Annotated in this window: 52 protein-coding genes and 1 pseudogene; 28 read left to right on the top strand and 25 right to left on the bottom strand. The window is 69.9% G+C overall.

Going from position 1 to position 55,222, the window contains the following annotated elements; translation table 11 throughout:
* Together HNV26_RS17105 and HNV26_RS17100 are read right to left on the bottom strand one after the other, a co-directional pair.
* Positions 1-328: S-adenosylmethionine:tRNA ribosyltransferase-isomerase (locus tag HNV26_RS17105; protein ID WP_253816688.1), on the bottom strand; the 328-nt coding region annotated here is incomplete at its 3' end.
* Entirely contained in the window at positions 325-1,053 is a 729-nt protein-coding gene (locus HNV26_RS17100) for an SDR family NAD(P)-dependent oxidoreductase (RefSeq protein WP_171440094.1), read from the bottom strand. The genes HNV26_RS17105 and HNV26_RS17100, both read right to left, overlap by 4 nt.
* 85 nt (positions 1,054-1,138) lie before the next feature.
* On the opposite strand from HNV26_RS17100, the gene HNV26_RS17095 reads away from it, so the two are divergent.
* Complete coding sequence (locus HNV26_RS17095; protein ID WP_011556259.1) at positions 1,139-1,696, top strand: helix-turn-helix domain-containing protein; 558 nt, start codon at positions 1,139-1,141, stop codon at positions 1,694-1,696.
* Positions 1,697-1,737: 41 nt separating this feature from the next.
* On the top strand, positions 1,738-2,352 hold the full coding sequence (locus HNV26_RS17090; RefSeq protein WP_253816686.1) for a DUF4230 domain-containing protein: 615 nt from the start codon (positions 1,738-1,740) through the stop codon (positions 2,350-2,352).
* Between the two features lie 7 nt (positions 2,353-2,359).
* Here HNV26_RS17090 and HNV26_RS17085 read toward each other — a convergent pair whose 3' ends face one another.
* The 5 genes from HNV26_RS17085 to HNV26_RS17065 form a co-directional block, all read right to left on the bottom strand.
* The gene (locus HNV26_RS17085; protein WP_171440092.1) at positions 2,360-3,619 is read right to left on the bottom strand and encodes a tetratricopeptide repeat protein; all 1,260 of its coding nucleotides are present in this window, start codon (positions 3,617-3,619) and stop codon (positions 2,360-2,362) included.
* Between the two features lie 109 nt (positions 3,620-3,728).
* The gene (locus tag HNV26_RS17080) at positions 3,729-3,971 is read right to left on the bottom strand and encodes a DUF1059 domain-containing protein (protein WP_171440091.1); all 243 of its coding nucleotides are present in this window, start codon (positions 3,969-3,971) and stop codon (positions 3,729-3,731) included.
* Positions 3,972-4,074: 103 nt separating this feature from the next.
* Complete coding sequence (locus tag HNV26_RS17075; RefSeq protein ID WP_366816886.1) at positions 4,075-5,667, bottom strand: hypothetical protein; 1,593 nt, start codon at positions 5,665-5,667, stop codon at positions 4,075-4,077.
* 148 nt (positions 5,668-5,815) lie between these two features.
* Complete coding sequence (locus HNV26_RS17070; RefSeq protein ID WP_366816885.1) at positions 5,816-8,005, bottom strand: trypsin-like serine peptidase; 2,190 nt, start codon at positions 8,003-8,005, stop codon at positions 5,816-5,818.
* A gap of 279 nt (positions 8,006-8,284) precedes the next feature.
* Positions 8,285-10,369 (bottom strand): response regulator, encoded by a 2,085-nt coding sequence (locus HNV26_RS17065; protein ID WP_216612423.1) that lies wholly within the window; start codon positions 10,367-10,369, stop codon positions 8,285-8,287.
* An 88-nt stretch (positions 10,370-10,457) separates the two neighbouring features.
* Here HNV26_RS17065 and HNV26_RS17060 point away from each other — a divergent pair, with 88 nt between their 5' ends.
* The gene (locus tag HNV26_RS17060) at positions 10,458-11,228 is read left to right on the top strand and encodes a DUF2270 domain-containing protein (protein WP_171440088.1); all 771 of its coding nucleotides are present in this window, start codon (positions 10,458-10,460) and stop codon (positions 11,226-11,228) included.
* A gap of 145 nt (positions 11,229-11,373) precedes the next feature.
* Entirely contained in the window at positions 11,374-12,378 is a 1,005-nt protein-coding gene (locus tag HNV26_RS17055; RefSeq protein WP_140867484.1) for an isocitrate/isopropylmalate dehydrogenase family protein, read from the top strand.
* A 71-nt stretch (positions 12,379-12,449) separates the two neighbouring features.
* On the opposite strand, the gene HNV26_RS17050 is transcribed toward HNV26_RS17055, so the two are convergent.
* The 7 genes from HNV26_RS17050 to HNV26_RS17020 all read right to left on the bottom strand — a co-directional run bounded on the left by HNV26_RS17050 (position 12,450) and on the right by HNV26_RS17020 (position 18,056).
* Positions 12,450-13,016 carry an imm11 family protein gene (locus tag HNV26_RS17050; protein WP_171440087.1) on the bottom strand — a complete coding sequence of 189 codons (567 nt, stop codon included), beginning with the start codon at positions 13,014-13,016 and terminating at the stop codon, positions 12,450-12,452.
* A gap of 16 nt (positions 13,017-13,032) precedes the next feature.
* Positions 13,033-14,379 carry an AHH domain-containing protein gene (locus HNV26_RS17045; RefSeq protein WP_171440086.1) on the bottom strand — a complete coding sequence of 449 codons (1,347 nt, stop codon included), beginning with the start codon at positions 14,377-14,379 and terminating at the stop codon, positions 13,033-13,035.
* A 158-nt stretch (positions 14,380-14,537) separates the two neighbouring features.
* Entirely contained in the window at positions 14,538-14,729 is a 192-nt protein-coding gene (locus HNV26_RS17040) for a hypothetical protein (protein WP_171440085.1), read from the bottom strand.
* A gap of 385 nt (positions 14,730-15,114) precedes the next feature.
* Positions 15,115-15,252 (bottom strand): hypothetical protein, encoded by a 138-nt coding sequence (locus HNV26_RS38445; RefSeq protein WP_253816684.1) that lies wholly within the window; start codon positions 15,250-15,252, stop codon positions 15,115-15,117.
* Between the two features lie 647 nt (positions 15,253-15,899).
* The gene (locus HNV26_RS17030) at positions 15,900-16,289 is read right to left on the bottom strand and encodes a translation initiation factor (RefSeq protein ID WP_171440084.1); all 390 of its coding nucleotides are present in this window, start codon (positions 16,287-16,289) and stop codon (positions 15,900-15,902) included.
* Between the two features lie 16 nt (positions 16,290-16,305).
* A complete protein-coding gene (locus HNV26_RS17025; protein WP_171440083.1) occupies positions 16,306-17,733 on the bottom strand; it encodes a vitamin K epoxide reductase/DsbA family protein in 1,428 nt (475 codons plus the stop codon).
* Complete coding sequence (locus HNV26_RS17020) at positions 17,730-18,056, bottom strand: cupin domain-containing protein (RefSeq protein ID WP_171440082.1); 327 nt, start codon at positions 18,054-18,056, stop codon at positions 17,730-17,732. Before HNV26_RS17020 ends, HNV26_RS17025 begins: the two co-directional genes overlap by 4 nt.
* 38 nt (positions 18,057-18,094) lie before the next feature.
* Between HNV26_RS17020 and ygfZ the strand changes: the two genes are divergently transcribed.
* From ygfZ to HNV26_RS16995, 5 genes are all read left to right on the top strand, one after another.
* Positions 18,095-19,165: a CAF17-like 4Fe-4S cluster assembly/insertion protein YgfZ gene (ygfZ, locus tag HNV26_RS17015; protein WP_171440081.1), complete on the top strand. Its 1,071-nt coding sequence runs from the start codon at positions 18,095-18,097 to the stop codon at positions 19,163-19,165.
* Positions 19,166-19,190: 25 nt separating this feature from the next.
* On the top strand, positions 19,191-20,015 hold the full coding sequence (locus tag HNV26_RS17010; RefSeq protein ID WP_171440080.1) for a hypothetical protein: 825 nt from the start codon (positions 19,191-19,193) through the stop codon (positions 20,013-20,015).
* A 111-nt stretch (positions 20,016-20,126) separates the two neighbouring features.
* Positions 20,127-21,623: a fused MFS/spermidine synthase gene (locus tag HNV26_RS17005; protein WP_171440079.1), complete on the top strand. Its 1,497-nt coding sequence runs from the start codon at positions 20,127-20,129 to the stop codon at positions 21,621-21,623.
* Positions 21,620-22,078, top strand: coding sequence for a hypothetical protein (locus HNV26_RS17000; protein WP_171440078.1), 459 nt, complete (start codon positions 21,620-21,622; stop codon positions 22,076-22,078). Before HNV26_RS17005 ends, HNV26_RS17000 begins: the two co-directional genes overlap by 4 nt.
* A complete protein-coding gene (locus HNV26_RS16995) occupies positions 22,075-22,560 on the top strand; it encodes a hypothetical protein (protein ID WP_171440077.1) in 486 nt (161 codons plus the stop codon). The genes HNV26_RS17000 and HNV26_RS16995 overlap by 4 nt, the downstream gene beginning before the upstream one ends.
* On the opposite strand, the gene chrA is transcribed toward HNV26_RS16995, so the two are convergent.
* From chrA to HNV26_RS16975, 4 genes are all read right to left on the bottom strand, one after another.
* A complete protein-coding gene (gene chrA, locus HNV26_RS16990; RefSeq protein ID WP_171440076.1) occupies positions 22,547-23,758 on the bottom strand; it encodes a chromate efflux transporter in 1,212 nt (403 codons plus the stop codon). The two genes, HNV26_RS16995 and chrA, sit on opposite strands and share 14 nt — an antisense overlap.
* A gap of 69 nt (positions 23,759-23,827) precedes the next feature.
* On the bottom strand, positions 23,828-24,487 hold the full coding sequence (gene maiA / locus HNV26_RS16985) for a maleylacetoacetate isomerase (RefSeq protein WP_171440075.1): 660 nt from the start codon (positions 24,485-24,487) through the stop codon (positions 23,828-23,830).
* On the bottom strand, positions 24,484-25,464 hold the full coding sequence (locus tag HNV26_RS16980) for a fumarylacetoacetate hydrolase family protein (protein ID WP_171440074.1): 981 nt from the start codon (positions 25,462-25,464) through the stop codon (positions 24,484-24,486). Before HNV26_RS16980 ends, maiA begins: the two co-directional genes overlap by 4 nt.
* A gap of 194 nt (positions 25,465-25,658) precedes the next feature.
* Positions 25,659-26,048: a hypothetical protein gene (locus HNV26_RS16975; RefSeq protein WP_171440073.1), complete on the bottom strand. Its 390-nt coding sequence runs from the start codon at positions 26,046-26,048 to the stop codon at positions 25,659-25,661.
* 215 nt (positions 26,049-26,263) lie between these two features.
* On the opposite strand from HNV26_RS16975, the gene HNV26_RS16970 reads away from it, so the two are divergent.
* From HNV26_RS16970 to serA, 5 genes are all read left to right on the top strand, one after another.
* Positions 26,264-26,641, top strand: coding sequence for a SpoIIAA family protein (locus tag HNV26_RS16970; protein ID WP_011556283.1), 378 nt, complete (start codon positions 26,264-26,266; stop codon positions 26,639-26,641).
* Positions 26,642-26,756: 115 nt separating this feature from the next.
* Complete coding sequence (locus HNV26_RS16965; protein WP_171440072.1) at positions 26,757-28,400, top strand: serine protease; 1,644 nt, start codon at positions 26,757-26,759, stop codon at positions 28,398-28,400.
* A 227-nt stretch (positions 28,401-28,627) separates the two neighbouring features.
* Positions 28,628-28,927 carry a hypothetical protein gene (locus HNV26_RS16960; protein ID WP_366816884.1) on the top strand — a complete coding sequence of 100 codons (300 nt, stop codon included), beginning with the start codon at positions 28,628-28,630 and terminating at the stop codon, positions 28,925-28,927.
* A gap of 3 nt (positions 28,928-28,930) precedes the next feature.
* Positions 28,931-32,152: a hypothetical protein gene (locus HNV26_RS16955; RefSeq protein WP_171440070.1), complete on the top strand. Its 3,222-nt coding sequence runs from the start codon at positions 28,931-28,933 to the stop codon at positions 32,150-32,152.
* A 69-nt stretch (positions 32,153-32,221) separates the two neighbouring features.
* Entirely contained in the window at positions 32,222-33,475 is a 1,254-nt protein-coding gene (serA, locus tag HNV26_RS16950) for a phosphoglycerate dehydrogenase (protein ID WP_171440069.1), read from the top strand.
* A 12-nt stretch (positions 33,476-33,487) separates the two neighbouring features.
* Here the strand turns inward: serA and HNV26_RS16945 are convergent, their stop codons facing one another.
* On the bottom strand, positions 33,488-34,894 hold the full coding sequence (locus HNV26_RS16945) for an FAD-binding oxidoreductase (protein WP_171440068.1): 1,407 nt from the start codon (positions 34,892-34,894) through the stop codon (positions 33,488-33,490).
* 184 nt (positions 34,895-35,078) lie between these two features.
* Between HNV26_RS16945 and HNV26_RS16940 the strand changes: the two genes are divergently transcribed.
* The 4 genes from HNV26_RS16940 to HNV26_RS16925 all read left to right on the top strand — a co-directional run bounded on the left by HNV26_RS16940 (position 35,079) and on the right by HNV26_RS16925 (position 39,469).
* A complete protein-coding gene (locus HNV26_RS16940; RefSeq protein ID WP_171440067.1) occupies positions 35,079-35,444 on the top strand; it encodes a hypothetical protein in 366 nt (121 codons plus the stop codon).
* A 37-nt stretch (positions 35,445-35,481) separates the two neighbouring features.
* Complete coding sequence (locus tag HNV26_RS16935) at positions 35,482-37,269, top strand: hypothetical protein (RefSeq protein WP_171440066.1); 1,788 nt, start codon at positions 35,482-35,484, stop codon at positions 37,267-37,269.
* Between the two features lie 272 nt (positions 37,270-37,541).
* On the top strand, positions 37,542-38,879 hold the full coding sequence (locus HNV26_RS16930) for a carboxypeptidase regulatory-like domain-containing protein (RefSeq protein WP_171440065.1): 1,338 nt from the start codon (positions 37,542-37,544) through the stop codon (positions 38,877-38,879).
* A gap of 131 nt (positions 38,880-39,010) precedes the next feature.
* Positions 39,011-39,469: an STAS/SEC14 domain-containing protein gene (locus HNV26_RS16925; RefSeq protein WP_171440064.1), complete on the top strand. Its 459-nt coding sequence runs from the start codon at positions 39,011-39,013 to the stop codon at positions 39,467-39,469.
* Positions 39,470-39,479: 10 nt separating this feature from the next.
* Here the strand turns inward: HNV26_RS16925 and HNV26_RS16920 are convergent, their stop codons facing one another.
* The 3 genes from HNV26_RS16920 to HNV26_RS16910 form a co-directional block, all read right to left on the bottom strand.
* A complete protein-coding gene (locus HNV26_RS16920; protein ID WP_171440063.1) occupies positions 39,480-40,571 on the bottom strand; it encodes a hypothetical protein in 1,092 nt (363 codons plus the stop codon).
* 113 nt (positions 40,572-40,684) lie between these two features.
* The gene (locus HNV26_RS16915; protein WP_253816683.1) at positions 40,685-41,083 is read right to left on the bottom strand and encodes a hypothetical protein; all 399 of its coding nucleotides are present in this window, start codon (positions 41,081-41,083) and stop codon (positions 40,685-40,687) included.
* A gap of 1 nt (position 41,084) precedes the next feature.
* The gene (locus tag HNV26_RS16910; RefSeq protein ID WP_253816682.1) at positions 41,085-41,786 is read right to left on the bottom strand and encodes a carboxypeptidase-like regulatory domain-containing protein; all 702 of its coding nucleotides are present in this window, start codon (positions 41,784-41,786) and stop codon (positions 41,085-41,087) included.
* A gap of 235 nt (positions 41,787-42,021) precedes the next feature.
* On the opposite strand from HNV26_RS16910, the gene HNV26_RS16905 reads away from it, so the two are divergent.
* From HNV26_RS16905 to HNV26_RS16895, 3 genes are all read left to right on the top strand, one after another.
* Positions 42,022-43,407 (top strand): M28 family metallopeptidase, encoded by a 1,386-nt coding sequence (locus HNV26_RS16905; protein ID WP_171440061.1) that lies wholly within the window; start codon positions 42,022-42,024, stop codon positions 43,405-43,407.
* Positions 43,408-43,548: 141 nt separating this feature from the next.
* Positions 43,549-44,175 (top strand): hypothetical protein, encoded by a 627-nt coding sequence (locus HNV26_RS16900; protein WP_171440060.1) that lies wholly within the window; start codon positions 43,549-43,551, stop codon positions 44,173-44,175.
* Between the two features lie 18 nt (positions 44,176-44,193).
* The gene (locus HNV26_RS16895; RefSeq protein WP_171440059.1) at positions 44,194-44,739 is read left to right on the top strand and encodes a hypothetical protein; all 546 of its coding nucleotides are present in this window, start codon (positions 44,194-44,196) and stop codon (positions 44,737-44,739) included.
* Between the two features lie 10 nt (positions 44,740-44,749).
* Here HNV26_RS16895 and HNV26_RS16890 read toward each other — a convergent pair whose 3' ends face one another.
* Positions 44,750-45,304, bottom strand: a complete 555-nt coding sequence (locus tag HNV26_RS16890; protein ID WP_171440058.1) for a sterol desaturase family protein — start codon at positions 45,302-45,304, stop codon at positions 44,750-44,752.
* A 98-nt stretch (positions 45,305-45,402) separates the two neighbouring features.
* On the opposite strand from HNV26_RS16890, the gene HNV26_RS16885 reads away from it, so the two are divergent.
* Both HNV26_RS16885 and HNV26_RS16880 read left to right on the top strand, forming a co-directional pair.
* Positions 45,403-46,131: a TetR/AcrR family transcriptional regulator gene (locus HNV26_RS16885; protein WP_171440057.1), complete on the top strand. Its 729-nt coding sequence runs from the start codon at positions 45,403-45,405 to the stop codon at positions 46,129-46,131.
* 10 nt (positions 46,132-46,141) lie between these two features.
* Entirely contained in the window at positions 46,142-46,873 is a 732-nt protein-coding gene (locus HNV26_RS16880; RefSeq protein WP_171440056.1) for a lytic transglycosylase domain-containing protein, read from the top strand.
* A 15-nt stretch (positions 46,874-46,888) separates the two neighbouring features.
* Here HNV26_RS16880 and HNV26_RS16875 read toward each other — a convergent pair whose 3' ends face one another.
* The gene (locus HNV26_RS16875; protein ID WP_171440055.1) at positions 46,889-47,617 is read right to left on the bottom strand and encodes a glucosamine-6-phosphate deaminase; all 729 of its coding nucleotides are present in this window, start codon (positions 47,615-47,617) and stop codon (positions 46,889-46,891) included.
* A gap of 67 nt (positions 47,618-47,684) precedes the next feature.
* On the opposite strand from HNV26_RS16875, the gene HNV26_RS16870 reads away from it, so the two are divergent.
* The 3 genes from HNV26_RS16870 (at position 47,685) to HNV26_RS16860 (ending at position 51,965) form a co-directional block, all read left to right on the top strand.
* Positions 47,685-49,112, top strand: a complete 1,428-nt coding sequence (locus tag HNV26_RS16870) for an amidase (protein WP_171440054.1) — start codon at positions 47,685-47,687, stop codon at positions 49,110-49,112.
* 80 nt (positions 49,113-49,192) lie between these two features.
* A complete protein-coding gene (locus tag HNV26_RS16865) occupies positions 49,193-50,230 on the top strand; it encodes a 6-phosphofructokinase (protein WP_171440053.1) in 1,038 nt (345 codons plus the stop codon).
* Positions 50,231-50,321: 91 nt separating this feature from the next.
* The gene (locus HNV26_RS16860) at positions 50,322-51,965 is read left to right on the top strand and encodes a long-chain fatty acid--CoA ligase (protein ID WP_171440052.1); all 1,644 of its coding nucleotides are present in this window, start codon (positions 50,322-50,324) and stop codon (positions 51,963-51,965) included.
* A gap of 66 nt (positions 51,966-52,031) precedes the next feature.
* Here the strand turns inward: HNV26_RS16860 and HNV26_RS16855 are convergent, their stop codons facing one another.
* Entirely contained in the window at positions 52,032-54,077 is a 2,046-nt protein-coding gene (locus tag HNV26_RS16855; protein WP_171440051.1) for a hypothetical protein, read from the bottom strand.
* A 198-nt stretch (positions 54,078-54,275) separates the two neighbouring features.
* On the opposite strand from HNV26_RS16855, the gene HNV26_RS16850 reads away from it, so the two are divergent.
* Positions 54,276-54,809 carry an FHA domain-containing protein gene (locus HNV26_RS16850; RefSeq protein WP_171440050.1) on the top strand — a complete coding sequence of 178 codons (534 nt, stop codon included), beginning with the start codon at positions 54,276-54,278 and terminating at the stop codon, positions 54,807-54,809.
* Between the two features lie 105 nt (positions 54,810-54,914).
* Positions 54,915-55,222, top strand: a pseudogene (locus tag HNV26_RS16845) (metallophosphoesterase); the annotation flags it as partial.

Below are 55,222 nucleotides of genomic sequence, written 5' to 3'. Positions count from 1 at the left end.
CCACGAGCCCCGCCCCCACGGCCAGCACCGGCGGCGGTGGCCGGTCCTCCGTGCGCCGTCGCCAGTCCCCCGCGCCGAAGAGCACCCCTGTCCAGGTGCCGTCCAGCTCGCGTGACAACAGGCGCAGCTCGATTCGCTCTCCAGACTCCGTTCGCCCCACCAGGGACGCGGGCAGCGTGGCGGCGTCGTTCACCACCAGCAGGTCCCCGGCGCGCAGCAGCGACGGGAGGTCCGCCACGCGGGCGTCGCGATAGCGGCGGGCGCGCGGCTCCACATGCAGCAGGCGTCCCTCCTCGGGGCGGTCCACGGGCCAGCACGCGGGCGTCATGCGGCCTCCAGCGTCGCCGCCTCCAGACGGGCGCCCGAGGGCAGCGACTCCGACCGCCACGCCACCCATTCCACGAGCCGGGCCGCCACCGCTTCCGGGCGGCTCAACCGCGAGTAGTCCCCATCCGGCACCGCGTCGCGGTACATCCGCGTGTCCATCTCCCCGGGGTCCACCGAGACGAAGCGCACGCCCGTGCCCTCCAGCTCCGCGGCCCAGACGCGCCCCAGGTGCTCCAGCGCGGCCTTGGACACGCCATAGGCGCCCCAGCGGGGATAGGCGGACACCGCCGCATCCGAGGTGATGTGCATGACCAGCCCCTTGCCTCGCACCGCCATGTTCCCGGCCACCGCCTTGGTGAGGCGGAAGGGGCCCACCACGTTGACCTCCAGCACGCGCTGCAGGTCCTCGCAGGCGGTGTCCAGCAGCAGCGGCAGCGGTGTGGGCCCCAGCGTGCTCGCGTTGTGGACCAGCACGTCCAGCGGGCCCACCAGCGCGGTGGCCGCGCCCACCATCGGGTAGATGGCCTCCTTGTCCCCCACGTCGTAGGCCAGCGCGTGCGCCTCCAGTCCCTCCCAGCGCAGCGCCTCCGCGACGGCCTCCATCTCCGCGGCATGACGCGCCACGCCCACCACCCGCGCGCCTCGCCGAGCCAGGCCATTCATCAGCGCCAGCCCCAGTCCCCGGCTCGCGCCCGTAATCAGGATGCTCTTGTCGATGCGAATCATTCGTGCGTTCTCCTTGAGACGGGAGATACACGCCGCTCGCCATTGTGTTGGCATGTGGGCCAAGGGCTTGGCAGATTGCCAATCCATGAACGACGATGACCTGCCCGGCAGACTGGCCCGCAACATCCGTTCCCTGCGCGAGACGCGAGGCGCCACACAGGCGCAGCTGTCCCGGCTGGCGGGCGTGCCGCGCGCCACCTGGGCCCACCTGGAGTCCGGCGCGGCCAACCCGACGCTGTCCGTGCTGCACCGCGTGGCCGCCGCGCTCCAGGTGTCGCTGGAGGAGCTGATTGCGAAGCCCCGCGCCAGTGCCCGGCACTACCCGCGCGCCACCCTGCCCGTCCGGACGCGTGGAGGCGGCATGCTGCGCAAGCTGCTGCCGGACCCGCTGCCTGGCATGGAGTTCGACCGCGTGGAGCTGCCGCCGCAGGTGCGCATCACCGGCGTTCCGCACACCCCCGGCACCCGGGAGTACCTGGCGTGTGAGTCGGGGGAGCTGGTGCTCGTCGCCAGCGGGGAGCGCTTCCACCTCCAGCCCGGAGACGTCGTCGTCTTCCGGGGGGACCAGAAGCACTCGTACGAGAATCCTGGAGCACGGACGGCCGTGGGTTACTCGGTCGTCCTGCTGGCGCCTTCGATATGAGCGCGCCGGAAGCGCCTGCCCGGGGAGGTACACTGGGCCCCATGGCGCACCTCTCGCGAGTCCTCACCGTCGTCCTGGGCGCCGCGCTCGGCGCGCTGGGGGCCTGGCTGTTGATGAAGCCCGCCTCGCCGTCGCTGCCGGACACGCCATCCGTCGTGCAGCAGATGCGGGACGTGGCCCGGCTGGAGACGCTGGAGGTCTCGCTCTACAAGAAGGTGACCTTCACGCCGGAGCCCCAGGCCACGGACGCGCTCTGGAAGGACGTGCTGAACTGGGCGCGTTACGCGCTCCAGAATCCGCATGGCCGCGCCATCGTCTTCGCGAACGCGCACCTGGGCTTCGACTTCCAGCGCTTCGACCGCTCTCATCTCCAGGTGACGGGCACGCGCGTCTACGTGGTGCTGCCTCCCATGGAGGTGAAGGTGGAGCTGCGTCCCGGCGAGACGGAGGTCATCGACTCCAACCTGGACAGCGAGCAGACGGCGCAGCTGCTGGAGAAGGCCCGCCTCGCCTTCGAGCAGGAGGTCCGCTCGAACGGGAAACTCCGGCGGCGGGCGCGGGAGTCAGCGGAGCGTTCGCTGCGGGCGCTGCTGCTCACGCTGGGCTACCGCGAGGTGTCGTTCGTGGACCAGTTGCCCGCGGGAACGGCGGGCTGAAACCACCTCACACCGCGGACAGGCCCGCTTCCGTCAGGCGGAAGATGCCCGGGATTCCATCCGGCGAGGGCACGAGTCGCGCCAGAGCCTCGCACGCGGCGGCATCCGACTCGCGGCAGGCCAGCACCAGCTCCCGCCGTCCGAGGGCCACGCGCAGGGGGCCCTCTCCCGCGACCAGCGCTAGCTCCTTGCGCTGCGAAGGCAGGAGCAGCCGCGCGGCGTCATGGCCGTCCCCCTCCGCCACGGCCCAGAGTCCGGAGATGGCCTCCGCCAGCCGGACTTCCCCCTGGTCGACGAGCACGGGCCGCACCGGAGCCAGACGCGAGGAGAGGTTGCGCCACGCCGCCGCGTCCGCCGACTCCGGCGTGAGTCCCGCGGGGGCCAGGGCGGCTTCGGGCAGGTAGCGCACGAACTCCGCGTCCTCCAGCACGTAGAAGACTCCCAGGCCCGCGGGACCGGTGCGGTGCAAGGCGCCCACGGCGCGCGCCGCGAAGTCCGCTGGGCGCAGCACCGGACGCAGCCGCGCTTCCAACGCCGCGACCTCCGCGCCCAGGCCCGAGGACAACCCGCCGAGCCGCGCCGCCAGCGCATCCGCGTAGGCAATGAGCCCCTGCGTGCCCGGGGACTCCTGGTAGGCCACGTACAGCGAGCCCACGTCCACGCGTCCAACACCGCCCGTGGCGAGCTTCACGAGCAGGTCCTTCCCCTGCCGTCGGAACGCCACCCGGGCGCGGCCCAGCGCGGCGGTGAGCGCGGCGGTGAACTCCGGGCGCAGCACCTGCTCCTGGGGAACGGACGGAGGCGGCAGGTCGACGGACTCCAGCTCCTCCTTCAGAAGCCGCGCCTCGGCGTCGAAGGGGTCGCGAGCCAGCGCATCCGCGACGTAGGCACGCGCTTTGTCCGCTTCACCGCGCCGCAGGCCCAGCACCGCGAGCACCTTGAGCACCTCCGGGTCTCCTGGCGACTGGGCCAGGACCTCGGTCAGCAGCCGCTCCGCGTCGCCGTGGCGCTCCAGTCCGAGCAGGGCCCGCGCCAGTCCCAGCCGCACAGGCAGGTCGCGTGGGAAGTCCCGCCGCAGGCTCTCCAGCAGGGGCAACGCCTCACGTTCAGCGCCCGCGTTGATGAGGGCGTGCGCCAGGGCCAGGCGCAAGGCGGAGCCGGTGCCACGCTGCGCCTCGGCGCGGAGCAGGGCCAGCTCCGCGTCGCTCAGAATCTCACCCGCCTCCACCTTGCGGCGGACGCGCTCCAGGTCCAGGGGGGCACTCACTGGCGGGACTCTAGTGCTCCCCCATGGCCAGCCCAACCACAGACAGCGTTTCGGCCCCTGGAGGCGCCGCCCTCCCCATGGAAAACCCACGCACTGACAGGCGCGTCCTTCAGTGCCTGCTCGGTTGCTGCGGCTCCTGCATCGACATGGGCCGGCCCATGCTGGCCTCGGGCGCCTCGTCCTCGAGCATGCCGTGAATCATCTCGCGCAGCTCACCGGAGTCCTCGTGGCCGTGCGCGGAGACCGCGTGCGAGATGGCCGCCTGGAATACCTCGTCCTCCTCGCCCGAAATCGTCAGCGTGCAGTGGGTGTCACTGGGCGCCTTCCGGCAGTCCATCGTCTTGCGTGACATGGTGGTGCCTCCTCCGTCAGAGGTGGACACCGCCGCCCAGCGCCACAAGGGAGGGACAGGCAGCCAGGGCCCGGCTGCCGTGCCCACCATCACACCTTCCGCCTCAGCGCGCGTTGAGCGTGGCCACGAAGAACGCGCTCCGCGCCTCGAACAGCCGCGCCGACACCCCGTCGTACTGCTGCTGCGCCTCGGGCGTCTCGAAGTACTGGTCGTTCCACGAGCCCATGCCGCCAAATACATCGGACAGCTGGTAGGCGAGCAGTCCACGCAGCTTCTCCTCGGACATCCCCAGCGACCGGAACAGCCCCAACGAGCCCAGCCTGTCCTCGAAGACCTGCACCGGCCGCCCGTCGAAGCCCGCGGCCTTCACCGCCTCCAGGAAATCCGGCACGCGCTCCGGTGACAGTTCGTCGTAGCGCGGCGCCTGACCCTCGAGCGCGAAGAGCGCCAGCTTGAACGCATCCGCGAAGTTCGAGCCCTGCGCGGCCGAGAAGGCAACGGCCTCCCCCAGTGCCTTCATGAAGCCACGCCGCGCCTCGTCCCAGGACGGCCCCTCGGACACGAGCGCGGGCCCGGCCGCCCGTTCGTGGAACAGGTACATCTGGTACACGTCGGGATTGGACTGCAGGCGCAGCAATTCCCTGCCCGGAATCCGCCCCGGGTCCTCATCCCGGGAGAACGCGGGCCGGACGCATCCGCGCAAGGGCTCGGGGATGACCAACTCCGCGCCATGGGCCCGGGCCGCCTGCTGCAACGCCAGCATCAGGTTGCCGGCCAGCATCGACTGGAGCCCATCCGGCGCCATCGTCTGGAGACGGGCCTCGAAACCCTCCGCCGTCACGGGCGTCTCCCCTTCCGTCAGGAACGAGTTCTGGTTCCGCGCGATGCGCGTCCAGGCATCCGCGGCGAAGGGCTGCGCGGCGACCAGGTCAGCGAACTGCTGCGGCGTGGTGGTCTCGGTGAGGAGAAGCTGCTCCTCCAACGGGACAAAATCCGCCTGCTGCTCGGGAGACAGCATCTCGCGAAACAGTGCGTCCGGGTCGCTGGTGTAGAAGCAGGCCCGGAGCGCGTCTGGCATCGTCACGTCCGCGCCGTGACGGCGAAGGGTGGCCTGGAGCGCCTCCACCAGGTCACCGCCGCTCAAGTCGTAGTGCACGAACCCGTCCGGCGAGGCCAGGTAGTCCGGCACCTCCGAGGCCTGCACCGCGGGCCGGTCGTTGAGCTGATTGTTCTCGGAGATGAACTCCGCCCAGGCCTCGAAGACGCGGTCCGCGTGCGACTGCGCACGGGCGAAGTCCACGAGTTGCCGCGCGGTGAGCAGGTGCGGTCGGCTGGCGTGCATTCGCAGGAGGAAGAGCGAGGACGCCCCACCCGAGGTCACCTCCAGCACCACGCCTCCCGAGTTGGCGAACGCGGCGGCGATGTGCGCGGGAAGCGCCTCGGACGAGGACGCGCCGAGGTCCACCACGCGAACGGAGCGCCCCCCACCCGCATCGAACGAGTCGAGCCACGTGGCGAGCGGGAGCTCACGCCCATCCAGGAGCCGCACGCCCAGGGAGTACGCCCTCGGCACCTCGAGCCGCCGCAGCGACCAGGGCGCACCCAGCGCCTCTTCCAGCGCCTCGAGCCGCTCAGGCCACCGAGCACGGTCCTCCCGCAACAGCGAGGACACCAGCACCAGGCAAAGGTCATCCACCCGCACGCACTGCCTCCGGGAAAGGACGCGGCGGGAAGCGCCGCGCCGGAGACCAGACAAAGCACGGCAACGGACGGATGCAAACACGTCACGGCTCCGCCCGCGCCAGGAAGGCACGCGAGCGAAGCCGCGTCAGGCGGAGCGACGGCTACTCCTTCGGCTTCGGCTCGCCGTGGGTGTAGATGTCGTAGCCGATGCCGCCCAGGCTCTCACGGTCAGGCTTGTCCTGGTCGAACTGCACGACCTCCAGGTGATAGGGCTCCGGCGTGGCGTCCGCCGAGCGCTCGAAGAACATCCGCAGTTGGTGCTCCTCGCGGAAGCCCAGCGGCAGCTCGTGGAACACGCCCCCTTCCGGAGACACGACCTCGAACTCGCCCTCGCGCAGCATCTTCATGCCCTCGGCCTTGCCGCCCACCTCCACCCAGCGCTTGAACAGCTCGTCCGGCAGACGCACGACGACCCGGCCGCCATTCCCCGGGAAGGGCCGCTGCCGGTCCGCTGCCGGCACCCGCACCGCCAGCCGCAGCGCCCGGATTCCCTCGTGCACGTTGCGCACGATGAAGTGGACCTCCTCGCTGCCGGACTCCAGGTCCACGATGTTCACGTTGCGCCAGATGATGTTGTTGTTCTGACGCACGTTGGTGTCGATGTCCGTCGTCTCGGTGAACGACATGGGGTCGGCTGCGGACTCCCAACGCGCCACCAGGCAGTAGTGGCCCTCGCCGGGCAGGCTGCTCCACGGCGCCTGGACGATGTGCGTGTCGGGCGTGAAGCCGTTGACGGCGACGTCACCGAACTGCGTCCAGTCCGTGGGCCAGGCCAAACCGGTGGAGGCGTTGGCGTAGTACAGCTTGAGGCGCCCCGTGGCGCCCGGACGGGGCCCACCGTGCAGCTTCACGTAGGCGTAGTTCGTCACGCCCAGCTCGGGGTTCTGGTGGACGTGCGGGTTGGCGACGCCGTCCGGGTTGCGGCGAATCCAGATGTACGGGCTGGCCCACATGTCCTGCCCCGCGGTGGCGGAGTCCGGCTCCAGACCGGTGTCGGACCAGGTGTCGCGCATCCAGACGTCATACGGGTCCGGGCAGGTGGCGCTGCGCAGCGCGCACTGAGGCAACAGCGAGCCCAGGTGGGAGATGATGGAGGTGATGGGCACGCCCCGGTTGGGGCAGTTGGCGCAGTGGTGCAGCGCGACGACGCGGTGGTCGGAGTTGGCGATGACGGGAGAGCCGGACGAGCCCCCCTGGGTGTCCGCGTAGTAGCCGATGTCCGGCGGGCCACCCGGCGAGCACGCGGGCCGGTTGAGGGCGAAGATCTCCGCGAAGCCCGAGGCGTCCGACGCGTGCGTGGAGTTGCGGGCGATGTGCTTGCCCCAGGCGGCGGGGTGCTGGGGAATGTAGATGCGCTCATCCACCAACGCGGTGGAGTTGCGCAGTTGGAGGTAGCCGTAGGTGGCCGTGGGGTTGGTGGGCAGCCGCACCAGGGCGTAGTCCCGGGGCGCGTCCACGGCGATGAGCGTGGAGGTCGTGGCCACCACCGTGCCCGGACAACCGAACCAGCTGTTGCAAGCGGAGGTACAGGCGCCGCCCTCGGCCATGAACTCGAAGTCGGTGTTGAGCGCGTCCGAGGTGTTGCCGATGCAGTGCTCGTTGGTCATCACGTGGCCCTGGTTGCCCACGAGCCAGCCCGTGCAGGCCCCGCTGCCGTTGATGAGCAGCCGGGCCACCGCGCGCGAGTGCTTGTACTGACGCGGGTCCGACGTCTGGTAGCAGCGCGCGTTGCGCGAGTCGTCCGGACCGCAGAGAGCCTCGTTGTCCAGGCCCTCGCCCAGCGCCGCCAGGTTGGCGAAGCCGCGAGCGAACCGGTCGATGGTGTAGCCGGACTTCGCGTGGCCGCCCACGCTCCACAGCTCGACGATGGCGACGTCACCGGAGATGTGACCGCTCCAGAAGCCGCCCTTCAACGGCGCGTTCCCCTCGCCCTTGCCGAAGCCCTCGTAGCGGTACTCACGCGAGCCGTCCGGCGCGCGGACGATGACGTAGTCCCCCGACGCGAGCGCGAACTGGCTGAAGTGCGGCGCGATGTACGTGGCACCTGGGCTGCTGACGCGGTCCGTCCAGACCAGCTCGGCCTTGGCGCGAACGCCCTCCGGCCGCGCATTGGGCTGACGTGACTTGAAGGTGGCGACGACGTCCTCGCCCACCTTCACGCGCCCCTGGGCATCCCGCTGCAGGGGAGGTTGTGACGTACGGCCTTCGCAGACCGCACCCTCTTCCGCCATGGCACCGCCGCCGGCCAGCATCATTCCGGCCAGCAACAGGCCTCTCAGATTGAATCTCACGCAACACCTCGTGGGGGTGGCAACCACCGGGGGTGGACGCCCGAATCAGGACCGCGGGCACCGGCGGGCCCGCGCTCCTGGAGCAAGCGACGAGCCACACTCGCAGTTCTAGCCAGACAGGGAGATTGCGCTGGGGAGGCACCCGCGCCCCTCGGACACGCCCCCCACCCGGCGGAACGGGCCTGGCGGTGTGACCCACGCCGCAACACCTTGAGTGAAAAGTGTAACGCCGCGAGCTACCGGCCCGGCTGGGACACCACGTCGTCCTGTCCGCTGCGCTCAGGCGGGTGGCGCGGAACCCGGGGTCGACGCACCGTTCTCGGAAGTAGCGGTGTCGGACTGACCCAGGAAGTCATCCAGCGCGCCCACGTCGATGGGCTTGCGGAACACGGCGTCCACCAGCGCGAGGTTGGAGCGGTTCTGTCCGCGCACGTCCATGCCGGTGACGATGGCCAGCAGCGCCTGAGGGGTCTTCTTGCGCAGCTCGCGCGCCAGCTCCCAGCCGCTCATCTCCGGCATCACCGCGTCCAGCAGCGCGGCGTCGTAGCGGCGCCGGTCCCACATCCCCAGCGCCACCGCAGGGCTGTGGGCCACCTGGACCTCGTAGCCTTCCTCGCCCAGCACCTCCGCCATCATCCGCGCGTTGTCGAGGTCGTCATCCACCACCAGCACGCTGCGCGTCTGCTGGAAGCGCCGGGGCCCCGCAGGTCGCATCACCTCCGTGCGTGACGGCTCCGGACGTGGCGCGGTGGACATGGCGCCTTCATGCACGCGGGGCAGGCGAACCACGAAGGCCGTGCCCATGCCCGAGGCCGGGATCTCCGCCGTCAGCTCGCCGCCCCAGCGCTCCACCTGTGCCCGCGCCACCGCCAGGAACAGGGACAACTGCGGCGCGCCCGCGTCCCGGCGCAGCGGGTCGAACAGCCGCGCCAGCTCATCGGGCGCGTAGGGCGTGCCCTCGTCCTCGATGCGCAGCGTCAGCCACGAGGCCCCGTCCGCGCGCGTGGAGACGTGCAGCCGTCCGCCGGTCTCCATCCGGTCTCTCGCGACGAGCAAGAGGTTCACCACCAGCTCGCGGAAGAAGCCCGTATCCGCGCGCACGTTGCCGGCGTCGCCCAGGTCCAGGTCGACGTACACCGGGTGCTCGCGCTGCTCCAGTTCGCCGCGCGCCAGCTCCAGCGCCTCGCGCACCGTCTGGTCCACCGGGACGTCGGTGGGCTGCTCCTGGGTGCGCTGGATGTTGAACTCCTGGAGCCGGGCCACCAGCTCGCCAATCTGCTGCACCGTCTTGTCGAGCGCCTCCAGGTGCTCGGGCTTGAACTCGCGTTGCAGCAGGGTGATTCGCAGCCGCAGCACGTTGAGGAAGTTGTTGAGCGCATGCGCCGCGCCGCTGGCGAGCTGTCCCAGCGCCTGTTGGCGGGTGCGCTGGAGCAGGCGGCCCTGGAGCCTGCGCAGCTCCCCGTGCGCGCTCTGGAGTGCCTTCGTCTTGTTCACCGCTTCCGTGCGGTCGGTGAAGGTCTGGATGGCTCCGGCCAGCTCGCCCTCCTCTTCCCAGACAGGCGTGGCGCTCAGCTCCAGCGTCGCGGTGTCGCCGCCGGGGCGCTCCACCACCATCATCACCCCACGCACGGGCCCCTTCTCCTTGAGTGCCCGCAGGAAGGGCATGTCGGCCAGCTTGAAGGGCTCGCCCGTGAGGTGGCGCGCGTTCACCTGCGTCAGCACGGGATTGATGGTGTTCGCCGCCCGCCCCCCCACCACCGCGCGCATGGGCACCCCCATGAGGCGGCTCACTGGCGGCGTGGCGAAGGAGACGGTGCCATCCACCTCCGCCAGCATGATGCCCACGTCCACCTGGTTGAGCACCGACTCCATCACCGCCGCTTCACGAAAGCGCACCTCCTCCGTCTTCAGGATGCGCGCGTAGGACGCCTGGGCCGCGGCGTCCGCCTCCCACACCAGCTCCGCCACGAGCTCCGCCACCTGGGGCTCGATGAAGCCACCGTTGCGGCGCGCGTAGACGTGGAGCATCACCTCTTCCAGGGACTTGAACTCACGCGTCAGGTCCTCCGGGTCGAAGTTCTGGCTGTAGCGGAAGGCGCCGTGCGGGCGGACCACCTCCGGCCAGAGCCGGACGACGTCGTCGGGCCGGTCCCTGAGCAGGCGGGCCAGCTCGTCCAGCAACCGGCGCAGCGGGGCGCGCAGGTCCCTGCCGGGGACCTCCACGTCATAGGTCTCCGCGCGCAGGCGCTTGGCCCACAGGCGCGCCAGGCGCTCGCGTTCCTCCTGGAGGAGATGGGACAGGGCCTGGATGGCATTCACGTCGGGCACGTTCAAGTCAGCAAGCTGCACACGCGCGCCCGCCATGGCCACCCGTGCGCCCGCTCGCCTGCTTGCCACCCGCACCCCGCCTGCGTTGCAAACGCCCACTGCCCAGCCCACCTTCCGGCGGAGGATGCCTGTGCGTGAACGTGACAAGAACGATGTGCTGGAGTCACCCTGGCTCTCCCAGCAGGCCATGGCCCAACTGTTCCGGGGGGAGCTGAACCGCTCCGATACCTGGCGCACGCGCCTGGACACCACCACCAACTGGGCGCTCACGACGACGGCGGCGGTCATCTCCTTCGGCTTCGCGTCGACACAGAGCTCACATGTCACCTTCCTGGTGGGCATCTGGATGGTGGTGTCCTTCCTCCTCATCGAAGCGCGGCGCTACCGCTACTACGACTTGTGGAACCGCCGGGTGCGCCTGCTGGAGGACGGCTGGTGGGCCCCCATGCTCCGGCACGAGCCGGTGGACCCGGACGCCCTGCGCGAGCTGGCCCTGGAGTTGGAACGGCCCCAAATCCAGCTGTCCCTCTTCTCCGCCATCTCCACCCGGCTCAACCGCGCCTACGGGCCCATCCTGATGGTCCTGATGATGACGTGGTTCGTGAAGGTCTACAGCCACCCGAAGCCGCCCGTGGACCTCGACGAGTTCCTGGCGCGGGCGGGGGTGGCCTGGATTCCCGGCGAGGCCGTGACGGCCATCCTGCTGCTGCTCACGCTGACCGCGTCCTACCTGTTCCTGTCGTCCTTCTTCATCCGGGCGCCCCTGGGTGAGCTGCGGACCCGGCCCCGGGGACGCCGGGCAGCCCTGTGGGAGGCCTTCTACCGGCCCTACGCCATCCGCACCCGGCGCAGACCCACCCGGCGCCCACGGCCGTCTTCCACGTCCGAGCACTGACACTCGGAGCCGATGGCCTCCCGCCCGGAAACCGGCCGGGTGCCCCGCCGGAGTGCGCCTACCTCATGGCCGCCATGCCTCCGGCTGAATCCCGGGCGTTTTCGTCCTTCCGACACCAGGGAAATTGTGCTGTGACTCCGCACCCATGGCGACCACACGAACTGTCACGATCATCAATGGCGATGGCATTGGCCCCGAAGTCATGGCGGCCACCGTTCGCGTCCTCGAGGCGCTCAAGGTCCCCCTTGATTTCGAGTACAAGGACGCAGGCACGGAGGTGGTGGCCAAGTACGGCACCAACCTGCCTCACGAGACGGTGGAGGCGGTGCTGCGCAGCGGTATCGCGCTCAAGGGCCCCACGGGCACGGTGGTGGGCGGTGGCCTCCCGTCGGCCAACGTGGGCCTGCGCAAGCGGCTGGACCTGTACTCGTCGCTGCGGCCCGTGAAGAGCGTACCGAACGTGAAGACGCGCTACGAGGGCGTGGACCTCATCGTGGTGCGTGAGAACACGGAGAGTCTCTACGCCGGCCTGGAGCACATCATCGTCCCGGGCGTGGTGGAGTCGCTGAAGATCATCACCGAGAAGGCCTCCACGCGGATTGCCCGCTTCGCCTTCGAGCACGCCCGCAAGCACGGCCGCAAGAAGGTCACCGCCGTGCACAAGGCGAACATCATGAAGCTGTCGGACGGTCTCTTCCTGGACTGCTGCCGCAAGGTGGGCCGTGAGTTCCCGGACATCACCTACGAGGAAGTCATCATCGACAACCTCGCCATGCAGCTCGTGAAGGACCCGACGCGCTTTGACGTGCTGGTGGCGGAGAACTTCTACGGCGACGTGCTCAGCGACCTGTGCGCGGGCCTGGTCGGCGGCCTGGGCGTGGTGCCGGGCGCCAACATCGGCGAGCGCACCGCCGTCTTCGAGGCCGTGCACGGCACCGCCCCGGACATCGCGGGCAAGGGCATCGCGAACCCCACCGCCCTGATGATGTCCGCGGTGATGATGCTGGACCACCTGGAGCTGGGCGAGGCGGCGCGCCGCATGGAGAACGCCATCTGGAAGGTGTACGGCTCGGGCGAGGTCCGCACTGGCGACCTCGGCGGCAAGGCCACCACCCGCGAGTTCACCGACGCCATCATCGGCGCGCTGTAGTTCGCACGGCGCAGGCCGTAGCAAGAAGCCCGGGGCGCCTTCACGGCGGCCCGGGCTTTTTCGTGTCCGGGCTACACCCTCGTCAACTTCACGCCGGTGGCCTCTAGCCGCTCCAGCTCCTGCTTGATGTCCTCGGAGACGATGAGGGCCTGGGTCCAGCCTTCCGTGCGGAACACCTTGGCTTCGCCCACCTTGACGGGGTCGATGCGCAAGTCGTCCACTGCGTAGTATTGACCTACTTTCGCGGGCAGCCCGTCCTCCGGCTTCCAGAACTGCACCTTGGAAGCCTTCTCGTCGATGCACCGGATGAGCTTCGTCGCCACCAGGATGAGGTATTGGTCCGGGTAGCCTTTGATGTTCACGGGAATGGTCTGCACGTCGTCGGGTGCCAGTTCCACGAAAAGCGTGGCCACCTTGACGTGGACGATGGGCACAAGCCCCACGCCTGCCAGGGAGAAATCCAACGCTCTTCCCGGTTCGTCGATGGGAACTGTCAGAGGACTTTCGACCTGGACGGGCCGCCCCGCCCTGAACATCCAAGGGTCTTCTACTTCCTGGCCTCGCGGGTCCTCGGGATCGCCCAGGTACCAGTTACCGGCGTGGACGTTCTCGGCAATCCTGAAGAAGCGACTCGGCATAATGCGGTTTTAACCGTTACGTGCCGCGCGTCACGAGCCTGTTGAGCTCCGTCCCTTTTGTGGCGACCTCCCTGGCCAGCTGTTGAAGGGCTTTTGTCAGGGCCGCGCGGCACTCCTCCACCTTGCGGCAGTTCTCGGTTGCACCGTTCAGTCGTTCGTAGACCCGCTCGTGGTACCTCTGTGGGTGCGGGCCGCGGTGGCCTGCGACTGGCACGATGTTCTCAGGGTCCTTCAGCTCCATTCCCGCCTTCTTGAAGAGCCTCTTGAACCTCGGTGTCCAAGGCCCACCACGCGCGGAAGAAATGCTGTTCTTGTTGGTGGCGAGGTGATGATTCTCAGAGCGGCCGCCGCGCATGCCCCGGGCCGTCATTGCTACCGCATTGGGTGCCAATGCAACGGTGAAGCCGTCGGCCCCCCTCGCCACCGACTGCACGCCCCCTATCGCCATGTACTGGTAGCCCGCCTGCGTCTCCACGGCGACAGCTGCCTGCGCCGAACCAGGCAGCCGCGAAGACTTTGCAGCAAGGCCCGCCGTGTTCCCGATGGCGGCAGTGGCCAGCATCACAAAGATGCGGGCTGCATTCTCGCCAAGGATTTCACCGTACGCCTCGCCCGCTTCGCTGAGCTGAGCGAAAGTGGTCGCCCGGTCCACCTCACGCACCAACACCATCCAGCCGTCCAAGATGCGCCACACCGTGTCCACGCCCAGGTAAGCGATGGCGGTCGCGGTCAGCAGGGCCGCCAATCCCTTGCTCACAGGCTCGGGCAGCGACCACAGCAGCAGATACATGCTGACAGAGGCACTCACCGTCGCTAGCAGCGCCTGAGGGTCCGCCATGTCCTCCAGCGCCTCGGCGGTCTCCGCCCAGACCGAGTCCATTGCGATGGCCATGGCCAGCGAGTACCTGCCGTCGCTAGCCAGCAGTGGACCTTCGGCCAGCAGGCGCAAGCAGTCGCCGGGCTGCTGCTTGCGCTCGCACCAGCGGCCATAGGCGTGCGTCAGTTCGTCATCCGCGTACGCATCCAGGAGACGAAGGCCGTCGGGGTCCTTCTCCTCATCCTGAGGGATGAGCCGAGAGTCGCGATGTTGGTACAGGTACACTCCGCTTCGCTCGGGGACGCCGAAGAGTTGGCGGGCCTCTCGTAGCGGATTGGCCGAGGGCCGCACGTCCCGGACGAGCGTCACCAGGGCATCTTCGAATTCGTTCTCGTCCAACTCCACGGGTCCGGCGCCGTCTTCCACTTCCACGAAGGGCATGTGGACAATCGGCGTTCCGGCTCCCGTGTCCAGTCGCACGAGCCGCGTGGCCGAGCAGCCCGTAAGGGCAAGCACCAATGCTAGCCAGATCCCTCGCGCGAACATCCAAGTCCTCCGGTTCCGAACTCGGTGCCACGAAATCAAGTCAGGAATACCAGAAATTGAGGTCCAGGAGCGGGCGGTATGCAAACGATCCATGCCCTAAACCATCACCAGCCAAGTCCAAGACAAGTGAGGTTCCCCTGAATGGCTCCCTGACTCCTCTACTGGTTCGTGTCCGAGCCTTCCGTCGTTGGAGTCGGCACCTTCGCGCCCACCTCCCCCTGAGCCGTCACCGCATAAACCTCCCACCAGTCGAGGACGCGTCCACTCGGACCGTCACAGCGGTCAAAGCGCTGGTCCACCGCCACGAAGTACAAGCCCGGCGTCGGCCCCGCGAAGACGGAGACGTCCAAGCCCTGCTCCGGACTCGAACACTCCGCACCACCTCACGAATTGCGCCCACGGCAGCCAACGCGGCACCAGCCACCATGCGCTCTACGACGGTTCTGGACGAATGATCATCCGGCCACGGGACTTCACGTTTCCAAGCGGATGCAGGCGCGGCGCACCCTTGAAGCACCGCGACCAACCCTGCCACCGTCAGCGTCTTGTTCATTTTCCCGACCCCAATCACGGAGTAACTGCCCCCCCCGCTACGGCATTGGGGGGCCACGTTCCGAAACGGAGGACGAGGAGGGGGGGAGCACAGATGCCCGGCATGACCCAACTGCCCCTGGCGTCACTCCACTGCTGGACCTCGCCCGTGGGGAAGTAGCGAAGGAAGAGCCGAGTCCCGTCCTAGCGCTCCGCCACCAGTGCGGATGCCATCTCGATGACGGAGCCCATGAAGGCTGCTGGAGCAGGGTTTCCAGGTATCAAGCGCACTTCCGCCATGGACACGAAGGGCTTGAACGCGTCCGTAGGCCACACGCTCAAGTCCTGCGACGAAGGTGCCGCGGCACACGGATGGTTGTGGACGAAACCCACGACCCACACCTGCGAAGATGGATAGTCCTCATCCTTCACCGCGAAGAACGGACGGCAGGAAGCATGACTCCCCCCAACGGGCTCTGTCACCCGCCAGGACAAGGAGTCTCGACCTCCCGCCACGTACACCGTCGAGCAATACTCCGTGGAGAGCCCTACGACGGGACGCCGTGTTCCCGGGTCGCACGCCGTCGCCCCAGGGAGATTCAGCAGCGCCTCCGCCACATCCCGAAGAAGGCTTATCGGGATGGAAGCATCCCCTGTGGGCATCTCGACAGCGGGGACTTCCGACCACGGGCCTCTCGCGACCTCCGCGTCGGAAGCGGCCATCAAGAGGGGAGTGGAACCTGCGCATCCCGCCAGGAGATGGAAAAGCAAAGCGCCAAGCCTGATGGAGCAAGAGAAAGCCATCGGCACGAATGATAGACGCGTCCCAGTACGCAGAGCGAACAAGCACCAGACGCGGAGCGAAGCGACACACGGCTCGACCTTCGCCGTCTCCGCGCCGCCACCTCACGACCGGCGAGTGGCGAGCCAGCGCATGGCGGAGAGCACCAGGCCCCGCCCTCCACGAACAAAGCCCGACGCCCAGCGCTTCAGCCGACCGTGACCTTCCGCACGCCCCGCGCCTCCAGCAGCGCGGGCAGCCGCTCACGCTGGTCGCCCTGGAGCACCAGCGTGTCGTCCTCCACGACACCGCCGCAGCCGAGCGAGTTCTTCAGCGCCTTGAGCCACACCTCGCGCTGGGCCGCGGGCAACTCCAGGTGCTCCACCACCGTGACTTCCTTGCCGCCACGGCCCTTGCGCTCCATGCGAACCACCGCGCGCGCGGGGCCCTTGGGTTCGGCCTTCACAGGCGCCTGAGCCACGGGCGCGGCGGGAGCCTGGGGCAAGGTCTCCCGCTGCGCCGAAAGCGCGGCGAACGGATTGTTGAATGGAGCCGCCGGTGCGGCCGGCGGCTCACCCTTCTTGTCGCGCTTGCCCATGGCGGGTGCCGCGTCCTCAGTGGTTGTGGCCCGCGTGGTCGTCGTGGCCGTGGCCGTGGTGGCCATGGCCACCGGCCGGGCGCGGACGCGGCGGAGGCAGCACGTCGAAGCCAGGGGCGCTCGGGTTCCCGTCCGCCATCACCAGCGCGTAGAGGAACGGCGCGGAGGGCGCCGCCTCGCGGCCATTCACCAGCACCAGCGGCGTACCCTGGATGTGGTGGCGCATGGCGTAGCGGGAGTCCTCCTGAATCTTCGCCGCCGTGGCCGGGCTGCTCATACACACCTCCAACTGCGAGCGCGGCACCGAGCCCGACGACGCAATCTCCACCGCCCGCTCCGTATCCAGCACGGCCTGCGCGGCGAACATCTTCTCACGCAGCTCCCAGTAGTCCGGCGCGCCCTCCAGGCAGATCTGCGCACGCGCCGCCACGCAGCGCACGCTGGGCGCATCCGGGCCCCGGCGCGGAATCGCCGGGTTGCACGCGCCGTCCAGCGGGAACTGGCGAGCCTCCAGCGACATCTTCCCTTCGGGAACCCGCTTCTTCAGCGCGGACAGCTCCTCCACCAGCATCTTGCAGTGGGGGCACTTGCTGTCCGTCCACTCGACAATCTTCACCGGAGCATCCACTGGCCCGTAGCGGTGGCGCGCGGGCGACGCGGCGGGCTGCGGCGTCCCGCTGCGGTACGCGGCCAGCGCGTCCGCGATGAACTGCTGGTGCTGCGGCGGCAGCGAGCGCAGGAACTCCTCCAGCGACGCGGGCGGAGGCGGCGGTGTCTGCGACGTCACGCCCGGCGTCTGCGTGCTGGCCACCTGCGACACGGGCGGCAGCAGCGCGGCACCGGACGCCTCCGACGCCTTGGGCGTGGCCCGGCCGGGCAGCAGCGTCGCCAGGAAGACCGCGGCGGTGACACCCGCCGTCCACTTCAGCGTGGCGCCCCACTCGCCCGCGCCGGGCAGCAGCGACCCGGGCAGGCCCTTCCAGGCCACACCGGCGAAGGCCACCACCAGCGCATAGGTCGCCAGACACGTGGGGCACAGCGCGCCCGACTGCGCGCTGGCCACGGCGAAGACCACCACGGACACCAGGCCCGCGGCGGCCACCAGCCGCAGCCCGTTGGCCGCCGGACGCACCGGACGGCCCGAGCGCGCCCACGCCAGGAACAGCGCGGCCAGCCCCACCGCGACCAGGCCCCACACGAGGCCCAGGGCCGCCACGGGCAGGCCCACCAGGTCATGCACGCGGCTGGCGAAGGCGGAGTTCCACACCGTCTCGCAGTTCACCGTGTCGGAGACGCCGCACACGGTGGAGCCGCCACCGCGAAGGGTGAGCAACTGCATCCACTGGAAGATGGACAGGCCACTCTCCGCGAGGCCCAGGACCAGCAGCGCCAGCGCGCCGCGAGTCGCCACGGGAGTGGGCGAAGGGGAAGACGTCGAGCTCATGCATGCTCCGGGGGCGGGGACATCAGAACGAGGAGGCGGGCGGCATCGGGGCCGTCGTTGGCGACGCCGTGTTCGGCGCCCGCGGGGGCGAAAATGGCGGCGCCAGGGCCGTGGACTTCCTCTTCGGCGCCCACGCGAACGCGGCAGCGCCCGTCGAGGACGACATACACCTTGTCCGACGTGGCATGGCGGTGGGGCTTCTGGGCCTGTCCCGGCTGGAGACAGTACACGTCCAGGAAGAAACGGCCGGACTGGAAGACATTGTGCTTCAGGAGCTTCTCCGGTGAGAAGTCCTGGAAGGACGACAGGTGCTTCACATCCATCGTGGCATTCGCTCCTTCGCCTCTATATAGCGACGGACATGGAACCGCTGTCTCTGCATTTTCTTCACGAGAAGGCGGGCGCCCGCTTCGGCGCTGTGGGCGGCCGGGAAACCGTGGCCGGGTATGGAGACTCGGAGGGAGAGTACCGGGCGGCGAAGGCGTCCGTGGCCCTCCATGATGCCTCCTACCGCGAAACCCTCCGAATCACTGGGGAAGACCGGGCCTCTTACCTACACGGGATGGTCACCCAGGAGGTGAACAACCTGCCAGTGGGCACCGCGACCTATGCCGCCATGGTTACCGTCAAGGGGGCCATGGTGGCGGATGCCCGCATCCTCAAGCGGGAGTCCGATCTCCTCCTGGATTTGGAGCCCGGCACCGGCGCCAAGGTGCGGGAGTTCCTGGATAAATACCTCATTTCCGAGGACGCCGAGCTGCACGAGGCCACGGGGGAGCTGGCCCTGCTCCGGCTGCTCGGGCCCCGGACGGCGGACGTCCTGTCGGCCGCCCTGGGCAGCCCCCATGCGCCGCTGTCGCACCATACCGCCCGAACGGCCACGCTGGCCGGCCAGGAGGTGTGGCTGCTGGGGAACACCGCCATCGAGCCCCATGGGGTCGACGTGTGGGTGCCGCGCGCCAGCCTGGAGGACGTCTGGCGGGCCCTGTCCGAGGCTGGCACCGCTCACGGCCTGAAGCCCCTGGGCTTCGAGGCCCTGGAGCTGCTCCGAGTGGAGGCCGGCGTCCCCCGGTACGGCCAGGACATGGTGGACACCACCATTCCGCTGGAAGCCAACCTGGCGAATGCCATCTCCTACAACAAGGGCTGCTACATCGGGCAGGAGGTCATCGCCCGAGCCACCTTCCGCGGCCACATGAACCGCAAGCTGACGGGGCTGCTGCTGGGCGACGCGGATGTGGCCCCCGGCACCGAGCTGCGACGCGGGGAGAAGAAGGTGGGCTGGCTGACCAGCGTGGTGCAGTCGCCTGTCATGGGGCAGCGGGTGGCCCTGGGCTACGTGCACCGGGACTCGCTGGAGCCGGGCACCGAGCTGACGCTGGCGGCGGGCCCCGCCACGGTGAAGGTGGCGTCCCTCCCCTTCTCCGCGTGAAACAGTGCCAGCATACTGGTGAGCCATGTTCCCTGGCTCACCGAGCACCCTGCTTCGTCCCGCGCTGCTGCTCACGGCGCTGTCCCTCTTCCTGACGGGCTGCTTCAACGTCGAGCAGGACCTCTGGATTGAGCCAGGAGGTTCGGCGCGCCTCGTCGTCGACATGGGGATGCCCAAGTCACTGACGGCGCTGGCGCGGCTGGGCGGCGCGACGGAGGCCCAGGAAGCGTTGCTCGCGAAGGCGCGCGAGGCGGAGCAGGCGCTGCGCCAGGACCCGGAAGTCTCCCAGGTGATGCTCCGGGACTACGAGAAGGACGGCCAGGTCCATCTCGTCTACGACGTGACGGTGAAGGACGTCACCCGGCTCCCGGAGCTCTACCGCCGCGCCGCCGAGCAGCACTCTCAGGGCCAACCGTCGTCGCCGAAGGATGCGTGGGACTTCCGCATCGAGCGCCAGGGCGGGGACTACGTCTACACCCAGCGCTTCAACCCGGAGAAGGCCTTCACCACGCCGGTCGGCATCGGTGACGAGGCCGCGGAGCAGGCCGCCCAGGAGCTCGCGAAGGGCATGGTGAAGGCCATGCTCGTCAACAACCGCCTCACCCTCCGCATCCACGGCCCTGGCATCGGCGAGACGAACGGCACGGTGAACGAGCAGAAGGACACCGTGGAGTGGAAGCTCAACCTCGCGGAGCTGATGGACGGCCCCGCCGAGGGCCGCGAGTTCCGCGCCGTCATCCACGGCGGCGAGCCGCTCTGGCTGTGGCCCGTGGTGCTGGGCGTCCCCCTGGTGGTGCTGCTGCTGACGGTCACCGCCGCCCGCAAGCGGCGGGGCGTCGCCGCCCGATAACGCCCACCCCTGGCACGCCTGTCATGGTGCCCCTGCCGCCGCTGTCCCTCTGCATCAATCATTTCGAAGACTTCGCGCTGGAACGGACCTTGCTGAAGCAGGCGTCCGAGCATGCGACCCACGTCTTCGCTGACATGGCTGTCCTTCATCACCGGCGCGACCGTCATGGCGTCGGAGATGGCGGCGTCACGCCTGATGGCACCCTACTTCGGCAGCAGTACGCCCGTGTGGGCCGCGCTCATCTCCCTGGTCCTGGGTGGGCTCGCGTTGGGCGCGCATCTGGGAGGCCGCGTGGCGGACCGCTCGGGTCGCCTGACACCGCTGCTGAGCGCCCTCTGCCTCTCCGCGCTCGCCCTGGCCATGTTGCCCTTCCTCGCGCGGGCGCTGCTGCCTGGCGCCACGGCCGCGGTGCTGGGGGGACGCCCCATGGAGGGGCTGGGCCGCGTGGCATTGCTGATGGTGGTGGCGATGCCGCCCCTGCTGGTCCTGGGCGCGGTGGGGCCGTACGTGCTGCGCGTGGGGCTGGCGGGAGTGGAGTCAGCGGGCGCGCACGCCGGACGGCTGTCCTCCGCCTCCACGGTGGGCAGCATCACCGGAACACTGCTGGCGGCCTTCGTCGTGCTGCCGCTGCTGGGCACCGCGCGCACCATGGCGCTCTTCGCGGCGGTGCTGGGGCTCACGGCCTCCTGGCACCTGGGGTGGCGGTGGCGGCTGCCCGCCGTGGGCGTGCCCATGGTGGCGCTGGCCCTGGGCGCCCACGCCCTGCCCCGCGCCCCCAAGGCCGTGGACGTGGCCGAGTCCCCCTATGCCTTCATCCAGGTGGTGAAGGACGACCACGGCACCCGCTCGCTCGTCTTCGATGAGGGCTACGCGGTGCAGAGCGTCCACCGGCCTGGCCTGCCTGTGCGCGGAGAAGTCTTCGGGCACTACCTGCTGGTCCCCGCCATGGCCCAGACAGCGCCACGAGCGCCCCGGGTGCTGGTCCTCGGCCTGGGTGCGGGCACGAGCGCCAGGGGCCTGCGGGAGACGTACCCCGGCGTGGAGGTGGTGGGCGTGGAGCTGGACGCGGAGGTGGTGCGGCTGGGCCGTGCGCACTTCGACCTGCCCTCCGAGGTGGAAGTCCATGTCGGAGACGCGCGCGCCTTCCTCGCGAGCGACACCCGCCAGTACGACGTCATCCTGGTCGACGCGTTCCGCTTCCCCTACGTCCCCTTCCACCTGACGACGCGCGAGTTCGCCGCCGCCGTGGCCGCGCGCCTGAAGCCCGGTGGCGTGGCCTGCTTCAACGTGGGGCGCTACGCGCAGGAGCGCGCAGTGGTGGAGGCCGTGGGCGCCACGCTGGCCACCGTCTTCCCGGAGGTCCGGGCCGCCGACGCGCGCAACCACAGCAACACGCTGCTCTTCGCCGGGGCCCCCGGGCTCGCGGAGCGGCTCGCGGCACGCACCGCGTCGCTCCCCACATCGCTGCGCCCGCTGGCGGAGCGCGTGGCCGGAGAGCTGAAGCCGGTGCCCGCGGGCGAGCCGCTGACGGACGACCGGGCCCCGGTGGAGTTGCTCACGGACGCCATCCTCCTGCGGGCCCTCTCGAGTGGGGAGAAGCTCCAATGAAGCGCCTGCCCGCGATGCCGGAGTTCCTCGCGCCGCTGCCCCTGCTCGCGGTGGCGCTGATGGCGGTGAATGACCGCTGGCTCAAGCCCACCTTCCACAACGCCCTCACCGGCAAGCTGTCCGACGTCGCCATCTGCTTCTTCCTGCCGCTCTACATGTCCGCGCTGCTGGCGCTGGTGACGCGCTGGCCCAGGGCGCGCAGGGTGGCCGTGGGCGCGGCCTTCACCGCGTGCCTCTACACCGCGCTCAAGGTCTCCCAGCCCGCGGCGGACCTCTTCTGTGAGCTGCTGCGGCCCCTGGGCGTGCCGCTCGGCATCCGGAGCTTCCGAGCCTGGGCCGACCCCACCGACCTCGTCACGTTGCCGCTTGTCTGGGCGGCGGTGCACTACAGCCGCGCCGCCGCCCGTGAACCGTCGTCCCTCCCCACCTCACCCTCCACTGGAGTCAGCACGTGAAAGTCATCCTGATGAACCTCGCGGCCACGGCCGCGCTCGCCACCACGGCGGTGCTGCTCGTCGCGGACTCGGGAGAGAAAGGCTGCCACCAGCCCGCCCAGAGCGTCACCTTCGACGTGGGCCACAACACGTGCGGAGCGCCGGGCATCCTCATGGTGAGCACCCCGCAAGACACCTGCCGCCTCGACGTGGAGGTAGAGGAACGAACGGGCCTGCCCATGACGGGGGACGTCTACGACGGCAGCGTGGACCTCCGCCAGGGCGACAACTGGTACCTGGCGGACATGAACGTCCCCATCATCGTGGGCGCGGATGGTGGGACTCTGCCTGGCGATGCGGGCACCGGAACAGCGGTCGAGGTCAACCGCGCGTGCGAAGTCCTGCGCGAAGGCGAGGTCCTCCGGCTGAAGTGCACCGCGCGCAGGGCGGACCTCGCCAACGAGCCGGTGAGCGCCTGCGAGGCCGTGCTCACCCCGCGCTGAGGCCCCCGGCGGCCAGCACGCCCACGCAGCCGCCACCCAGCACCAACCACGCGGAATTGACGCGATAGCGGATGAGCAGCACGGCGGCCACGACCGCCAGCGCCACCGGCAACGGACTCACCAGCACGACCCGCCCCAACTGCCACGTCACCACCGCCATCAGCGCGAGCGACGCCACGTTGACGCCGTCCAGGAAGGCGCCGGCGACCCATGAGCGGCGCAGCCGTGGCACCAGCGGCCCACTCAGCGCCACGAAGACGAAGGCGGGCAGGAAGATGCCCACCGTGGCCACCACCGCGCCGGATGGGCCGCCCATCACGTAGCCGATGAAGGTGGCCGTGGTGAACACGGGCCCTGGCGTCACCTGCCCCACCGCCACGGCGTCCAGCAACTGGGCTTCGGTCAGCCAACCGTAGCGCTCCACCAACCCGGTGCGGAGGAAGGCCAGCAGCACGTAGCCGCTGCCGTACAGCACAGAGCCCACCTTGACGAAGAAGAGGAAGAGGCCCTGCAGGGTGAACGGCGCGGCGGCCGTGGCGGTGGTGGCCCCCAAGGACAGCAACGGCCACAGGGGCGCCATCCCCGCCCGAGGCGCGCCAGGCCGTTGTCGCGCCATGCCGCGCCACGCGAGCACGGCGAGCCCCGACAGGAGCAGCAGGAGCAACTCATTGACGCCCATGAAAGCCGCCGCCACGGCAGCCGCTCCCACGCAGGCGGCCAGCGGTGTCCGCACGACGGTGCGCAGCAGCCCCCAGAGCGCCTGGGCCACCACGGCGATGATGACGGCCTTCACGCCGTGCAACACGGCGTCCACCTTCGGCAGCGCGCCGAATCGCGTGTACGCCCAGGCGATGGCCGCGACCATGAAGAAGGCGGGGAGGATGAAGCACGCGCCCGCCACCAGCAGGCCGGGCCAGCCCGCGCGCCGATGGCCGATGTGGATGGCCAGCTCCGTGGAGTTGGGCCCCGGAATCAGGTTCGTGGCGCCGAGCAGGTCCACGAACTCCTCGCGCGACAGCCAGCCGCGGCGGCGCACCACCTCGTCCTCCATCATCGCGATGTGAGCCGCCGGTCCGCCGAAGGCGAACGTCCCCAGCCGGAGGAACAACCCCGCCAGCTCCCGCAGCGCGGCGGCGCGGTCCACCGGCGAAGCGGGAGACGAAGGAAGACCACCTTGCGGGGACGAGGAGGGACTCATGGGAATCGAGTGTCCCACGCCGCGCTTCCGGCGACCGCGCCCAAGACAGGCGCGGCCGCCACACCGGACTCAGGCGGGAACCGCGTCCGGCTGCCGGTCGGCCTGGGCGGCCTGGAAGGCGGGCAGCGCCTGGCACTCGGCCTCGATGCGCAGCAGCGTGGGGTACGGCGACAGGTCCACGCCGAAGCGGCGCGCACCGTAGAGCTGCGGCACCAGGCACACGTCCGCGAGCGACACCGCGTCCCCGACGCAGAAGCGCCCCATCGTGGACTGCACCGCCGCCTCCAGGGCCTCCAGGCCCCGCGTGTTCCAGTGGGCCGACCACGCCTTGTCGTCCGCGTTCAGCGACTGCTTGACGTGCTGCATCACGGACAGGTTCTGCAGGGGCTGGATGCCGGAGTTCACCATCTCCGCCAGCATCCGGGCCTTCGCCCGGAGGAACGCGTCAGCGGGCAGCAGCGCGGGCGCCGGGAAGCGCTCGTCCAGGTACTCCAGCACCGGCAGCGACTGGGACAACCGGCGCACCGTGCCATCCGCCTCCGTCCACTCCAGCGTGGGCAGCGTGCGCATGGGATTGACCGCCCGGTACGCGGCGCTGTTCTGCTCGCCGCCGTCCTTCACCAGGTGCACCGGCACGTACTCGAACTCCAGCCCCTTCAGGTGCAGGCCGATGCGCACCCGCCAGGACGCGGACGAGCGCCAGTAGCTGTAGAGCCGAAGCCCCTTCATGGAACCTTCACCACCTTCTGCGAGATGCGGCCGAACACGCTGCGGCCCTCGGCGTCCATCATCTCGATGTCGATGGTGTCTCCCGGCTTCATGAAGGGCGTCTTGGGCGCGCCCTGCTCAATCGTCTCAATCATCCGGCGCTCGGCGAGGCAGGAGATGCCGCGCTCGCGGTCCGCGTTGGACACGGTGCCGCTGCCCAGGATGGTGCCCGCCGTGTAGCTGCGCGTCTTGCACAGGTGCTGGATGAGGTCGAAGAAGGAGAAGTGCATCTCCGGACCCGCGTCCGTGTCGCCCACCTGCTGCCCGTTGAGCACCGAGCGCAGCCGCAGGTGGATGCGCCCGTCGCGCCAGGCCGCGCCCAGCTCGTCCGGCGTCACCGCGAAGGGGCTGAAGGCCGTGGCCGGCTTGCTCTGGAAGAAGCCGAAGCCCTTGGCCAGCTCGTTGGGGATGAGGTTGCGCAGGGACACGTCATTGGCCAGCATCAGCAGCTTGACGTGCGGCGCCGCGTTCTCCGCCTTCGTGCCCTGGGGCGTGTCGCCCAGGATGGCGCAGACCTCGCCTTCGAAATCCAGGCCCCAGGCCTCGTCGGCCAGGGGGATGTCGGCGGTGGGCGCCAGGAAGTCCCCAGAGCCCCCCTGGTACACCAGCGGGTCCGTCTTCAACGTCTCCGGGGGCTCGGCGCCGCGCGCCTTGCGCACCAGGATGACGTGGTTGAGGTACGCGCTGCCGTCCACCCACTCGTAGGCGCGCGGCAGGGGCGCGTGCAGGGCGCTGACGTCCAGCGGGCGGCTCTGCACCGTGCCCGCCTCCAACTGGGCATCCAGCGCGCGCAGCTGGGGTTCCTTCGTCTCCCAGTCGTCCAGCGCGGCTTGCAGCGTGAGCGCCACGTTAGTGGCCAGCGCATAGGCCGAGTTGTCCCGCTTGACGACAATGAGGCGGCCGTCACGGGTTCCGTCCTTGAGCGTCGCGAGCTTCAATGCCGGGCTCCCCGGCGGCCTCTGAGGAAAATAGCCGGGCCGCCTCGTGTGTCCGGGCTTTTCCGACGGAGATTCCGGGGTGTCAAGCAAGACGGACACGCGCCGCCGGAGAAAAGCGAACGGCAGACACGTCGCGAAAAAAAGAGCGCACGGGCGGAACCGGCCGCCCGTGCGCTCCTCGCTGCTTCAGTCACTCACGCCCGGAGCGGATTCACGACCTCGGGGCAGTGCCAGTACGTGTACTCGCAGGCCTCCTGCTCGGCGTCGCAGGGCACCTGGATGATGGTGATGGCCTCGCACGGATGGCGTGGAGCCTTGCCCTGGCCTCCACCCCTCGTGCGGCCTTCGTCAGGGACCGCGCCCTGGGTCTCCAGCGCGTCCTTCGCGCCTGGAGGTGGCGTCACCCCCGCCGGATGGACGGGAGCGGATGCGCCCTTCGCCGGGCCTCCCCGGCCCTTTCGAGAAGTCCCGCGCGAGTCCTGACGCGACTCCTGCGTGGACGCCACCGGCGGCGCCGACACCACCGGCAGCAGGCCCGGGGCGGCGCCCAGCACCGCGCCCAGGACGTACAACTTCGTGTTCATGAAACCCCCTTGCCGGATGCAGCCGCCGGCGCGCCCCTTCGGCGCGCCGGTACCGGAGCAGCGGCAGGGACGTCAGTACCAGGTGGGTCTGACATTCCCTGCCCTTCCGGACAGGGCCGGGAAGGCGCCGCCAGGGCGCCCCATCCGCCCCCCCGCTCTAGACGTGTCACCGCCTGCGGCTAGGATGGCGCGCCCGTCCGGAGCCCGTCACCGTCATGCCATTCCAGATCACCGTTCACTCGCAGGACCGCATCCTCGAGGTTGTCTATCCCCCACAAGTCACGACCGCGGACCTGGCCGAGTACCTGGCCGACGTGAAGAAGGCCATCAACGACCTGGCCGGTGAGTGGTCCGCCCTGGTGGACCAGTCCCAGCTCCGGGTCATGCCCAGCGACGTGGTGACGGCCATGGCCAGCCTCAACGCCTTCGCCCAGCTCCACGGCATGAAGCGCTCCGCCCGGGTCGTCAGTGACGCCCCCTCCGGACTCCAGGCCTGGCGGATGACGAAGCGCGCCATGCTGAGCATCCCCACCCGCACCTTCGAGACGCGGGGGGAAGCCCTCCAGTGGCTGCGCGACCCCGACGCGGACTGAGGCGCGCGCGGACTGTCCGCCTACCAACAGCAGGAACGTCTTTTTTCACATATATTGCGGCGGCCCACCCCCCGACGGGGTCGGGCCTCACATCTCCCGTAGGAGTGGTTGTCTCATGCGTATCCCCCGGACCGACGCCCGCAGGAAGCTGCTCGGCGCGCTGTTGTGTACCTTCTCCGTCGCGGCCTGTGGACCGGCTCCGGAGGGCGAGCCCGCTGGCAGCGGCTCCACCGAGCAGCCCGTCGTCTATGGCAACGACGACCGGATGGACGTGTACGCGCACCCCGACGCCACCCTGCGGCAGTACGCCATGCAGGCCAGCGCCGTCATGGTCGACCCGTTCGAGATTGACGACTCAGACCCCAACAACGTCGTCTTCACCAGCCTCACGCTGGGCGAGTATGGCAACCTCTGCCCGGGCCAGCGCTTCATCGACGACCCGTCGCCCGGCTTCTGCTCGGGCACGCTCATCGACGATGACCTCCTGCTGACCGCCGGCCACTGCGTGGAATCCGCGGCCGACTGCAGGGACTTCAAGTGGGCCTTCAACTTCTACCGGCCCGACGCGAACTCGGTGCAGACCATGACCACGCAGGACATCTTCAGCTGCAAGGAGATTGTCGTGCGGCGGGATAACACCTCCGGCGGCCGCACGCTGGACTACGCCATCATCCGCCTGGACCGTCCGGCGGCGCCGCGCTTCACGCCCGCGCCCATCCGCCCGGGCAACGCCGCCATGACGACGGGCGCCAACGTGGCCGTCATCGGCTCGGGCAGCGGCATCCCGCTCAAGATTGACTCGGGCGGCATCGTCCGCAATGGCCGCGCCAGCCCCCTGGACTACTTCACCGCCACCACCGACACCTTCGGCGGCAACTCCGGCTCGGCCGTCTACGACATGTCCAGCCACACCATCGCCGGCATCCTGGTGCGCGGCGAAGCGGACTACGTCGTTCAGGGCAGCTGCTACGTCGTGAACGAGTGCAGCCAGAACGGCACGGACTGCGACGGCGAGGAAATCACCTACGTCCGCCCGGCCATCGAGGCGTTCTGCGCCGCCAACACCAGCGTCCGGCTGTGCAACACCACGCCGCCGCCGCCGACGTCCTTCGACTTCACGGCCAGCAACACCCAGAACGCCACCGTGAACACCACTCGCCACACGGTGGAGCTCACCGCCGGCCAGAGCCTCACCGTGGGCACCTGCGGCCTGACGGGCGCCAGCGCCACCGGTGACACGTGGCTGCGCGTCAATGGCCCCAGCGGCATCGAGGTCGCCTCCAACGATGACGGCTGCGCCACGGGCCGCGGCTCCAACGTGACCTTCACGGCCGGCGCGGCTGGGAACTACGAAATCATCGCGGGCTGCTACGGCAACACCAGCTGCAGCGGCACGGTGGCGTGGACCATTGGCACGGCGACGCCGCCGGCCACCTCCGGCACGTTCAACTACAGCTCGGTCAACTCCGACAGCGCGCGGCAGAACACCACCAACGAGAATGTCACCCTCGCGGCCGGCCAGCGCCTCTCCTTCGGCACCTGCAACGTGACGGGCGCCTCCGGCACGGGTGACTCGTTCATCCGCCTGTACAACGCCGCCGGCACGCAGGTGAAGTTCAACGACGACGGCGCCGGCTGCGGCTCGCTGTCGCACGCCACCTACACGGTGCCGGCGGGCGCGGGCGGCACGTATCAGATCCGCGCGGGCTGCTACGGCAACACCAGCTGCAGCGGCACGGTGGGCTGGACCGTCCAGTAGTCACGTTCCACCACGAGGTGGGCACCGCGGGGCGCGTCACTCTTCACGGAGTGGCCGCCCCGCTGTCGCATCTGGCCACCCGCTCGCGGTTGAAGCACGTCCCTTCAAAGCGTTAAAATCCACACATTCGGCCGTTCGGTCCCGGAGCGTGCGTGGTCCTGAGGATTCGACCCGAACAGATGGCGTGCCTCGACACCTCGGTACGCGGTGCCTACGTGAGCAGCGTCGTGCGCTTCCTTAGGACGCAGCTCCCCCAGGAGAGCGCGGACCTGAAGGAGCAGGAGCTGCGCGCGCGGGCCGAGCGCGGCATCGACGCCGCGGCCCGACATGGCATCACCGCGCGATGGGACGTGGCCCGCTTCATCGCCTGTCAGCTCTGTCTGGGCGAGCACTTCGACACGGACCCGGCCCATGCCTGGCCCCAGGCCGTGCTCGCGCGGCCGTACCTCACGCCTTCCCGGAAGATGGACTGGATTGAGCGCCATTACCTGCGGCCCCGCCGCGGGCGCTCCCCCACCGTGCCCTGACCAATGCCCTACCTCCCCCTGCGCTGCGACTGGACGCACTTCGCTCCTTCCCAGGAGACGCTCGCCGTCACCTACGACCCGCCGGATGAAGGACGGCTCGTCTCCGTCCAGTTGGAGGTGCGCGACTACGCGGATGCCCTCGTGTACCGCTCGGACGCGCTCGATTGCCGTGGCGGCCCGGCGGCCATCACCTGGTCGGGCGCGCTGAACGTGGGCAATGACGCCGTCCAGGAACCCTTCGCCACGCCGCTGAGAGCGCCCTACGCGCTCCGGGTCGAAGCCGTCATCGAAGCGGATGAACGCGAGGACCTGCGCCAGCCCGAGGACCTGCCCAACACCGAGCTGGGCAGCGTGGCGCCCTGCGAGGCCCGGCGCGACGAATCACTCCCGGAGGAAGAAGCGAGGGAGCTGCCGCCCCCGCCCCCCACCACCGCGCGGGTCAACGTCCTCTACCATTCGGTGGAGGTCGTCCGCGGCCCCTGGCTGGCCACCGGCGAGGTGTTCGTCCGGGGCACCGCCGCCAGCATCTGCCACAAGCTCAACCAGCTCGGGTACTACGCCGGCCCTCCGGCACGCGCGGCGGCCACCACGGACCTGCTGGACAAGGCCAAGGAGCGCTTCCGTCGCAACCACGGCGACCTGCGAATCATCGCCACGCCCACGAACGACGAATTCGAGAACGCGCTGGACGGCGCGCTGGGGCACGCCCATGGCGCACGGCCGACGCTGGTCGACGACCAGAGCAACCCTGTCCCGGAAGGCACCGCGATTCCCGGAGGGAATGGAGCGCCGCTGCGGGTCTACGTGGAGGCCGTGGGCTTCGACGAGGACCTCGCCAACCAGACCGACGAGTTCATGCAGCAGATTCCTCCCGACCGGGGCAACGCCGCCATCAACTGGAGCGCGCTGCACAACAAGACGAGGAGCGAGGCCGGCAAGCTCAACCGCCCGCTCGTGCCGCTCGAAGCGGTCATCTACCTCAAGGGCCATGATGGAAGCCGCGTCGCCGCCCCCCAGGCCGTGGGCGCGGTGCGAGTGGACTGGTCCGCGCTCGAGCCGGGCGAGGACGTGTCACACCTGCCCTTGAATCACGGCCTGCACTTGGGAACCCGGGCCTACGTCAACCGCGTCTTCGGCAGCGACTTCGTCGACCTCGCGGGTGACGGTGGCACGAACTGCCCTGTGGACTACGGCGGCATCCGCACCAAGGACGGCAACTTCCGCAACCCCTTCTGGCGGGAGCCCCAGTCCTATGCCCCGTACGCAGCGCCCACGGAGGACGCCAGGGCCAGGAAGCTCTGGGTCCCCGCCTTCACGGACGGCGCCGCGCATCCGAACCGCGTGGGCCGCGCAGGCATCTACCTCCAGCCGTCACTGATTGCCGGCGACCGATACCAGGTGCGCGCGCGGCTCAGCTACGCGGGCCGCGGCAATGCCATGCAGCTCGAGGCCGCCAACCCCGTCTGCCAGTACGAGACGAAGCCCATCGTCGTCTGGCGCCGGGTGGAGGTCTTCGGCATCGTGGGCTGGCCGCTGCGCAACCACGGGAACCTGCCGCAGAAGTGCCGGGACCGCTATGCGGAGGCCTACCTGGAGGTCGACTTCTCCCACACGCAGTACCGGCGCATCTCCCAGGTCATCAACGACACGGACTACTCGGACTGGTTCACCCACATCCGGACGCACATCAAGCCGTCCGTCGCCAGCGTCGTCGGCCTGTTGGACACCACGCATGTGCATGACGCCAGCCCCGTCGTGCGGCTCAACCCTGGCGCGGAGCTCAGCGACAATCAGAAGATCAACATCTGGTTCTTCGTCAGCGACATGTTCAACGAGCTGGTCAGCACGGCGAACGTCCCCAGCGCCGGCGGCTTCCTGCTCTCGCGCATCTCAGACAGACTCCGCACTGGGGATGCGCCCTGCGGCGGCATCGTCATGCTCGAATACAAGCTGTCGGACGACATCGTGGACGCGCTCGAGACGTCGGAGGTCGGAGAGGTGCCCACGACCTCCAACGGCAACGGCGACCTGCTGGGCATCATCGACCAGAGCGTGGATGCGAACCCCGACTTCGTCTTCACCCACGAGGTGGGCCACTGCTTCTGGTTGACCCACCACGAGGCCTCCTCGGGCGTGGTGCCCCAGCACCACGACCCGCTCGACCACAACTGCATGATGAGCTACCCCGACTGGGAGCAGAAGCGGCCGCAATACCCGCACCACGCGCCGGCCCGCTTCGACCCGCACTTCTGCGGCAAGTGCAACCTCAAGCTGCGGGGCTGGGACATCACCCACGATGACATCCTGGCGCTCGACCCGCCCGCGCCGGTCGACCAGCTCAGCACCCTCTTCTATTACGACCGCGCGGACCCCGGGCTGCAGTGGAACGTCGAGCTGGGGCACGTGAGCGACGCCTTCGCCCTGGCCTCACGGGGTCCGTTCCGTGAGCGCTTCTTCGACCGGGACGCGAACTTCGACACCTGGGTGGACCAGCTCGGCGACTGCGACATCTACCACCACGTCACCCACGGGAACGTGCGCTGCTCGAAGCACGCCGTGCGCCTCGCGTCCATGGACATGGCCTATCCCCGCTACCCGACGTGGTGCAGAAACGACCCGTCCAAGGTGCAGAGTCTGGCGAACCGGGAGGAGGAGCTCTGCGTGGAGACCGGCTTCGACCCGGTCGCGCTCACCCAGTGGGCGAAGGAGTCACTCATCATGCCGAAGCTGGGCTGGAGCCTCTTGAGCCCCGACCACACGCTGAGAAGCGTCATCCAGTGGACCGTGGACGACAACGACAGCAGCCGCGACGTCGAGTTCACCTACGAGGCCATCGAGCGGGCCTTCAAGCGCGGCAAGAAGCCGCCCCGGATGCTCGCCTTCTTCAGCTCGTGCCTGATTGGCTGGGAGCACCACTTCGCCCGGCTCTTCATCGACCACGGCACGCCCTATGTCATCGCCTTCCGCAGCCGCTACCAGACCTCCCAGGCCCTGCCCTTCAGCCAGGAGTTCTACCGCATCCTGGCCCTGAGCAAGCTCGAGCCCCAATTCATCCACCGCGCGTTCCAGACCGCGGCGACGGGCAACCCCCACGCCGAGCCCTGCCTGTTCACGAAGAACAACATCGTCCGCTGCGTCGCGAAGACCAAGGCGGGCGAGGCGGAGTTCCATGACGTCAAGTGGGACTCCAAGGAGTTCTACGAGCCGCGCTTCCCCACGCAATGACGCATGGTCCTCAAGCGAGCACCACCCCACCCTTGACAGTCCCGAGCCCCAGGTCTAACGCAAGGCGCCATGAGCACTCCCCAGTTCCCGCCCTCTCCGACGCGCGCCATCAGCAGTGACGGCCCCTTCCGAGCCCTGCTGCTGGAGAACATCCACCCGTCCGCGGGGGAGATGCTGGCCGCCGAGGGCTTCCAGGTGGAGCGCGTCTCGTCCGCCCTCAAGCCGGACGAGCTGGCGGAGCGGCTGAAGGGGGTGCACCTGCTGGGCATCCGCAGCAAGACGACGGTGCCGCTCGCGGCGCTGGCGCACGCGGAGAACCTGCTGGCCATCGGGGCCTTCTGCATCGGCACCAACCAGGTGGACCTGACGTCCGCCAACACGCACGGCATCCCCGTCTTCAACGCGCCCTTCAGCAACACGCGCAGCGTGGCGGAGATGGTGATTGCGGAAGTCATCGTCCTGACGCGGCAGCTCTTCGAGCGCAGCCGGGAGGTCCACGCGGGCCAGTGGCGCAAGGTGGCCACCGGCAGCCATGAGGTGCGCGGCAAGACGCTGGGCATCATCGGCTATGGCCACATCGGCTCGCAGCTGGGCGTCATCGCCGAGGCGCTGGGCATGCGCGTCCTCTACTTCGACGTGATGACCAAGCTGCCGCTGGGCAACGCGCAGCCAGCCGTCACCCTGGAGGAGCTGCTCGGCGCTTCCGACTTCGTCACCCTCCACGTGCCCGCGCTGCCCACCACGCACATGATGATGGGCGCCGAGCAGATTGCCCAGATGAAGAAGGGCGCCTGCCTCATCAACGCCAGCCGAGGCACGGTGGTGGACATCGACGCGCTGGCGCGGGCGCTCCAGTCCCAGCACCTGGGCGGCGCCGCGGTGGACGTCTACCCGGAGGAGCCGGAGAGCAACTCGGACGGCTTCGTCACCGCGCTCCAGGGCCTGCCCAACGTGGTCCTCACGCCGCACATCGGCGGGTCCACGGAAGAGGCGCAGGCCTCCATCGGCAAGGAGGTGGCCACCAGCCTGCTGAAGTACTTCAAGGCGGGCGCCAGCACGGGCGCGGTCAACTTCCCGAACATCGAGGCGCCGCTCATCCCGGGCACGCACCGCATCCTCAACGTGCACCGCAACATCCCGGGCGTGCTGCGCGACATCAACCGCATCGTCTCCGACCTCAACGCCAACATCCACGCCCAGGTGCTCAGCACGGACGCCAACATCGGCTACCTGCTGATGGACCTGGACCAGGACGTGTCCACCCCGGTGTGCGAGGCCATCGCCGGGCTGGAGACGGACATCAAGACGCGCATCCTGTCCTGACGTCCGGCGCCCTCAGGCATCCACGACCTTGCCCGGGTTGAGGATGCCTCGAGGGTCCAGCGCCCGCTTGAGGGTGCGCAGCAGGGCCAGCTCCGCCGGCGCGCGTGAGTAGCCCAGGTAGTCCTTCTTCAGCAGGCCGATGCCGTGCTCGGCGGAGATGCTCCCGCCGTGCTTCTGCACCAGCGCGAACATGGTGGGGTCCGCCTGCTTCGTGTGAGCCAGGAACTCCGCCTTGTCCATGGCGTCCGGCTTCATCACGTTGACGTGCAGGTTGCCGTCGCCGATGTGGCCGAAGAGGCAGATTTCCCAGCCCGGGTAGCGCGCGCTGAAGATGGCCTCCAGCTCCGCGCAGAAGGCCTCCAGCCCCGCCACCGGCAGGGAGATGTCGTTCTTGTGCGGCAGGCCGGTGGCGGAGAGGCTCTCGCTGATGCCCTCGCGCAGCGCCCACAGCTCGGCCGCCTGCGCCGCGCCCTGCGCCTGGACGCCGTCCGTCACCAGCTCGCGCTCGAAGAGCGAGCCCAGCCAGCCCTCCACCGCGGCGGCGTCCTTCGCCTCCGCCTCCAGCAGCACGTAGCACTCGCTGGGCGTCTCGAAGGGAGGGCGCAGCTTGCGGTGGCGGCCCAGGCGCGCCATGCACCGGTCGGTGAAGAACTCGTAGGCGGAGATGCTGAAGGCGTTCTGCCGGCGCGCGTCGCGGAACAGCCGCAGCACGGCCGCCACGTCCGGCACCGCGAAGAGGAACACGTCCTGCTTGCCGGGGAGCTGGGTGAGCTTGAGGGTGGCCTCGGTGATGACGCCCAGGGTGCCCTCGCTGCCGATGAAGAGCTGGCGCAGGTCCGTGCCGGTGTTGTTCTTCTCCAGCGCGCCATTGAGCTCCAGCACTTCCCCCTGGGCGGTGACGACCTGGAGCCCCAACACCCACTGTCGCGTGAGGCCGTAGCGGATGACCTTCACCCCGCCCGCGTTGGTGGCGATGTTGCCGCCCACCGTGCTGGAGCCCTTGGAGGCGAAGTCCACCGGCCAGGTGAGGCCGTGCTCCGCGCAGTGGTGGTGGACGGCCTCCGTCACCGCGCCCGCCTGCACGCGCACCGTGTTGCCGAGCAGGTCCACCGGCCCCATGCGCGTCATGCGTTGAAGGGACAGGACCAGCTCGCCCCGGGCCGCCACCGCGCCGCCTGCCAGCCCGGTGCGACCGCCGGAGGGCACCACGGCGATGTGATGCTGGTGGCACAGGGCCAGCAGCCGGGCGACCTCGTCCGTTGTCCGGGGAAGCGCCACGGCGGCGGGGGCGGGCGTGTAGACGCGCGTCCAATCGCGGCCGTACTCCTGGAGTTCACCTGGGTCCCGGGTGAGGAAGTCTACGGGGAAGCCCTCGGTGATGGCCTGGAGGAAGTCGGCGGGGAGCGCGGCGGTGGACATGCCTCTAGGCGTATTGCAGCCGGACGGCTGTGACAAGGTGCAGCACGGGGGGCGTTGGACGTCGGCGGGAGGGCACGGGATGGAACCGTCCGCACGCCGGCCAAGAAAACGGGGCGAGAACGTATAGGGCATGGGCCATGAGCGGAGTTCCGCCATCCCTGTGCCCACTCCGAGGAAGGCCCCCATGTTCTCGTCGTTCCCGCGTCTTGTCCGGACCGCTTCCGTTTTCGCCACACTGGCCCTGGCCCCTTCCGCGCTGGCAGAGCAGGCCGCGTACGGCACGTCCTACGTCTTCACGACGGTGGATGCGGTCATGGTCTACTCCTCCGGCAGTAACTTCGAAGTCACGGGAATCCTGGAGGGAGAGACGAGCCCTCGGACCATCAACTTCCGACCGCAAATCGGAGACAGTGGAGCCCAGCAGGGCTTTGGCGCGCGGTGTGACCGGATGGCGCTGCTCCTGATGACCCGCCCGGGACGCTTCCACCTCACCGTCCACACGCTTGCCTCCAACTGGCCAACCACCTGCAAGCTGACCCGCCTCCCCTGAACGCCCCACTGACACGCAGACGGAACGGACGGCTTCCATGGGGACGAATGGACGGACGTGGCTGGCGCTGACACTGGCCATGGCGACGTTGGCGGGCTGCGCGGATGACGACAGCTCGGAGCAAGACTCGGACCGCGACGGTGTCGTTGACGCCATGGACTGCGCGCCCGGCGATGGCACGCGCTGGCGATTCCTGGCGGGCCATGTGGACGCGGACCTGGATGGGGTGGGCGCGGGCCCCTCTCTGCAGAGCTGCGTGGGCCAGCGGCTTCCCGCGGGCCTGAGCCCTCAAGGCGATGACTGCGCGCCCGCCGATGCGTCCCGCTGGCGCGTGCTGGCTGGGCTCTACCCTGACGTGGACAACGACGGCGCGACCGGCGAAGGCCCGGTGTCGGCGTGCGTGGGCGACACGCTCGTGGGCTACCGCGAGCAACCCGGCGCGCCGGACTGCGACGACAACGCCCCCCGCTTCGCCGCCTCCACCCAGCTCTGGCCGGACGCGGACTTCGACGGCATTGGCAGCGGCGAGCCCATTTCCCACTGCGCGGGCAGGGACCTGCCCCGGGGCTACGCGGCGGTCGACGGCGACTGCGCGCCCGACGACCGCGCGCGCTCGACGTGGCGCGACTACACCCACCGGGACGCGGACGGCGACGGCTTCACCGTGCCCGAGGAAGGCCGGGTCTGCTCTGGCATGACCCTGCCCGCGGGCTACGCCCTGGAGGCGCGCGGCCTGGACTGCGACGACACGAACGCCGCAGGGTGGCAGGAGCGCACCGTCTACGCGGATGTGGATGGAGACGGCTTCGGCAGTGGTGACCCCGTCATGCGGTGCACGGGCCGCACGGCGCCTCCCGGCTACGCGCTGGACTCCGTTGACTGCGCGCCGGAGGACGCCACGCTGTGGCAGTGGCGCTCCTATGCCCACCGGGACTCGGACGGTGACGGCGACACGGTGCCCGAACAGGGCGTGACCTGCAGCGGCGCGGCGCTTCCTCCGGGCCATGCCCAGTGGCCCACCGGTCATGACTGCGACGACCGCGATGCCACCGTCATGGTGACCTGGCACGTGTATCCCGACGATGACGGGGACGGCTTCGGCGCGGGCACGCGGCAGACCTTCTGCGCGGGCCGGCAGATTCCCATGGGGTACTCGGCGGTGAACACCGACTGCGACGACGCGGCCCCCCTCCGCTGGAGGCTCCTGGCCTACTCGCACCGGGACGCGGACGGTGACAGCTTCACCGCGCCGGAGGAGGGCGCGGTGTGCTCGGGCATGGCGCTGCCGCCCGGCCATGCCACCACCCCCCGAGGGAACGACTGCGACGACGCGGACCCGAGCATCCACACCACCGTCCAGGCATGGACGGATGCGGACGGGGACGGCGTGGGCGCGGGAGACGCGGTCGCGCTGTGCACGGATGGCACGGTGCCCGCGCCGTGGTCGGCCCAGGGGACGGACTGCGCGGCGGAAGACACGGCGCGCTGGCGACAGGTGGCCTACGCGCATGTGGACCGGGACGCGGATGGGCACACCCACCCCGAAGCAGGGACCGTGTGCACCGGTACGTCACTTCCCGAGCCCTACTTCACCCAGGCCACGGGCAATGACTGCGATGACACGGACGCCGCGCGCTATCGTTGGACGGTTCTCTACCCCGACATGGATGGTGACGGCGTGGGCACCTCGCCCCGCACGACTCCCTGCATCGGCGCACAGACGCCCCTGGGCTTCTCCCTCAAGGGATACGACGTGGACGACTCGGACGCGTCCATCCAGGAGGACCCCGAGGACGACCTGATGGTGGAGCTCATCCTCGACTAGGCGCAGACGCTGGCAATGTCAGATGTAATTCAAATGACAATTCCCAGTGGGCGTCAGGTGGCTGCCACAGGCATTCTTCCGCGTCGAGGGCCTCCACCTCCGGCCCGAGGAGTGCCTCCCCCGCACACCCTGGAGTCCCGCCGATGCGTCTCGCGAGAACGTCATGGCTCTGGGCCCTCCTCCTGGCCCTTTCAGCCTGCACCCCTGACAGTCCCTCCCCCCCGTCCGACGCCGGCACACGGCCACATGACTCCGGGACACAGCTCGGCCGCGTGACGGGGCAGGCCCTCCTCGAAGGGGAGAGCCACCATGAGGGCACCACCGTCACCCTCTCCGGCGTGAGCGACGGCGTGACCACGGACGCGCAAGGCCGCTTCACGTTCGACAACGTCCCCACGGGCACACACACCGTGGCGGCCCATCGGAGCAACTACGAGCAGGCCGGGGCCACGCTGGAGGTCCAACCGGGTCAGACGACGTCGGTCGACCTGTCGCTGCGCCGCCGCCAGGAAGCCCTGGTGCTCGAGGCGCCCGCCCTCACCGTCCAGCGGGGCCACCTGAAGCTCACCGGCTCCGGCTTCGGCGAGGCGCGTGGCGCCTCCCGCGTCTCCATCGGCGGCGTGGACGCCGAGGACTACCTGTCCTGGTCGGACACGGAGGTGGTGGTGCGCGTGCCGGGGAGCCTCGCGCCCGGCGAGCAGGAGGTCGTCGTCACGCCTGGCGTGGATTGGAAGCCCACCGCCACCGCGTCGCTGCGAGTGCTCCGGCAGCGGACCCTCGCGCATGCGGCCAACTGGGGCATTGGCGTCCTGCCGGACAACACCGTCACCGTCTGGGGCTCGGCCGGCTCCCTGAATGATGTCACTCCGGCTCCAGCGGGGCTTTCCGATGTCGTGAGCGTGGGCGCGGGGATGGCCTTCGCCGTGGCCCTGCAGGCGGATGGAACCGTGGTCAAGTGGGGAGGCCCCGACCCCGTCCCGGTGCCCTCGGGCCTGTCGGACGTCGTGGACATCAGCGCGAACGGAGTCCTGCTCCTCGCGCTCAAGCGGGATGGGACGGTCGTGGCCATCGGCGCGGAAACCGCCCCGCAGACGCATGTCCCTGAGGGGCTTCAGGACGTGGTCGCGGTGTCCGCGGGGGCGTACCACGGCATGGCGCTCAAGGCGGACGGCACCCTCACCGCCTGGGGGCAGGACGTGTTCGACCTCCTCGCCGTCCCGGCGGACCTGGACGACGCAGTGGCCATCGCCAACACGAGCAGCAGCGCACTGGCGCTGCGGGCGGACGGGACCGCGGCCGTCTGGGGATTTGGCGCGGCGTACTACGACCTCGCGCTCACCCCGGACCTCGGCGACGTCGTGGATGTCGCGGGAGGCGAACACCACTACATGGCGCTCCGGTCCAACGGCACCGTCGTCGCCTGGGGGAACGGCGCCTTTGGCCAGACGACGCTCCCCGCCGGATTGACGGATGTCGCCGCCGTCGCGGGCCAGGCCTTCAACAAGAGCCTGGCGCTCCGGCGCAACGGCACCATCGCGGCCTGGGGAGACACCACCTCTGCCTGGAGCCTGCCTCCGCCGGGCCTGGTCCTCCGCGTCCCTGCCCGGTAGCCCCAAGCCGCTCCTCCGGCGCCCGCACCTCGGACGCCGGACCAACAAGTATTCCACGGAATACAGGTTGCGGATGACGCCCTGCGGAGGAACACTCCGGCATGCTCGCAATCCAACGGAGAGACGCGGCGATGACAGCTCCCGTCCAGTTCGACGCGCCCGACATCCAGGATGTGGTGCGGAGCCGGACGTTGGGGCTGGCATATGTCGGCACGGTGCTGGTGGTGGCGCACAACGCGCAGCCACCGGCCCCCGACGACTGGGCGCGCTACTGCGAGCTCATCGCGCGTCACCAGGACACGGCCACCGGGCAGCTCGTCCTGGCTGAAGGGCCCGGCCCCAATGCCACCCAGCGGCAACAGGCGCTCAACCAGGTGCCCAAGGACTACGTCATTCCGCCCACGGCGGTGTTCACCGAATCCTCACTGGTCCGCGGCGTCGTGACGCTCTTCAACTGGTTCAGTCCCCGGGCCATGCGCGCCTTCATCCCGGGGGACGTCCCGGGCGCCGCGCGGCACCTGGGCTTGAGCGAAGAACAGGTGCGGCGGCTGGTGGACATCGGCAAGACGGTGCGGCCGCCCCTGCGGTGACATGCGCCGGCTACGGCTGGATGCCCTGCTGGATGCGCAGCTCCCGGATGCCCTTGAGGATTCGAGGCGCCGTCAGCAGCATGTTCTGGTTGAGGAGCTTGCCGTCCACGGGGACGCAGCTGCCCGACACACATGCGGTGTACGCGGGGCACGGTGACTCGCACTGGAAGGACTCCGGCGATATCTGGCAGGTCTCCGAGCAGTAACCGGAGAGACAGGCCTCGTGCCGGATGCACGGCTGTCCCTCTGGGAGCTGGCACAGCTTCGTCGCGCCGCACTGCGTGGGCGAATGACACTCGGCGTTGCTGTCACAGCGTCCGTCATCGCGGTTGCATTTGCGCTCCGCGTTGCAGAAGAAGCTGGCGCAGTCGCGGTCGTGCTCGCAGTCCTCTCCCGGCTCGAGGAGGCAGACGGACGAGCCCAGCACGTCGGCGCACGTCAGCGCGCCCGGGCAGTCCTCCGGGGAGGCGCAGTCCTTTCCCAGCGGCACCGTGCACCCCACGCCGGGCTCACAGAAGCCGGTGATGCACTGGGAGCCCGCCTCACAGGGCTGGCCTCGCGAGGCCAGGCACACGCCCCCATCGACCTGCTTCGCGCACGTCAGCCCCTTGCCACAATGCCCATCCGGACAGGGCGCCCCGGGGCTGGGCTGCCGCGCCCTGCCCGCGGCGAGCAGGGAGGCCACCGTCCCCAGCAGGATGAACGTCCCTACCGCCATGACAGCCCAGTTCATGGGGAACGCCCTCGCGGCGGGCGGCGAGGAGACCACCTCGACGGTGACGGCGGGCCCCTGCGTGAACCGCGCGTCGGGGCTGTCGCAGTCCTCCACTCGCAGGTGGAAGGTGAAGTGGCCCGGTGGCGTCCCCGCTGGCACGCGGAGCCGGATGAGGATTCGCTGCGCGCCTGTCGGAGGAAAGTCGCGCTGGGTATCGCCGTCGATGAAGAGCCACTCGCGCCGGGCGCCTGCTTCAGGCACCACCGAGAGGCGCGCGCGCACGGGTGCCCGCGAGGCGTTGATGACGTGGAAGACGGCCTCCCCCGTCCCGTTGGGGGACAGACGAAGGGTGTCCGTGACTGCGGAGACATCGAAGACGCGAGACATCGACCTGTTCTCTTGGAGGACCGTGCGGCATTGAGCGAGTCAGGCCAGCGCTCCCGCCTCAAGCCCGGCGGTTCCCCCATCGCCCGGCCTGTCGCGGAAGGCTGTCCGTTCCATCATTCGCCTCGTCGTCGCGTCCCTGCGGTGGCCACGGGGGGAGGCTCGCTCCGCGCCCAGGACTCCGACGTGGCCTCCCGAAGGCCCGGAGCCGCCGGGCTCAGGACATGCACCGCGAGCAACTCCGGCCCCACGCCCCACACCTCGGAGACACCGGGGATGGAAGCCACGGGGCCCGCGCGCCACGCATCGGGCGCACCGGCGACGGACGCCTTCTGCCGCGCGCTCCAGGCATCGGGGAAGGACGCCTCGGGCGCCATGCCCCATTCATCAATCCAGGACGTCTCCAGCGCCCCGTGAGCAGGGTTCGGCGCGGTGGCCCCCGGTGACGCGCGAGCGCGCTCGCCGCCGCGCGGCGGCTCCTCCGAGGTGACAGACGACGGGTGGCTTTGCGGCATGTCACTCCTCCTTCAACGGCAGGCGGATGAGCAGCGGCTGGGGCTCGGCGGCAAGCACGTCCGGGCCCAGCTCGAGCAGCTCCCCCTTGGCGCGCACTTCCAGCCGTCCCAGCGTGGCCACGGGAGGCACGCTGGGAAAACGGAAGCAGCCCTTGGCATCCGTACGCGTGGTGAGCTTCAACGTGGGCAGCTCGACGAGCGCGCCCGGAATCGGCACGTCCCCCGGGCCGACGACACAGCCCAGCAGCGCCTCCGCGGGCGTCGGCGTGGCCTGGGGCGAGGCGGGAAAGAGCACCCGGTGGATGACGGGCATCGCGCGCTCCCGCCGCACCGGGACGCGCAGGCGGAAGCAGGGACGCGGCGCGGTCCTCAGCCCGGCCCACACCGTGGTGGGCACCGGCGTGAGCTCCACCTCGAAGTCCGCCTCCTCCATGGCCGCGAAGACGAGCTCCCCCAGCAGCCGGTGCGCTCGCTCCGGGGACTCCGCCCCCGCGGTGATGACGTAACAGACCGAAATCTGCAGCGGCGCACGCCCCCCACCTCCACCCCCGCTCCGGACCGGAGGCGCGGGCCCCAGCTCCAGCAGGTACAGGCAGACGCCTCGCTCGAGCGATTCGCGGTCCGGCACGCCCAGGAACACCGGGACATCACCGGCAATGCGGCCCACCCACGCCTTCAAACGTTGATCGACTTCGTCGATCATCCGGACCCCCCGTCCTGGGCCGGTCGACCCGGGCCACTCGCAGCCCGGTGCTTTCCGGACTTGCAACGTGTCACCGGCTTCCAGGTGCAGGTATTGACCGGCGGGGCGGAGCGACGTCCGGCCTTCAACACCCCCCCCGGTCATTGCAAGGGAAAAGAAGGCACACAACTCCCGGACGGTTGGGACGGATAATTCCTGGACGCGCCACCCCCACGCGCACCGGGACTCCTCCACCATGGCCACGAAAGTCAGCGACAGCCCGCGTCCTCTCCCCTCACTTCCGCCGCGCGCCGCCGTGGCGAAGGACTCCCGGGCCTCCGAGGCCCCGGCGAAGCCCGCCAGCGCACCTCCCGGTTGGAACGCGGACCGCTTCGAGTCGTCGGCCCGCGCGCCCCGGCCGCTCGTGTGCACCGTGCCCACGCCGCCGCCCACCGCCCCGGTGGAGCCGGCACCCGCGCCGGAGCCGGAGGTGGACAGCGTCGCGGTGGACTCGGACCCGATGACGCACATCGCGTACCTGTCCTCGGACGAGCTCCAGGGCCGCGACAGCCCGTCAGCCGGTCTGGATGCCGCGTCGCTGTATGTACAGCAGCACGTGCAGAAGTACGGCCTCGTCGGCCCCAACACGAACAACCCGGACAACGCCTTCGAGCAGCGCTTCGACGTGTACTCGTTCGCGGGCCGGCCCGGAGTGCGCGGCGAGTCGGGCGAGCACGCTCACACGCCGAACACCTACGGACACGCGCTGTTCGAAGGCGGCTTCTACCTCGACGACGACATGCCCAAGGAGACGCTCGCGCTGCTCAACCAGCAGTACGAGAAGTCGATGAACGCGCGCGGCCTGCCCCTGGCGCCGCCGCGCGCGGGGGCGCAGCGAGGCGTGGAGGAGCTGCGCCAGCTGGCCTCCCCGTCCGGCCAGGCGGTGAACACCATGGCGCTGCTGCCGGGCTCGGGGCCGAACAAGGACGAGGTCATCGTGGTGATGGCCCACCTGGACCACGACGGCGTGGACCGGCGCGGCAACGTCCTCAACGGCGCGGACGACAACGCCTCCGGCAGCGCGGTGCTGATGGCGGCGGTGCCGGAGCTGGCGGAGGCGGCCAGGCGCGGCGAGTTGGACCGCTCCGTGCTCTTCCTGTGGACGGGCGCCGAGGAGAAGGGCCTGGTGGGCTCGCAGTACTTCGTGGACCACCCGATTCCGGGGCTCGGCATGGAGGAGATTGCCGGCGTCATCAACGTGGACATGGTGGGCCGCTGGGACGACCAGCGCCTGTCGGTGGTGGACACCAACTCGCGCGGACAGCCCAACTACTTCCGGGATGTGCTGGACCAGGCGAACGCGAAGCTCGATGACCCGTTCGACCGCATCAACCGGGACATCAACGTGTTCCGCGACCGGCAGGACGGCGCGTCCTTCGGGCGCAAGGGCGAGGACGTCCTCTTCATGTTCGAGGGCCTGTCCAACCCCAACGGCGGCGGAGACCTCATCCCCGAGTACCACCGGGCCGACGACGACATCGACCTCATCGTCCGCGACAACGGCGGAGAGAAGCCGCGCCGCATCAAGGATTTGATGGTCAACGTCATCGGGCTCGCCGCCAACCGGACGACAGAGCCCTGAAATACCGGCGTCCCTGAGCGCCAATGTCGGATACCAGCGCCGAAGCGACCTCTTCCCGCCGTCATTTCTCCTGACGTCGCTTCTTTTTCCGCCCGGTCGCGCGAATGATGGCCACCGGGCCGGAACACGCTGGAACACGACATGACGATGGCGACATCCTCGACGAGACGACAAAGGACATTCCTGCTGGGACGGCACGGCGCGGCGCTCACCTGCGCCCTGGGCCTGGGGGCCGCGACACCGGCCCTGGCCCAAGGGTCGGATACCCCTCATCGCTTTGGCCTCATGCTGGACGCGGGCGCGCCGCACGGCGTGGGCCTGTCCGCGGTGCTGCGGCCGCTGCCGTGGCTGCGCTTGCAAGCGGGCCCCACCACCAACACGCTCAGCTTCGGCTTGCGCGGCGGCTTGAGCATCCTGCCGATGCAGACCTTCCTGGCGCCGTCCTTCAACGTGGAGGCGGGGCACTACTTCGGCTCGAACTACAACGAGGTGGTGGACTGGCTGGGCGCGACGCCGAGCCGGGCCAGCGCGGCCATTCGCGACGTGACGTACAACTACGTCACCGGCAGCGTGGGCCTGGAGGTGGGCGCGGCCAGCCGCTTCAACTTCTTCCTGCACCTGGGCCTCAGCTACGTGGACCTGGGCGTGGACGACGCCAGCGCCCTGCTCCAGGACGCCACGGATGACCCGGACATCACCGCGAGGAACCTGTCCGTGCGCGCCACCATGCCCTCCGTGAAGCTGGGCTTCATCCTCTACTTCTTCTGAGCCAGGAGCTTTTCAACCATGCGAACGACTTCCTTCCGCATCCTGCTCCTCTCCAGCATCGCGATGCTCGCCACCGGCTGCGAATCCCTCTTCTTCATCGAGGCCGAGGCCGAGGAGATCTGCAAGACGGAGCGCGACCTCGCCTTCCAGGCGGCGCTGCCACTCACCGTCAACGTGGAGCGGAGCATCACCTTCCCGCTGGGCGACTTCGCCGACCCGCTGCCCGAGGACACGGACATCGAAACCGAGCTCCGGCTGCGCGTCTTCGAGGTGACGGCCGACACGGACCTGAGCGGCGTGGAGCGCGCCAACGTCTCCGTGCGCCAGCCGGGCTCCAACGACACCCACGTCATCGGTGAGTACACGCGCACCAGCACCGCGCCCACGCGCACCATCCAGCTCACCAGCACCGGCCCGGTGGACCTGCTGGACCTGGCCCGGCAGCCCGAGCTCGAGTTCATCTTCGACGCCCGGGGCACGCTGCCTTCCGAGGACTGGACCGCCTCGCTGCGCGCCTGCGCGGGCGTGAAGGCGCACGCCAACTACTTCGACCTGGTGTTCTAGGCCGACCGCGCTACCGGAGCCCGGGAGCCGCCGCCGCGCGCTCCCGGGCCTCCACGGGCACGGGCTGTTCGACGGGCGCGGGCTGCTTGGACGCGGGAGGTTGCACGTTGAGGAACTCGCGCCGCGTGCCCATGACCAGGTCGAAGAACGGGTGCGTCACGCACCAGTTCGCGTTCTGGTCCTTGCCCATGTGGTGGTCGTAGTGCCACGGCAGGTGCTCACGCGCCCACTTCGGGTCCAGGTGCGCGCGCCGGTGGACGAAGTAGTAGTTCGCCGCGCAGGCCCACACCGTCCCCACGAAGAAGGGCGCCACCGGCAACAGCGGCGCGTGGGCCAGCGCCAGCACCGCCAGCCCCATCAGCTCCTTGGTCTGCGCCGACCAGTTCCACAGCGAGCGCATGTACTGGTCATCCACCATGTCGTGGCGCCGCGACTTCTGGTGGTGCTCGTGCCAGTGGAAGCTCCAGAAGCTCTTCCGGTTCTTCCCCAGGCCGTGCAGGACGGACCTGTGAAGGACCCATTCACCGAAATTGGAGTAAACCCAGCCCAGGGGGATGCCGATCATCGTCGCCTCCGGCGAAGCGCCCGGCCGGCGCTTCGCTTCCCATAAATGACTATTTGGTCACTCTTTTTCTACCGCGCAATGGACTGGAGCGCACGGCAATGGCGAGCCGGGATGGCACGCGGGCGGATGGCGCCCAGGAGGCGGACAAGCCGCCCGCACGGCCCGGAGGCCGCCGCGAGGCCCACCGCCGAGAGCGCGAGCAGGCACTGGAGGACGCCGCGCTGAAGCTGTTCCTGGCGCGGGGGCTGGATGGCGTCACCATCGACGACATCACCCAGGCGGCCGGGGTGGCCAAGGGGACGTTCTACCGGTACTTCGACGACAAGGCGGCGCTGGTGGACGGCCTGCTGGAGCCGGTGCGCCGCGAGCTGCTGGCAGGGCTGGAGACGTGCGGCCACTCCCTGGCGGAGGCGCGCAACGTGGAGGCCATGTTCGACGCGTACCGCGCGGTGGCGGCGGTGATTGCCAGCGCCCTCCTCCAGTACCCGGGCGTGGTGCGGCTGTACCTCCAGGAGTCCCGGGGGCCCGCCGTGGGGGCGCGGACGAAGGTGGCGGAGCTGGCGCGGCAGGTGGCGCGTCACGCGGTGGACATCACGCAGAAGGCGCACACCAGCGGGCTGCTGCGCCCCATCCGTCCGGCGGTGAGCGGACTGGCGGTGGTGGGCGCCGTGGAGCGGCTGCTGCTGGCGGTGCTGAGCGAGGAGGACATCGGCAACCCGCTGGAGCTGCCGGACGCGCTCACCACGCTGGTGCTGGACGGGCTGCGCCTGCCCCCGGAGGTCCGCCCCGGGCGCCGGAAGTTGGACGGAGGCCCCAAGCGCCCCTAAGGGTGGAGGGGTGGGACGCAAGCGGGCGGCACGGCGTGAGGCGATGACGGTGCCTGGGTGGGCCTGGTGGTTGCCGTGTGTGCTCGCGCCGGTGGTGCTGCTCAACCTCGCGGTGGCCTGGTTCGGCAACAGCTTCGTGTCGCCGCTGTCCTTCTCGTTCCTGGAGGCCAAGGCGGGCGCGCTGCGCGCGTATCTGGCGCACCGGCCGTCGTGCCTGGTGGAGGGACACGCGCCCCTGGAGCCCGTCATCGACGCGGCCGAGCGGCGGCACCGCCTTCCCGCGGGGCTGCTGCGCGCGCTGGTGCAGGTGGAGTCGGAGACGCGCGTGCACCGCATCTCCCCGGCGGGGGCCATGGGGCCCGGACAGCTGATGCCCGGCACCGCGGCCATGCTGGGTGTGAAGGACCCGTTCGACCCGGAGCCGGCGATTGATGGCAGCGCGCGCTACCTGGCCCAGCAGCTGCGGCGCTTCGGTGACGTGCGGCTCGCGGTGGCCGCGTACAACGCGGGCCCGGGCTCCGTGAATGGCCGCGTGCCGCGCAATGGCGAGACGGAGTTCTACGTGCCCAAGGTGCTCGCGGCGTGGGAGCTGACGCGCCCGCCTCCGCCGCGGAAGGCGCCGCCCGCGGTGAAGTCCGTGGCGAAGCCGAAGCCGGTGGCTCCGGCACGCTCGAAGGCACCGGCGTCCGCGGCGAAGGAGCCGAAGCAGCCCGCCGCGCCCGCGGGGAATGGCCGGAGCTGAGGCAGGCGCAGCGCCCTACAGCGCGCGGGCCGCCGCCGGGTCCAGCCACACCTCGACGTCCGGGTGGAGCTGGAGGAAGGAGGCGGGACAGCGGGGGGACACGGGGCCCTCCACCATGCCGCGCACCGCCTCCGCCTTGGCCTCGCCGAAAGCCAGCAGCAGCGCCTGACGCGCCTGGAGGATGCTGGCCATGCCCATCGTGAGCGCCTCCATCGGCACGCGCGACGGGTCATCCCCGAAGAGCATGAGGTTGGCCTCCCGCGTCTGGCGGCTCAGCCGCGTCCGGTGACACCGCGCGCGCAGCCCGTCCGCCGGCTCGTTGAAGGCCAGGTGCCCGTTCGAACCGAGTCCCAGCAGCACCAGGTCCAGTCCGCCCGCTTCGGCCAACCGGGCCTCGTAGCGCGCGCACTCCGCCTCCGCGTCCTCCACCGCGCCATCCAGGAACTGGATGTGCGCGGGCGACAGGTTGACGTGCTGGAAGAGGTGCCGCTCCATGTAGGCGCGGAAGCTGCCCGCGTCGTCCGCCGCCACACCCAGAAACTCATCCAGGTTGAAGGTGCGGACCTGGGCCCAATCCAAACCGCCGCGTGTGAACAATTCCACCAGCTCCCGGTACACGTTGAGCGGCGTGCGCCCCGTGGGGAGCCCCAGCACCAGGGAGGGGCGTGCCGCCACCGCTCGGGCGATTCGCTGGGCGCACGTGGCGGCGGCCTCCCGCTCGGAATCGAAGACGCGGATGCGCATGGGTCCGGAACATAGGCATGCACCGGGTGCGCTTCCAGGTCGCGTGAATCATGACAGAGTCAGGGACATGGACCCCTTTGTCAGTCTTGACGCGACGGCACAGGCGGAGCTCGTCCGGCGCCGGGAGGCCACGCCGCTCGAGCTCGTGGATGCGGCCATTGCCCGCATCGAGCGCCACAACCCGACACTCAACGCGGTCGTCCAGACGCAGTTCGACCAGGCGCGCGAGCGTGCCCGGGGGACGCTGCCTCCGGGGCCCTTCACCGGCGTCCCCTTCCTCCTCCAGGACCTGCTCGCGGCCCAGGAGGGCCACCCGCTCACCCACGGCTCGCGCTTCGGGAAGGACTACGTTCCAGACCAGGACAGCGAGCTGGTGAAGCGCCACCGGCGCAGCGGCCTGGTGGTGCTGGGCAAGTCGAACACGCCGGAGATGGGGCTGCTCCCCACCACGGAGAGCGAGCTGCACGGGCCCTGCCGCAACCCCTGGGACACCTCGCGCTCTCCGGGCGGGGCCAGCGGCGGCGCGGCGGCGGCGGTGGCCAGCGGCATGGTGCCCTTCGCCCACGCGACGGACAGCGGCGGCTCCATCCGCATCCCCGCCGCCGCATGTGGCCTCTTCGGCCTCAAGCCCACCCGGGGCCGCAACCCCATGGGCAGCGACATCGCGGACGCCGTCCACTGGCTCGTCACCGAACACGCCCTCACCCGCTCCGTGCGAGACAGCGCGGCGCTGCTCGACGTCACCTGCGGCGCGGACGCGGGGACGCCGTACCAGGCCCCAGCCAAGGCGCGGCCCTACACCCAGGAGGTCAACACGCCCCCGGGCCGCCTGCGAATCCGCGTGGCCGTACGCCCCCCCATGGGCGCCGCCATCCACCCGGAGTGCCTGGCCGCCATCCACTCTGCGGCCCGGCTGCTGGAGGACCTGGGCCACCACGTGGACGAGGGCAGCCTGGAGGTGCCCGGTGATGACGCGGTGGGCCAGCACTTCATCACCATGTGGACCGCGGGCGTCGTCTTCAGCATCGACGCGATGGCCGAGCGCCTGGGACGCAGCCCGGAGGCCTCGCACTTCGAGCCCTTCACCTGGGCCCTCTACCAATATGGCCTGGACCAGGGCCTGTCCGCCTATCTGCGCGCCAGCGCGGAGTTGCAGCGTCACAGCCGCGCCGCGCTCTGTCACTTCGACGACGTGGACGTCTGGCTGATGCCCACCCTCAACGAGCTCGCGCCGCCGCTGGGCACGTTCTCCTCGCCACCGGGCGAGCCCTTGGCGCCGCTGCTCCGCGCGGGCGCCTTCGCCTCCCACTGCCCGATGGCCAACACCACGGGGCTGCCCGCCATGAGCCTGCCGCTCCACTGGAGCCCGGACGGCCTGCCCGTGGGTGTTCAGTTCATGGGGCGCTTTGGAGATGAGGCCACCCTGTTCCGACTCGCCGCCCAGTTGGAGGCGGCCCGCCCCTGGGCCCAGCGTCGTCCGGCGGTGTTCGGATAGAGGGTTGGAAGGTCCCCGGGTGAGCGCTCGGGCGAACTTGGACATCGCGTCTGGCACCGGGCGCGATAGAACGTTTCTCCATGAAAGTCGCCGTGCTCACCGGCGGGGGTGACTGCCCCGGCCTGAACGCCGTCATCCGCGCCGTAGTCCGCCGCGCCAACGCCCACGGCTTCGAGATGATGGGCCTCCGAGATGGCTGGAAGGGGTTGTTGGAGGACAACCACTTCCGCCTCACGCGTGAAACCACGTCCGGAATCCTCCATCGGGGCGGCACCATCCTCGGCACCTCGCGCGTCAACCCGTTCAAGGTCGAAAACGGGCTGGAGCGCGTCAAGCGCGCCATCGAACGCAACGGCATCCACGCCGTCATCGCCATTGGTGGTGAAGGCACGCTGTCGGCCGCCACGCGCATGTCGCAGGAAGGGCTGCGCATCGTCGGTGTGCCGAAGACCATCGACAACGACATCAACGCCACGGACTTCACCTTCGGCTTCGACACGGCCGTCGCCATCGCCACCGAGGCCATTGACCGGCTGCACTCCACCGCGGAGTCGCACAAGCGCGTCATCGTCTGCGAGGTGATGGGCCGGCACGTGGGCTGGATTGCCACCTACGCGGGCATCGCTGGCGGCGCGGACGTCATCCTGGTGCCGGAGATTCCCGCTGACCTGGCGAAGGTGGCCGAGCACATCCAGCGCCGCCACGCGGGCGGGCGCACCTTCTCCATCGTCGTGGTGGCGGAGGGGACGCGCATCAAGCTGTCCGCGGACCAGCAGGAGCAGCTCGTCACCAGCGGCGCGCTGGACGAGGCAGGCAGGCCGCGGCTCGGTGGCGTGGGCACCATCCTGGCGCACGAAATCGAGCGGCGCACCGGCTTCGAGACGCGCGTGTCCGTGCTGGGCCACATCCAGCGCGGCGGCGCCCCCACCGCACATGACCGCGTGCTCGCCACCCGCTACGGCGTCCACGCCTGCGACATGGTGGCCCGCGGCGAGTTCGGGAAGATGGCCGCGCTGCGAGGCAACGACATCATCAGCGTGGACCTGGCGGACGCCACCCGCGAGCTCAAGCGCGTCCCGCCGGAGTTCTTCGAAGTCGCCCAGGTCTTCTTCGGCTGACGCGACGCGGCATCGCGGAGCGCGGATGAAGCACGGGTCCGCGCTCCGTTAGCATCAGCCCCTCCTCACGCCGTCACAAGGAAGGGTGCCGATGCTGCCAGGCCGCATGATGGATTTCCCGCTCACGCTGAGCCACTTGATGGAGCGTGCACGGACGTTCTACCCGTGCTCGGAAATCGTCAGCCGCAACCCGGACAAGTCGCTGCACCGCTACACGTACGCGGACTTCTACGCGCGCACGTGCCGGCTGGCCAACGCGCTGACGCGGCTGGGCGTGAAGGCGGGGGACCGGGTGGCCACGCTGAGCTGGAATCACTACCGGCACCTGGAGGTGTATTACGGCGTGCCGTGCATGGGCGCGGTGGTGCACACGCTCAACCTGCGCCTGCACCCCAATGACCTGGGCTACATCGCGCGGCACGCGGAAGACTCCGTGGTGGTGGTGGACCGCTCGCTGCTGCCGCTGTTCGAGAAGTTCAAGGACGCGGTGCCCAGCATCCGCCACGTCATCGTGGTGCCGGACGCGGGCCCCGCGCCGGAGGGGACGCTGGACTACGAAGCGCTGCTGGCGGCCGAGTCCCCGGACTTCGACTTTCCCCAGCTCGATGAGAACTCCGCGTCGATGCTCTGCTACACGTCGGGCACCACGGGCAATCCGAAGGGCGTGCTCTACAGCCACCGCTCCACCGTGCTGCACGCCCTGGCGTGCTGCATGACGGACGTGACGGGCATGCGCGAGGCGGACGTGGTGATGCCGGTGGTGCCCATGTTCCACGCCGCCGCGTGGGGCCTGGCCTTCGACGCCGTCCTCACGGGCGCGAAGCTGGTGTTCCCTGGGCCGCACCTGGACCCGCTCTCCCTGCTGGACTTGATGGCGGCGGAGAAGGTCACGCTGGCGGGCGGCGTGCCCACCATCTGGATTGGAATCCTGGCGCTCCTGGACCAGTCGCCGAACAAGTGGGACCTGAGCAGCATGCGGTCCATGCTGATTGGTGGCTCGGCGGCGCCGCCAGCGCTGATTGAGGGCTTCCAGCAGCGGCACGGGCTGGAGGTGGTCCACGCGTGGGGAATGACGGAGATGAGCCCCGTGGGAACCATGGCGAAGCTCAAGGGGCCGCTGCGGAAGGCGACGCCCGAGGCGAAGTCCTCGGCGCGGGCGTCCCAGGGTTTCGCGCTGCCCTTCGTGGAGACGCGCGTCGCCAGCGACGACGGCACGCTGCTGCCCTGGGATGGGGAGACGATGGGCGAGCTCGAGGTCCGGGGCCCCTGGATCGCATCTTCCTACTTCGGCGACGAGGGCGCGGACCGCTTCACGAAGGACGGCTGGTTCAAGACGGGCGACGTGGTGACCATCGACTCGCAGGGCTACGTGCGCATCTGCGACCGCAGCAAGGACGTCATCAAGTCGGGCGGTGAGTGGATCTCCTCCGTGGCGCTGGAGAACGCGCTGATGGCGCACCCGGCAGTGCTGGAGGCGGCCGTCTTCGCCGGGAAGCATCCGAAGTGGGATGAGCGCCCGCTGGCCGCGGTGGCACTGAAGGAAGGGCAGCAGGTCACGAAGGAGGAGCTGACCGCGCACCTGGCGGGCCAGTTCGCGAAGATGTGGCTGCCGGATGACTACGTCTTCGTCCCGCAGGTGCCGCGGACGTCCACCGGCAAGTTCCTCAAGACGAAGCTGCGTGAGGACTACGGCGACCACCTGCTGAAGAATCCGAAGGCGGACGCGGCGACGTAGACCGCGATGAGGCAGCGACCTCCACGCGTCCGCCGCTGACGCGCGGAGGTCTCTGCTGGCCCTGCGCTAGTTGCCCCCCAGGCAGATGCCGTCGCAGGTGACCTCCACCTGTCCGTCTGGCCGCAGGAACCGGTCCACCTGCGCCCGTCCGTCGTCGTCACGGCGCACGCCTTCGTGAACGGCATTGTCGGCGGCCGGCAGGTCCGCCACGGTGCCGGGCAGCGGCGGCGGCAGCCCGAAGTCGAACTGCACCAGCGCCGAACCCGCCACCGTCCCCTCTTCCGCGGGCAGCATGGGCACGCGCCAGGTGGCGGGCAGTTGCTGCGTCAAGCCCATGGCGCGGGCGTGCAGCTCGGTGGCCACGTTGGGAACCTGCGCATCCCCCAGGCCGTACTGCACCAGCACCCGGCGCGACGCGGGCGCTCCGGGGTACAGGTCACCGAGCACGTGCGGCGCATAGGTGAGCGGGTCGATGCGGTCGAAGGACATCTGCGTCAGCGCCGCGAACTTCTGCTGGTCGAGCGCGTCCGGCACCGTCTGGGCAATCGCATCCAGGAACATGCCGAAGGGCCTGGCGCGGAACATCATCAGCGAGAAGTCCGCCCCGCCCACGCTGAACACGGCCCGTGAGACGTGCGGCGACAGCGCGACGTACGTGCCGCCCAGGATGTGGCCCTGGCTGATGCCGTAGAAGTACGTCTGCTCCGGGTCAAAGACGCGCACGCCGTCGTCCTGCAGCTCGGTCAGCGCCCCCAGGGTCGTCCGAGCCGCGTACGTCACGGCGAGCTGATTCACCATGCCCTGGTGGACGCGGTCGGTGAAGCGCAACGTCTGGCCAGGGTTGCCCGCCATCGCCTGGAGCACGCCCGGCGCGTCCGTCTGCGACATGCCCCACCAGTCCACCGTCAGCACCACCATCCGCGTGGCCTGGATGAAGGGCCGGACGAAGGAACCATCCGCCTCCGCCTGCCGGCCGAAGAAGCCGTGGCCGTACTGGAGCAAGCGCACCGGCGCCACCGACTGCCCCCAGACGCTGCGAGGAATCTGGAGCGTGAAAGGCACCTCCGCGTCGCCATTGCGGCGCACACGGCCTTCCTCGTCACGGGCGAGCAGCGCGCCGGGCTGGTCGCTCTCCAGGAAGAGCGGGACCCGCAAGGTGCCGGTGATGCGCCGGGCGACGTTGGCGTCCACGTCATCTCGCACGTCCGTCACCGTGACGGCGGGGGGCGTGGCCTCCAGCGCCTCCATCGCCAGGCGGCGCACCTGGAGCATGTCCTGCGTGACGCCCTCTTGCGACTCGGTGGTGAAGTCCCACGCGAGCTGGAGCTCCGCGCGCGGCACACCCGCGGCCTCCAGCGCCGGGAAGATGTCCGCTTCGTATCTGGCGGCCAGGGGCGCCAGCAGCGGGTCTCCCGCCGTCTGGCCATCCCGGATGCGGCGGAAGCCCTCGGGCACCGGCACGGGCGTGCCGTCCTTCGCCGTCAGCCCGCGCAGCGCGATGATGTAGCGGGCCGTGTTGCGCAGCCGCACCACGGGCCGCAGCAGCAAGGCGCGGCGCGCGTCGTCCGGAGCCCTGGGGTCCAGCTCCGCGAAGTGGAGCACGGCCTCGCCGCGCTCCGCGTCGAGGAACACCGTGTTCCCGTTCGTCGCGGCGGTGGGGCTCGTCACCGACGGCAGGCGCGCGTCATCCACACCGCCCGGGAAGAGCGCGAGCACCTGCGTGCCATGGGAGTAACCGTCCGCCGGGTGGAGGTCCGTGAAGTCGAACGCGGCGCCGTCCGGTGCCTTCAGCTTCGCCGACTCGGAGAGCCGCACCCGGTGGCCGGACGGCAGCGCTGCATCCGCCTCGAGGAAGTAGTCGGAGGGGTATGGCAGGAGGCAGTCATGCTCGGAGGCCAGCGGGTTGCAGCCCTCGGGAACCAGCAGCGGAGGCAGCTCCTCACCCGCATCGGGCGTGCCGCTGTCTCCCGCATCCGGAATCCCACGGTCGCCTGCGTCGGGCAACCCCGCGTCCGGTGGAGCGCCTTCATCCGAGTCGCCGCAGGCGGGAGCCACCGCCAGCAACCATGCCGTCAGCAGTCCAGCGCCATACCGCTTCATCCGCATCATCATGTCGTCGCTCCTGGAGGGCTTCGCGGAGGGGGTTCAGCTGCCCCGGCGCGATGAAAGCGGACGCATTTCCCCCAAGAAAGGTCGCGCGCGTCATGGCGAGGAAGGACGGCGCGGCTCCCGACCGGCGGTGGACACTCCATGGGGAATGGACCCGGTCCAGCGCCAACTTCGCGCAACGCGGTCTAAGGTGCGGGCACCATGCCGTCCGTCAAGCAACTGCGCCCGTTCGCCCTGGCAACCCTGGAGGCCTTCCTCGAAGCATCCGGCCGCGTCGTGCTGGTCCAACAGCCGCCCGAGCCCGTCTTCCAACAGGTGGCCATGCGGCTCGGCGAGGCGCGCACCGTGGGCATGGCCCACCGGACACGGCTCGTGGACCGGCTGTTCGTCATGCTGCGCGGGTTCGATGCCCTGGAGGTCCACTTCCTCAGGCCGGAGACGGAGGGAGAGGAGTTCTCCGTGGGACGCATCGGAGGCTGCGCCCTGGTGGTACCCGACCCGTCCGTGTCCAAGCACCACGCGACCCTGCGGTGGCACGCCCAGGCCGGTGACTGCTCGGTGCGCGACCTGGGTTCCATGAATGGCACCTGGGTCAACGCCTCCCCGCTGGGGCCGGACCAGGACCGGATGCTCAACGACGGCGACGCCCTGGCCTTTGGCGATGCCCAGTTCCTCTACCTGCGCACGGAGACGCTCCACGCCCACCTGCGGATGGCCAGTCCCAGCCGGGCCTGAGAACCCCGGGAACGGAACATTCCTTCCAGCGCCAACCACTTCCTGCGGCGCATGTCGCCCGCCCCGGCTATGACTGTTCCCCTTCACGCCAAGGGAGCACCGCAAATGGGCAGGCTGCTGTTCCTCCTCATCTTCAACGTCGGCGCCTGGGCCGTGCTCCGGTCGCTGTGGCCCAGCCTGCTCCGAAAGTGGCGCCTGGGTGCCTTCGCGCTGGGGACCTTCCTGTCCCTGGTGGCGTGGCTCTACTCCGCGGTGGCCGGACGGCACGCACAGCTCCCCGTGGGGGATGCGGCCCTGCGCGTCTTCTCCGTGGGCTGGTCCGTCGCCATCATCATGATTGTCCTCGGCGGCGCCCCCCTCCTCCTGCTCCGCAGGTGGCTGGACCGGCCCACCCGCCAGGAGCCGCCCCTCAC

The organism is Myxococcus xanthus, from assembly GCF_013116825.1.
GTDB lineage: Bacteria > Myxococcota > Myxococcia > Myxococcales > Myxococcaceae > Myxococcus > Myxococcus xanthus_B.
The sequence above is the reverse complement of the archived record's forward strand: the minus strand, read 5'-3'. Positions and strand labels throughout refer to the sequence as shown.

What these genes read in the sequence shown, in the direction of transcription:
- HNV26_RS17100 (WP_171440094.1), bottom strand. Translation starts at nt 1,053, where the DNA reads ATGATTCGCATCGACAAGAGCATCCTGATTACGGGCGCGAGCCGGGGA.
- HNV26_RS17095 (WP_011556259.1), top strand. Translation starts at nt 1,139, where the DNA reads ATGAACGACGATGACCTGCCCGGCAGACTGGCCCGCAACATCCGTTCC.
- HNV26_RS17090 (WP_253816686.1), top strand. Translation starts at nt 1,738, where the DNA reads ATGGCGCACCTCTCGCGAGTCCTCACCGTCGTCCTGGGCGCCGCGCTC.
- HNV26_RS17080 (WP_171440091.1), bottom strand. Translation starts at nt 3,971, where the DNA reads ATGTCACGCAAGACGATGGACTGCCGGAAGGCGCCCAGTGACACCCAC.
- HNV26_RS17065 (WP_216612423.1), bottom strand. Translation starts at nt 10,369, where the DNA reads ATGGCGGGCGCGCGTGTGCAGCTTGCTGACTTGAACGTGCCCGACGTG.
- HNV26_RS17060 (WP_171440088.1), top strand. Translation starts at nt 10,458, where the DNA reads ATGCCTGTGCGTGAACGTGACAAGAACGATGTGCTGGAGTCACCCTGG.
- HNV26_RS17055 (WP_140867484.1), top strand. Translation starts at nt 11,374, where the DNA reads ATGGCGACCACACGAACTGTCACGATCATCAATGGCGATGGCATTGGC.
- HNV26_RS17050 (WP_171440087.1), bottom strand. Translation starts at nt 13,016, where the DNA reads ATGCCGAGTCGCTTCTTCAGGATTGCCGAGAACGTCCACGCCGGTAAC.
- HNV26_RS17045 (WP_171440086.1), bottom strand. Translation starts at nt 14,379, where the DNA reads ATGTTCGCGCGAGGGATCTGGCTAGCATTGGTGCTTGCCCTTACGGGC.
- HNV26_RS17030 (WP_171440084.1), bottom strand. Translation starts at nt 16,289, where the DNA reads ATGGGCAAGCGCGACAAGAAGGGTGAGCCGCCGGCCGCACCGGCGGCT.
- HNV26_RS17025 (WP_171440083.1), bottom strand. Translation starts at nt 17,733, where the DNA reads ATGAGCTCGACGTCTTCCCCTTCGCCCACTCCCGTGGCGACTCGCGGC.
- HNV26_RS17020 (WP_171440082.1), bottom strand. Translation starts at nt 18,056, where the DNA reads ATGGATGTGAAGCACCTGTCGTCCTTCCAGGACTTCTCACCGGAGAAG.
- ygfZ (WP_171440081.1), top strand. Translation starts at nt 18,095, where the DNA reads ATGGAACCGCTGTCTCTGCATTTTCTTCACGAGAAGGCGGGCGCCCGC.
- HNV26_RS17010 (WP_171440080.1), top strand. Translation starts at nt 19,191, where the DNA reads ATGTTCCCTGGCTCACCGAGCACCCTGCTTCGTCCCGCGCTGCTGCTC.
- HNV26_RS17005 (WP_171440079.1), top strand. Translation starts at nt 20,127, where the DNA reads ATGCGACCCACGTCTTCGCTGACATGGCTGTCCTTCATCACCGGCGCG.
- HNV26_RS17000 (WP_171440078.1), top strand. Translation starts at nt 21,620, where the DNA reads ATGAAGCGCCTGCCCGCGATGCCGGAGTTCCTCGCGCCGCTGCCCCTG.
- chrA (WP_171440076.1), bottom strand. Translation starts at nt 23,758, where the DNA reads ATGAGTCCCTCCTCGTCCCCGCAAGGTGGTCTTCCTTCGTCTCCCGCT.
- maiA (WP_171440075.1), bottom strand. Translation starts at nt 24,487, where the DNA reads ATGAAGGGGCTTCGGCTCTACAGCTACTGGCGCTCGTCCGCGTCCTGG.
- HNV26_RS16975 (WP_171440073.1), bottom strand. Translation starts at nt 26,048, where the DNA reads ATGAACACGAAGTTGTACGTCCTGGGCGCGGTGCTGGGCGCCGCCCCG.
- HNV26_RS16970 (WP_011556283.1), top strand. Translation starts at nt 26,264, where the DNA reads ATGCCATTCCAGATCACCGTTCACTCGCAGGACCGCATCCTCGAGGTT.
- HNV26_RS16965 (WP_171440072.1), top strand. Translation starts at nt 26,757, where the DNA reads ATGCGTATCCCCCGGACCGACGCCCGCAGGAAGCTGCTCGGCGCGCTG.
- HNV26_RS16955 (WP_171440070.1), top strand. Translation starts at nt 28,931, where the DNA reads ATGCCCTACCTCCCCCTGCGCTGCGACTGGACGCACTTCGCTCCTTCC.
- serA (WP_171440069.1), top strand. Translation starts at nt 32,222, where the DNA reads ATGAGCACTCCCCAGTTCCCGCCCTCTCCGACGCGCGCCATCAGCAGT.
- HNV26_RS16945 (WP_171440068.1), bottom strand. Translation starts at nt 34,894, where the DNA reads ATGTCCACCGCCGCGCTCCCCGCCGACTTCCTCCAGGCCATCACCGAG.
- HNV26_RS16940 (WP_171440067.1), top strand. Translation starts at nt 35,079, where the DNA reads ATGTTCTCGTCGTTCCCGCGTCTTGTCCGGACCGCTTCCGTTTTCGCC.
- HNV26_RS16935 (WP_171440066.1), top strand. Translation starts at nt 35,482, where the DNA reads ATGGGGACGAATGGACGGACGTGGCTGGCGCTGACACTGGCCATGGCG.
- HNV26_RS16925 (WP_171440064.1), top strand. Translation starts at nt 39,011, where the DNA reads ATGACAGCTCCCGTCCAGTTCGACGCGCCCGACATCCAGGATGTGGTG.
- HNV26_RS16920 (WP_171440063.1), bottom strand. Translation starts at nt 40,571, where the DNA reads ATGTCTCGCGTCTTCGATGTCTCCGCAGTCACGGACACCCTTCGTCTG.
- HNV26_RS16915 (WP_253816683.1), bottom strand. Translation starts at nt 41,083, where the DNA reads ATGCCGCAAAGCCACCCGTCGTCTGTCACCTCGGAGGAGCCGCCGCGC.
- HNV26_RS16910 (WP_253816682.1), bottom strand. Translation starts at nt 41,786, where the DNA reads ATGATCGACGAAGTCGATCAACGTTTGAAGGCGTGGGTGGGCCGCATT.
- HNV26_RS16905 (WP_171440061.1), top strand. Translation starts at nt 42,022, where the DNA reads ATGGCCACGAAAGTCAGCGACAGCCCGCGTCCTCTCCCCTCACTTCCG.
- HNV26_RS16900 (WP_171440060.1), top strand. Translation starts at nt 43,549, where the DNA reads ATGACGATGGCGACATCCTCGACGAGACGACAAAGGACATTCCTGCTG.
- HNV26_RS16895 (WP_171440059.1), top strand. Translation starts at nt 44,194, where the DNA reads ATGCGAACGACTTCCTTCCGCATCCTGCTCCTCTCCAGCATCGCGATG.
- HNV26_RS16890 (WP_171440058.1), bottom strand. Translation starts at nt 45,304, where the DNA reads ATGATCGGCATCCCCCTGGGCTGGGTTTACTCCAATTTCGGTGAATGG.
- HNV26_RS16885 (WP_171440057.1), top strand. Translation starts at nt 45,403, where the DNA reads ATGGCGAGCCGGGATGGCACGCGGGCGGATGGCGCCCAGGAGGCGGAC.
- HNV26_RS16875 (WP_171440055.1), bottom strand. Translation starts at nt 47,617, where the DNA reads ATGCGCATCCGCGTCTTCGATTCCGAGCGGGAGGCCGCCGCCACGTGC.
- HNV26_RS16870 (WP_171440054.1), top strand. Translation starts at nt 47,685, where the DNA reads ATGGACCCCTTTGTCAGTCTTGACGCGACGGCACAGGCGGAGCTCGTC.
- HNV26_RS16865 (WP_171440053.1), top strand. Translation starts at nt 49,193, where the DNA reads ATGAAAGTCGCCGTGCTCACCGGCGGGGGTGACTGCCCCGGCCTGAAC.
- HNV26_RS16860 (WP_171440052.1), top strand. Translation starts at nt 50,322, where the DNA reads ATGCTGCCAGGCCGCATGATGGATTTCCCGCTCACGCTGAGCCACTTG.
- HNV26_RS16855 (WP_171440051.1), bottom strand. Translation starts at nt 54,077, where the DNA reads ATGATGATGCGGATGAAGCGGTATGGCGCTGGACTGCTGACGGCATGG.
- HNV26_RS16850 (WP_171440050.1), top strand. Translation starts at nt 54,276, where the DNA reads ATGCCGTCCGTCAAGCAACTGCGCCCGTTCGCCCTGGCAACCCTGGAG.